This is a genomic window from Paenibacillus sp. FSL R10-2782 (genome assembly GCF_038592985.1).
In the GTDB taxonomy this organism is placed as follows: Bacteria; Bacillota; Bacilli; order Paenibacillales; family Paenibacillaceae; genus Paenibacillus; species Paenibacillus terrae_C.
Map to the genome: position 1 here is coordinate 5,443,384 of NZ_CP151951.1, position 57,671 is coordinate 5,501,054.

At 45.2% G+C, this 57,671-nt stretch carries 50 protein-coding genes and 4 pseudogenes (1 of these 54 running past the window's edge); 21 read left to right on the plus strand and 33 right to left on the minus strand.

The window, feature by feature from the left end; all coding sequences use genetic code 11:
* From NST83_RS24785 to NST83_RS24795, 3 genes are all read left to right on the plus strand, one after another.
* Positions 1–942 carry the 3' portion of a sensor histidine kinase gene (locus NST83_RS24785; RefSeq protein ID WP_342416039.1) on the plus strand. It extends 63 nt beyond the left edge of the window, so the window shows 942 of its 1,005 coding nt (coding positions 64–1,005); the start codon falls outside the window, past its left edge; its stop codon occupies positions 940–942.
* Positions 943–1,044: 102 nt separating this feature from the next.
* On the plus strand, positions 1,045–1,806 hold the full coding sequence (locus NST83_RS24790) for an ABC transporter ATP-binding protein (protein WP_342416040.1): 762 nt from the start codon (positions 1,045–1,047) through the stop codon (positions 1,804–1,806).
* Complete coding sequence (locus NST83_RS24795; RefSeq protein WP_342416041.1) at positions 1,796–3,736, plus strand: ABC transporter permease; 1,941 nt, start codon at positions 1,796–1,798, stop codon at positions 3,734–3,736. Before NST83_RS24790 ends, NST83_RS24795 begins: the two co-directional genes overlap by 11 nt.
* Before the next feature lie 379 nt (positions 3,737–4,115).
* On the opposite strand, the gene NST83_RS24800 is transcribed toward NST83_RS24795, so the two are convergent.
* Positions 4,116–5,090, minus strand: a complete 975-nt coding sequence (locus NST83_RS24800; protein ID WP_342416042.1) for an aldo/keto reductase family protein — start codon at positions 5,088–5,090, stop codon at positions 4,116–4,118.
* A gap of 237 nt (positions 5,091–5,327) precedes the next feature.
* Entirely contained in the window at positions 5,328–6,287 is a 960-nt protein-coding gene (locus NST83_RS24805) for a radical SAM protein (RefSeq protein WP_342416043.1), read from the minus strand.
* Between the two features lie 209 nt (positions 6,288–6,496).
* On the opposite strand from NST83_RS24805, the gene NST83_RS24810 reads away from it, so the two are divergent.
* The 4 genes from NST83_RS24810 to NST83_RS24825 all read left to right on the plus strand — a co-directional run bounded on the left by NST83_RS24810 (position 6,497) and on the right by NST83_RS24825 (position 9,950).
* On the plus strand, positions 6,497–7,135 hold the full coding sequence (locus NST83_RS24810; protein ID WP_342416044.1) for a histidine phosphatase family protein: 639 nt from the start codon (positions 6,497–6,499) through the stop codon (positions 7,133–7,135).
* Positions 7,136–7,232: 97 nt separating this feature from the next.
* On the plus strand, positions 7,233–7,709 hold the full coding sequence (locus NST83_RS24815; RefSeq protein ID WP_013312672.1) for a DsrE/DsrF/DrsH-like family protein: 477 nt from the start codon (positions 7,233–7,235) through the stop codon (positions 7,707–7,709).
* Positions 7,710–7,843: 134 nt separating this feature from the next.
* Positions 7,844–9,352, plus strand: coding sequence for an aminotransferase class V-fold PLP-dependent enzyme (locus tag NST83_RS24820; protein ID WP_342416045.1), 1,509 nt, complete (start codon positions 7,844–7,846; stop codon positions 9,350–9,352).
* A gap of 82 nt (positions 9,353–9,434) precedes the next feature.
* On the plus strand, positions 9,435–9,950 hold the full coding sequence (locus NST83_RS24825) for a DUF1036 domain-containing protein (RefSeq protein WP_137061014.1): 516 nt from the start codon (positions 9,435–9,437) through the stop codon (positions 9,948–9,950).
* A 181-nt stretch (positions 9,951–10,131) separates the two neighbouring features.
* Here NST83_RS24825 and NST83_RS24830 read toward each other — a convergent pair whose 3' ends face one another.
* Entirely contained in the window at positions 10,132–11,184 is a 1,053-nt protein-coding gene (locus NST83_RS24830) for an LLM class flavin-dependent oxidoreductase (protein ID WP_342416046.1), read from the minus strand.
* Positions 11,185–11,434: 250 nt separating this feature from the next.
* Between NST83_RS24830 and NST83_RS24835 the strand changes: the two genes are divergently transcribed.
* The gene (locus NST83_RS24835) at positions 11,435–12,190 is read left to right on the plus strand and encodes an AIM24 family protein (protein ID WP_137060873.1); all 756 of its coding nucleotides are present in this window, start codon (positions 11,435–11,437) and stop codon (positions 12,188–12,190) included.
* A gap of 152 nt (positions 12,191–12,342) precedes the next feature.
* Here the strand turns inward: NST83_RS24835 and NST83_RS24840 are convergent, their stop codons facing one another.
* Positions 12,343–12,684, minus strand: a complete 342-nt coding sequence (locus NST83_RS24840; RefSeq protein WP_137060874.1) for a zinc ribbon domain-containing protein YjdM — start codon at positions 12,682–12,684, stop codon at positions 12,343–12,345.
* A 259-nt stretch (positions 12,685–12,943) separates the two neighbouring features.
* Complete coding sequence (locus NST83_RS24845; protein WP_137060875.1) at positions 12,944–13,810, minus strand: SDR family oxidoreductase; 867 nt, start codon at positions 13,808–13,810, stop codon at positions 12,944–12,946.
* Between the two features lie 153 nt (positions 13,811–13,963).
* On the opposite strand from NST83_RS24845, the pseudogene NST83_RS24850 reads away from it, so the two are divergent.
* Positions 13,964–14,248: pseudogene (locus tag NST83_RS24850) on the plus strand (phosphatidate cytidylyltransferase); the annotation flags it as partial.
* A gap of 5 nt (positions 14,249–14,253) precedes the next feature.
* Here the strand turns inward: NST83_RS24850 and NST83_RS24855 are convergent.
* Entirely contained in the window at positions 14,254–14,640 is a 387-nt protein-coding gene (locus NST83_RS24855) for a hypothetical protein (RefSeq protein WP_342416047.1), read from the minus strand.
* Positions 14,641–14,795: 155 nt separating this feature from the next.
* Positions 14,796–16,175 carry a PLP-dependent aminotransferase family protein gene (locus NST83_RS24860; protein WP_342416048.1) on the minus strand — a complete coding sequence of 460 codons (1,380 nt, stop codon included), beginning with the start codon at positions 16,173–16,175 and terminating at the stop codon, positions 14,796–14,798.
* 107 nt (positions 16,176–16,282) lie between these two features.
* On the opposite strand from NST83_RS24860, the gene NST83_RS24865 reads away from it, so the two are divergent.
* Positions 16,283–17,182, plus strand: coding sequence for a DMT family transporter (locus NST83_RS24865; RefSeq protein ID WP_342416049.1), 900 nt, complete (start codon positions 16,283–16,285; stop codon positions 17,180–17,182).
* 88 nt (positions 17,183–17,270) lie between these two features.
* Here the strand turns inward: NST83_RS24865 and NST83_RS24870 are convergent, their stop codons facing one another.
* Both NST83_RS24870 and NST83_RS24875 read right to left on the minus strand, forming a co-directional pair.
* Entirely contained in the window at positions 17,271–19,277 is a 2,007-nt protein-coding gene (locus NST83_RS24870) for a fructose-specific PTS transporter subunit EIIC (RefSeq protein WP_342418042.1), read from the minus strand.
* A 169-nt stretch (positions 19,278–19,446) separates the two neighbouring features.
* Positions 19,447–21,399: a BglG family transcription antiterminator gene (locus tag NST83_RS24875; RefSeq protein ID WP_342416050.1), complete on the minus strand. Its 1,953-nt coding sequence runs from the start codon at positions 21,397–21,399 to the stop codon at positions 19,447–19,449.
* A gap of 324 nt (positions 21,400–21,723) precedes the next feature.
* Between NST83_RS24875 and NST83_RS24880 the strand changes: the two genes are divergently transcribed.
* Positions 21,724–22,584, plus strand: a complete 861-nt coding sequence (locus NST83_RS24880; protein WP_342416051.1) for a GNAT family N-acetyltransferase — start codon at positions 21,724–21,726, stop codon at positions 22,582–22,584.
* A 102-nt stretch (positions 22,585–22,686) separates the two neighbouring features.
* Here NST83_RS24880 and NST83_RS24885 read toward each other — a convergent pair whose 3' ends face one another.
* The 7 genes and pseudogenes from NST83_RS24885 to NST83_RS24915 form a co-directional block, all read right to left on the minus strand.
* Positions 22,687–22,995 carry a GNAT family protein gene (locus NST83_RS24885; RefSeq protein WP_342416052.1) on the minus strand — a complete coding sequence of 103 codons (309 nt, stop codon included), beginning with the start codon at positions 22,993–22,995 and terminating at the stop codon, positions 22,687–22,689.
* Positions 22,996–23,024: 29 nt separating this feature from the next.
* A complete protein-coding gene (locus tag NST83_RS24890; protein WP_342416053.1) occupies positions 23,025–24,167 on the minus strand; it encodes a glycerate kinase in 1,143 nt (380 codons plus the stop codon).
* A gap of 21 nt (positions 24,168–24,188) precedes the next feature.
* Positions 24,189–24,347, minus strand: a pseudogene (locus NST83_RS24895) (GntP family permease); the annotation flags it as partial.
* Positions 24,348–24,596: 249 nt separating this feature from the next.
* Positions 24,597–24,968, minus strand: a complete 372-nt coding sequence (locus NST83_RS24900) for a multidrug efflux SMR transporter (RefSeq protein WP_342416054.1) — start codon at positions 24,966–24,968, stop codon at positions 24,597–24,599.
* Positions 24,969–25,087: 119 nt separating this feature from the next.
* The gene (locus NST83_RS24905) at positions 25,088–25,642 is read right to left on the minus strand and encodes a TetR/AcrR family transcriptional regulator (RefSeq protein WP_342416055.1); all 555 of its coding nucleotides are present in this window, start codon (positions 25,640–25,642) and stop codon (positions 25,088–25,090) included.
* A 251-nt stretch (positions 25,643–25,893) separates the two neighbouring features.
* Positions 25,894–26,850: an endo-1,4-beta-xylanase gene (locus NST83_RS24910; protein ID WP_342416056.1), complete on the minus strand. Its 957-nt coding sequence runs from the start codon at positions 26,848–26,850 to the stop codon at positions 25,894–25,896.
* Positions 26,851–27,114: 264 nt separating this feature from the next.
* A complete protein-coding gene (locus tag NST83_RS24915) occupies positions 27,115–28,005 on the minus strand; it encodes a LysR family transcriptional regulator (RefSeq protein WP_137060889.1) in 891 nt (296 codons plus the stop codon).
* 181 nt (positions 28,006–28,186) lie between these two features.
* Between NST83_RS24915 and NST83_RS24920 the strand changes: the two genes are divergently transcribed.
* On the plus strand, positions 28,187–29,179 hold the full coding sequence (locus NST83_RS24920; RefSeq protein WP_137060890.1) for an NmrA family NAD(P)-binding protein: 993 nt from the start codon (positions 28,187–28,189) through the stop codon (positions 29,177–29,179).
* A gap of 425 nt (positions 29,180–29,604) precedes the next feature.
* Positions 29,605–31,050 carry a DEAD/DEAH box helicase gene (locus NST83_RS24925; protein WP_342416057.1) on the plus strand — a complete coding sequence of 482 codons (1,446 nt, stop codon included), beginning with the start codon at positions 29,605–29,607 and terminating at the stop codon, positions 31,048–31,050.
* A gap of 79 nt (positions 31,051–31,129) precedes the next feature.
* Here the strand turns inward: NST83_RS24925 and NST83_RS24930 are convergent, their stop codons facing one another.
* The 3 genes and pseudogenes from NST83_RS24930 to NST83_RS24940 form a co-directional block, all read right to left on the minus strand.
* Entirely contained in the window at positions 31,130–32,236 is a 1,107-nt protein-coding gene (locus tag NST83_RS24930) for a PRK06851 family protein (protein ID WP_342416058.1), read from the minus strand.
* 135 nt (positions 32,237–32,371) lie between these two features.
* A pseudogene (locus NST83_RS24935) lies at positions 32,372–32,635 on the minus strand (alpha/beta hydrolase); the annotation flags it as partial.
* A gap of 22 nt (positions 32,636–32,657) precedes the next feature.
* Positions 32,658–33,719 carry an LLM class flavin-dependent oxidoreductase gene (locus NST83_RS24940; RefSeq protein WP_342416059.1) on the minus strand — a complete coding sequence of 354 codons (1,062 nt, stop codon included), beginning with the start codon at positions 33,717–33,719 and terminating at the stop codon, positions 32,658–32,660.
* 333 nt (positions 33,720–34,052) lie between these two features.
* Here NST83_RS24940 and NST83_RS24945 point away from each other — a divergent pair, with 333 nt between their 5' ends.
* Together NST83_RS24945 and NST83_RS24950 are read left to right on the plus strand one after the other, a co-directional pair.
* A complete protein-coding gene (locus NST83_RS24945) occupies positions 34,053–34,634 on the plus strand; it encodes a TetR/AcrR family transcriptional regulator (RefSeq protein WP_137061016.1) in 582 nt (193 codons plus the stop codon).
* 142 nt (positions 34,635–34,776) lie between these two features.
* The gene (locus NST83_RS24950; RefSeq protein ID WP_342416060.1) at positions 34,777–35,223 is read left to right on the plus strand and encodes a GNAT family N-acetyltransferase; all 447 of its coding nucleotides are present in this window, start codon (positions 34,777–34,779) and stop codon (positions 35,221–35,223) included.
* On the opposite strand, the gene NST83_RS24955 is transcribed toward NST83_RS24950, so the two are convergent.
* Genes NST83_RS24955 through NST83_RS24965 form a run of 3 tightly spaced genes read right to left on the minus strand, consistent with a single transcriptional unit; the run spans position 35,218 to position 37,064 of the window.
* On the minus strand, positions 35,218–35,556 hold the full coding sequence (locus tag NST83_RS24955; RefSeq protein ID WP_342416061.1) for a hypothetical protein: 339 nt from the start codon (positions 35,554–35,556) through the stop codon (positions 35,218–35,220). The two genes, NST83_RS24950 and NST83_RS24955, sit on opposite strands and share 6 nt — an antisense overlap.
* A gap of 52 nt (positions 35,557–35,608) precedes the next feature.
* Complete coding sequence (locus NST83_RS24960; protein WP_342416062.1) at positions 35,609–35,863, minus strand: ATP-binding protein; 255 nt, start codon at positions 35,861–35,863, stop codon at positions 35,609–35,611.
* 40 nt (positions 35,864–35,903) lie between these two features.
* Positions 35,904–37,064: a response regulator gene (locus tag NST83_RS24965; RefSeq protein ID WP_342416063.1), complete on the minus strand. Its 1,161-nt coding sequence runs from the start codon at positions 37,062–37,064 to the stop codon at positions 35,904–35,906.
* A 240-nt stretch (positions 37,065–37,304) separates the two neighbouring features.
* Here NST83_RS24965 and NST83_RS24970 point away from each other — a divergent pair, with 240 nt between their 5' ends.
* Positions 37,305–38,024: a DUF4386 domain-containing protein gene (locus NST83_RS24970; protein ID WP_342418043.1), complete on the plus strand. Its 720-nt coding sequence runs from the start codon at positions 37,305–37,307 to the stop codon at positions 38,022–38,024.
* Between the two features lie 7 nt (positions 38,025–38,031).
* Here NST83_RS24970 and NST83_RS24975 read toward each other — a convergent pair whose 3' ends face one another.
* Positions 38,032–38,616: a Crp/Fnr family transcriptional regulator gene (locus NST83_RS24975; protein ID WP_137060900.1), complete on the minus strand. Its 585-nt coding sequence runs from the start codon at positions 38,614–38,616 to the stop codon at positions 38,032–38,034.
* A 371-nt stretch (positions 38,617–38,987) separates the two neighbouring features.
* Here NST83_RS24975 and NST83_RS24980 point away from each other — a divergent pair, with 371 nt between their 5' ends.
* Entirely contained in the window at positions 38,988–40,172 is a 1,185-nt protein-coding gene (locus tag NST83_RS24980) for a methyltransferase domain-containing protein (RefSeq protein WP_342416064.1), read from the plus strand.
* Between the two features lies 1 nt (position 40,173).
* A complete protein-coding gene (gene nudK, locus NST83_RS24985; protein WP_342416065.1) occupies positions 40,174–41,136 on the plus strand; it encodes a GDP-mannose pyrophosphatase NudK in 963 nt (320 codons plus the stop codon).
* Between the two features lie 7 nt (positions 41,137–41,143).
* Here the strand turns inward: nudK and NST83_RS24990 are convergent.
* The 3 genes and pseudogenes from NST83_RS24990 to NST83_RS25000 form a co-directional block, all read right to left on the minus strand.
* Positions 41,144–41,486, minus strand: a pseudogene (locus NST83_RS24990) (2-pyrone-4,6-dicarboxylate hydrolase); the annotation flags it as partial.
* Between the two features lie 148 nt (positions 41,487–41,634).
* The gene (locus NST83_RS24995) at positions 41,635–45,567 is read right to left on the minus strand and encodes a glycosyl hydrolase 53 family protein (RefSeq protein WP_342416066.1); all 3,933 of its coding nucleotides are present in this window, start codon (positions 45,565–45,567) and stop codon (positions 41,635–41,637) included.
* Positions 45,568–45,912: 345 nt separating this feature from the next.
* Complete coding sequence (locus NST83_RS25000) at positions 45,913–47,412, minus strand: malate:quinone oxidoreductase (RefSeq protein WP_342416067.1); 1,500 nt, start codon at positions 47,410–47,412, stop codon at positions 45,913–45,915.
* Positions 47,413–48,055: 643 nt separating this feature from the next.
* On the opposite strand from NST83_RS25000, the gene NST83_RS25005 reads away from it, so the two are divergent.
* From NST83_RS25005 to NST83_RS25015, 3 genes are all read left to right on the plus strand, one after another.
* Positions 48,056–48,334 (plus strand): hypothetical protein, encoded by a 279-nt coding sequence (locus NST83_RS25005; RefSeq protein ID WP_342416068.1) that lies wholly within the window; start codon positions 48,056–48,058, stop codon positions 48,332–48,334.
* Between the two features lie 462 nt (positions 48,335–48,796).
* Entirely contained in the window at positions 48,797–49,684 is an 888-nt protein-coding gene (locus NST83_RS25010; RefSeq protein WP_342416069.1) for a LysR family transcriptional regulator, read from the plus strand.
* Positions 49,685–49,775: 91 nt separating this feature from the next.
* Entirely contained in the window at positions 49,776–50,717 is a 942-nt protein-coding gene (locus tag NST83_RS25015) for an NAD(P)H-binding protein (protein WP_342416070.1), read from the plus strand.
* A 172-nt stretch (positions 50,718–50,889) separates the two neighbouring features.
* Here NST83_RS25015 and NST83_RS25020 read toward each other — a convergent pair whose 3' ends face one another.
* The 7 genes from NST83_RS25020 to NST83_RS25050 form a co-directional block, all read right to left on the minus strand.
* Complete coding sequence (locus NST83_RS25020; RefSeq protein ID WP_342416071.1) at positions 50,890–52,608, minus strand: diguanylate cyclase; 1,719 nt, start codon at positions 52,606–52,608, stop codon at positions 50,890–50,892.
* Positions 52,609–52,881: 273 nt separating this feature from the next.
* Complete coding sequence (locus tag NST83_RS25025) at positions 52,882–53,643, minus strand: AAC(3) family N-acetyltransferase (RefSeq protein ID WP_342416072.1); 762 nt, start codon at positions 53,641–53,643, stop codon at positions 52,882–52,884.
* Positions 53,644–53,872: 229 nt separating this feature from the next.
* The gene (locus tag NST83_RS25030; RefSeq protein ID WP_342416073.1) at positions 53,873–54,583 is read right to left on the minus strand and encodes a methyltransferase domain-containing protein; all 711 of its coding nucleotides are present in this window, start codon (positions 54,581–54,583) and stop codon (positions 53,873–53,875) included.
* 320 nt (positions 54,584–54,903) lie between these two features.
* A complete protein-coding gene (locus tag NST83_RS25035; protein ID WP_342416074.1) occupies positions 54,904–55,212 on the minus strand; it encodes a putative quinol monooxygenase in 309 nt (102 codons plus the stop codon).
* 8 nt (positions 55,213–55,220) lie between these two features.
* Positions 55,221–56,216, minus strand: coding sequence for a WYL domain-containing protein (locus tag NST83_RS25040; RefSeq protein ID WP_342416075.1), 996 nt, complete (start codon positions 56,214–56,216; stop codon positions 55,221–55,223).
* Positions 56,217–56,296: 80 nt separating this feature from the next.
* Positions 56,297–56,794 (minus strand): DinB family protein, encoded by a 498-nt coding sequence (locus NST83_RS25045; protein WP_342416076.1) that lies wholly within the window; start codon positions 56,792–56,794, stop codon positions 56,297–56,299.
* A gap of 209 nt (positions 56,795–57,003) precedes the next feature.
* A complete protein-coding gene (locus NST83_RS25050; protein ID WP_342416077.1) occupies positions 57,004–57,522 on the minus strand; it encodes a hypothetical protein in 519 nt (172 codons plus the stop codon).
* Positions 57,523–57,671 lie beyond the last annotated feature (149 nt).

Genomic DNA, 57,671 nt, shown 5'->3' on the forward strand with positions numbered 1-57,671 from the left:
CTTATCCTGCTCATCGCTTATGTGGATGCAGCAATCCCGTTGATGCCGATCCTATATATAGTCTTCTTATCTATGATGGTTTTCTTGGTCTTTTTAATCATCCGCTACCCCAAAGAAACCAAATTCTATAAAACACTGGAAGAATGGGAAAGCCCTCTCGAATTAACGGGTATAGGCGAACCGGAGAGTCCGTTTGAGCAAATCATTGAACAAAAAATCACCGACCAGACCGAACGATTACAACAAATCATCTCGCAAAATCAATTGACACTTGAACACGAAAAAGACGAACTATTATCCTGGATTCATGAGGTAAAAACACCTTTGACCGCCATGCATTTGATGATTGAGCGATTGGACGATAAATCCCTAAAGGCTCAACTGACGTATGAATGGTTACGAATTCACTTGCTACTTGACCAGCAGCTCCACCAAAAACGCATATCTTTTATTGAAAATGATTTGTATGTAGAACATGTGAATTTAAAATCTCTGGTTTTTAAAGAGATTAAAACATTACAATCGTGGTGCATCCAAAAAGGGATCGGCTTTGACATCCAACTTGAGCAAATGGAGGTTTTGAGTGATGCCAAATGGCTTGCTTTTATCATCAGGCAGCTTTTAACCAATGCCATCAAATATAGCGATGCCAGTGATATTATCATTCACAGCTATGAACAAAAGGAGCGGATACGGCTTGAGGTCCAAGACTTTGGGCGTGGTATTGATCCGAAGGATATACCCCGTATTTTCGAGAAAGGTTTTACATCCACGACCCAACATTCTGATCATACTTCAACGGGCATGGGGTTATATTTAATGAAAAAGGCAGCAACGCCTTTGCTCATACATGTAGATATGCATTCCAAACCGGACGTCGGTACAACCTTTACTTTAATTTTTCCCAAACAAAATGATTTTGTGAGTATGGTGAGCATGTGACAGAGATGTCACATGCTTTTATGTATTGTTCGCTCAATCAAAGGAAAAACAACAGCCTTATTTTTATAATAAAGTTACAAAAACAAAAAGGAGTGCATCGAAGTGAATATTTTAGAAGCCCATAAAATTCATAAAAGCTACGGTAATAAGTTAAATATGCAGGAGGTATTAAAGGGAATTGATATCCTTATTGAAGAAGGCGAATTTGTCAGTATTATGGGGGCCTCTGGATCAGGTAAAACCACACTGCTGAATGTCCTTTCCTCCATTGATCACGTGAGCCACGGGTCCATTAAAATCAATGACATCGAAATGACGAAAATGAAGGAGAAGCAACTGGCTGAATTTCGCAAAAAATATCTGGGCTTTATTTTTCAAGAGTATAATCTGCTGGATACGCTAACCGTGAAGGAGAACATTCTTTTACCCTTATCCATCACCAAAACGTCTAAAAAAGAAGCAAACCTAAAATTTCAGGAAGTAGCTACAGAACTGGGAATTTATGAACTGAAAGATAAGTACCCTAATGAAATTTCGGGCGGACAAAAACAGCGTACATCTGCGGCTAGGGCCTTTATTCATGAGCCCAGTATTATTTTTGCTGATGAACCTACGGGTGCGCTGGATTCCAAATCAGCTTCCGATTTATTGAACAAGCTGGGCCAGCTAAACCAGAAGCGTAAAGCAACCATCATTATGGTCACGCACGATCCCGTCGCTGCCAGCCATTGCAGTAGAGTCATTTTTATTAAGGATGGACAAATGTATACACAGCTTCATAAAGGTGAACAAGAAAGACAAAACTTCTTCCAAGATATCATGAGAACCCAAGGGGTCTTAGGCGGGGTCCAATATGAACATTAATCTGCTCATTCTAAAGAATTTGAAAAAAAACCTGAAAAATTATTACCTTTATGTTTTTGCTCTCGTTTTCAGTGTTGCGCTCTATTTCGCTTTTGTCACATTACAATACGATCCCTCCATGGACGAAGTGAAGGGCTCTGTTAAAGGTGCAGCTTCCATACGGGCAGCATCCGTCCTGCTGGTCGCTATTGTCTGTATTTTCCTTTTGTATGCTAATAATATCTTTATAAAAAGACGCAGCAAAGAAATTGGCCTATTTCAACTGATCGGAATGACTAAAAACAAAATTTTTCGCATCCTAAGTGCTGAAAACTTAATTCTATACTTCAGTTCACTATTCATTGGAATTGGGGTTGGATTCTCTTTTTCCAAATTAGTGATCATGATTTTATTTAAGACGACGGGCGTCGAAGCCATTGCCACTCTATATTTCTCTAACCAAGCACTGACTCAAACACTCATCGTTTTTGGTATCATCTACCTGTTGATCATGGTCATGAATTATTCCTTTATTAAAAGACAAAGTATTTTGTCTTTGTTCAGAGTGACCTCAACCACCGAAGGGAAAATCAAGAAAATATCTATCTTTGAGATGATCATTGGGATCATTGGAATTTCATTCATCGCTTTAGGATACTATGTTTCTTCCAAATTGTTTGGTGGAGACTTTACATCCATGAATGAATTATTTATGGCTATGGTGTTTATTCTAGGCTCTGTCATCATCGGAACACTTCTTTTTTATAAAGGATCTATCCGCTTTATTTCAAATATCATTAGAAAAGGTAAAGGCGGCTATTTAAACATTAATGAGGTGCTGTCTCTCTCATCCATTATGTTCCGCATGAAATCCAATGCTTTGTTGTTGACCATTATTACGACGGTATCGGCACTTGCCATCGGTTTACTCTCCTTAAGCTATATCGCCTATTATTCTGCGGATCAAGCGGCTGAGGACAATGTACCTTCCCATTTTGCAATGACGAATGTAGCGGATGCGGAGAAATTCACAACGTTACTTCAGGAGCATGACATACAGTATCGTGAAAAGAAAATTGAAGTCATTCAAGTCAGTGTGAGCACAACGCAAATTCTGGAGACTCCTCAGGAAGGATTAAATATCGGTGCGAATTCCATGACGCTGCCTGTCATAAGCGATGAATCTGTGGAGGCTACGGATGTATCTCCAGGTCAAACGATTTTAATGGGCTATAATGATATGTTGCAGAAATTTATGTCCTTGAAAAGCTTTGGCCCATTGGACTTGAAGGGAAAAAAAGAAGTCATACATCAACAATATTTGGGTCTAAAAAAGGAATATGTTATTCCCCATTATTTTACAGCCGGCGGACTACCCACTGTCATTGTAGACGAAACCATCTTTGAGCGGTTAAAGAAAGATGTAAATCCTGAGATTCAAAAGAAATCATCCTTATATATTGGAATTGATATGATGAATGAGGACCAGATCAAAGAAGCCGATCGCCTCTTTAAAGCCGCCAATTTTAATGACCAACAAACATCACGCTTTGAAATGAGCAGCAATCAGAAGAGAAAGATGGGGGTGATCATGTTTGTAGTTGGATTTTTAGGACTCACCTTTCTCATTACATCAGGCTGTATCCTTTATTTTAAGCAAATGGATGAGAGCGAAGACGAAAAAAACAATTATACGGTGTTGAGAAAATTAGGGTTCACACAAGGGGACCTGCTTAGAGGCATTAAAATAAAACAACTCTTTAACTTCGGCATTCCATTAGTAATCGGCCTTTCACACAGCTATTTCGCCGTCCAATCCGGCTGGTTCTTGTTTGGAACTGAAATTTGGATGCCTATGATCATCGTTATGGTACTATACACCGCCTTATATTCCATTTTCGGGATACTATCCATCCTGTATTATAAAAAAGTCATTAAAGCAGCATTATAATCGGTCAAAAGCTCCAGACGAAAGCACTGGGGCTTTTTCCAAATGATTGAGCATTTTTATTCCTGCGTGTACAATAAAATGACTATCATCGTTACCCCGAAGGGGGAGAGCTATTTTATTATTATTCATCAATGGCATCAGCATAGTAGCTAATATCATACTCTCTTCCTTTGTAGGAGTGGCTGTTGCCCATCTTTTTCGATCCGATAGATCTTAGTAAGAAACCCTCATTGTAGTGAGCGGGATTGTATTTAGTGTGATTTCGGGTATTTACGCTATGCTTGAAGCAAGTTAAAAAGTCTCTCCCTTCTCTGTTACGGACAGGAAGAGCGAGACTTTTTTATTGATGGTTCCCCTTTACAGAGGCTCGTGTGAATGCTTAACGCAAAGGCTCAAATCCCTCTACTTGCTTCAGAATCCGCTCAATTTCATCACATTGCTCCTGTTGAAGCGTCACCTCCACTGCTTTCACATTCTCTTCGATCTGTGCCGGTTTAGTGGCCCCAATGAGTGCAGCGCTGACACCCGGATCTCTAAGTATCCAGGCCAGAGCAAGCTGTGACAGACTGATGCCCAGATCCTTCGCCAGCTTATCCAGTTCCTGTACACAGTTAAGAACAGCATCGTTCATATAACTGTTAATGACATGATTGACCGAGGCATCGGCCCCGCGACTGCCTGTCGGTACAGGTTGTCCCGGTTTGTATTTACCTGTGAGCACACCTTGGGCCAGCGAAGAAAATACAATTTGGCCGATACCTAGCTGCCCAGATACGGGTAGTACCTCGCGCTCGATATAACGCTCGAACATATTATAGATCGGCTGGTTGGCAATCAGCGGGCGCAGATTCAGCCTTTTCCCAATGCCATAGGCATCTGTGAGCTGTGCAGCACTCCATTCGCTTACCGCAGCATACAGGATCTTGCCTTGAGCCTGAAGGTCATCTAGAGCCCGCAGCGTCTCTTCCAAAGGAGTCTCCTGATCGTAACGGTGACAGAAGTAAATGTCGATGTAATCCGTGCCAAGACGTTGAAGACTAGCCTCGCATTGCTCCATCATGTGCTTGCGGGACAGTCCCCTGTCATTAGGACCGGAATCCATAGGAAAGTAAACCTTCGTAGATAACACGTAGCTTTCTCTTCGATAAGGCTTCAAGGCGGCTCCCATAGCCTTTTCGCCCTCACCCCGATTATACGCATTGGCGGTATCGAAGAAATTAATCCCGAGTTCAAAGGCTTTGGCAATACAGGTATGAGCTGCTTCCTGCTCGGCGGCTGTGCCGTACGTCAACCAACTACCCAAACCAATTTCACTGATTTTAAGACCACTGCTGCCTACATTTCTATATTTCATATCTGTTCCTTCTTTCGTAAGAGGATAGCCTTCTTATATTCTAGCATGTAAACCCTTTCACGAAAACGAATTCCATAGAAATCAGGTAGTTGCCTCATTTCACTTTTCCGCACCGTAAATGCTGATAAACCTATGATCAAATATATAATTAAAAATAGCAAGGATGCTGTAACATCCCTGCTATTTAGCAATAGCCGCTTTTAAGAGCAATCACTCTGTTACTTACATCTTACCCTCTCAGATTCCGTTCGGAAAAAGCGCATCATATGCTGGGCAAGGCAGTTTGTCGAGAAATTCCTGAAGCGGCTTCGGTTTATGTGTGTAAATATCCTTTAAGGACGTTCCGTCATAAATATTGCCGATGACCACAGGATGGCACAGCTCGCAGATCAGAATATCGCCGTTCCCGTGAAGGTGAAGCTGCTTTTTACCATCTACGCAGTTGGAAAAATAAACACCCGGCTGCTCCTTGAAGCCCAGTGCTTCTGCAAAACGATCCATACAGGTGAAATACAGCATGGTATCGTCCTTTTTATGGGCAATCAGGTCATGAACAGAACGGACAAGTGCCTCCTTGGTGGAAATGGCGTTCCAGTTCGTATGATCTATCACGATGCTATTTTGGATTTCATGAATTCGTACACCTAGTTCATATACTTTCTCGCTGATTGCCGGCATGTTGTTTTGCGTCTCGGCAAATAGCAAAGTCTCCAGCACCGTTTCCAGCTTGGCTTCGGTACATAACCGAATATTCTGGGCGATTGTCTCATACATGCGCGGATGAACATGATAATATGCCGCATATTTTTCAGGGTCCGTGAAGTTGAAGGAAATATGAATGTTGGAAAGACCTGCATCCCGCAACCTCTCAATCCGTTCAGGACTGAGCAAGCTGGCATTGGTGTTAAGCTGAGTAGCAATTCCCTTGCTCGAACAGTGAGCCACAATGTCCAGACAGTCCTCATACTTCAAGGTCACTTCTCCCCCGGACAGCCGCACGCGCTTTAAGGTGGGAATTTCATCAATGATGCGTATCACTTCTTTACTGCTGATGCATTGTCCATCATTCCGCTGATATGCGCAGCAATAATCACACTTGAAGTTGCAATTGGAGGTGACCCCGACTTCCAATCCCTCCAGCTCGTAGATGCCCGGCTTTTCCAGTTCAAGTGCTTTATATTTGTTCTCTATACTCACTTTCTTATGATCCTCCCGATCTCAGGCTTGTGTCTTGAATTCACTTGAGATTATACAGAATAGGAGCAGCTTAGAGATATGACATTGCTAACGAGGGTTACAACCGCCTAGCCTATGGAAACAGTAACTTATACTATTCCCCGTTTTTTTTCTTCCCTCAATACATATACTATATCTCAAAATTGTATTCTTAGGGGGAGAGATGTGAAGTGAAAAGGTTAGTTTTTGCATGCATGCTTTCTTTACTCCTTATGACTCCGATACAAATCGTGGGAGCAGCTGGTAATACAGCGGAAGCTAGACCAGTTAAACCAGAGTTACTAAGTTCTCTTCGTCAGGGTGGATACATTCTGTTCGTTAGGCACGGTGAAGCAACGCTAGGAGAAGATCAACCTAATCTCGTCTTAGGCGATTGCTCACTCCAAAGGAATCTTTCCGAGGAAGGTAAAAGACAAGCCTTACTTTTTGGGGAAAGGATAAAGAGCTTACAAATCCCCATTCAAACTCCAGTTATAGCAAGTCCCTTTTGTCGAACAAGGGAAACGGCAGAATTAGCTTTTGGAGCAGAAAATGTTCATGTAGATCCCTTCTGGGTTAGAATTTACAATCTAAGTGGTGATGTAACCGCAGCAGAGAAGGAAAGTACATTAGCCGAACTGACTTCTGTGTTAGAGAAAGTTCCACCTTCTGGGACCAACAAAGTTATCATTGCTCACAGTTTCCCTCAAGGCATTGGTTTGGGCGAGATTCCGAACTTGGGTACTGTAGTTGTGAAGCCAAGAGGACAGGGAAACGGTTTTGATATTGTAGACAGGATATCTTTGGCTGAGTGGTCGAGTGTGCCGTGAGAAAAATTTGCGGCTTCAGACAACACGGTGAACCATGCATAGTTTTCATTTCCAAATCCATACTGAATATATCTGTTGGTAATGGAGGCGGAATGTAGTGGACAAAAAGATGAACCTGCTCATGTTCAGCGGGGATTACGATAAGGCGATGGCTGGACTTATTTTAGCGAATACGGCTCGGGAATTGGACGTGGACGTGACGATGTTTTTTGCGTTCTGGGGACTATTTCTGGTACGTGATCCTGATAAGATGACGCTTGAGGACAAGACGATTTATGAAAAAATCATGGGCTGGATGACTCCAAAAGGACCTGAGGAGCTGCCATTGTCCAAAATGAATTTTAGCGGTCTGGGCAAGCTGATGCTGACGGAAATGATCGAAGATAACGAAGCCCCGAAACTGATTCACTTTTTGAAGGGGGCACGGAAAAAGAACGTCAAATTTTATGCCTGCAAGCTATCCGTGGACATTATGGGTTTTAAACCGGAAGAATTTATACCTGAACTGGAAATTATCGAGGCCAAGACATATCTCAGGGATGCGCTCGAATCCGATATGCAGCTGTTCATATAAGATGTACCCATGCCTTGTCCGGCTTTCGGATGAGGCTTTATTTTGTCAAAATGATGACATTCGCCTATTTTTTTTAACCCATTCGCGTCTTCCTACGTACCCTAAGAAGACAGAACCACATGGGAGGCGCCCGTATGCTCAAAGCTCGGATCGGAAGCAACAATAGTGCATATCAGCCTTCTAGAGAGGCTTTTTTCGCACGATATCGGGAAGGAACGATCGGATATCGTCAAACCTTTGAATCTCCATACGGGCAAAAAAAGCTGGTGTATGCGGATTGGGCAGCCAGCGGTCGTCTGTACAGGCCCATCGAGTCCAGAATAGCTAATGATCTCGGCCCTTTTGTGGCCAATACCCATACAGAGTCTAATCTGACAGGTACCTTGATGACCCAAGCCTACGAAGAGGCAAAGCGAATCATTAAAAACCACGTTCATGCCAACGAGCACGACATCATTCTGTTTGCCGGGTCCGGTATGACAGGGGCCATAAATAAGCTTCAACGCATGTTGGGATTGAAAATACATGAGAAATTAAAGCATCACTACCCTATCGCTGAAAAAGAACGCCCCGTTATTTTTGTCACACATATGGAGCATCACTCGAATCATATTTCCTGGGCGGAAACGATTGGAGACGTTGTGTGCATTCCTCCCGCTCCTGATGGTACCGTTGATCCGGCAAATCTGGAACGCTTGCTGCTTCAGTTCCGTCATCGTCCTACCAAGATCGGCGCTTTCACAGCCTGCTCCAATGTGACGGGATTTGAGCCGCCGATTTACCAGCTATCCCGAAAAATGCATGAGCATGGCGGCGTTTGTTTCATTGATTTTTCCGCAAGCGCTCCTTATGCCGCGATCAACATGCATCCCGCAGAGCCGCTTGAAAGATTGGATGGGATTGTATTTTCTCCCCACAAATTTCTCGGAGGCCCCGGAACAAGCGGCGTCTTAATTATGGATTCCAGACTGTGTCTTAACTGCGCCCCGGATCAACCCGGAGGTGGCACAGTAAGCTGGACCAACCCTTGGGGTGGGTACGAGTATAAAGATAATATCGAGGCACGCGAGGATGGGGGAACTCCTGCATTTCTACAGGCGATGCGAACGGCGCTCTGCATCCAACTGAAGGAACAGATGGGCCACAGTCGCATTTTGGAGCGCGAAAAGGAATTAACGTCATTATTGTTAAACGGGCTGGACGAAATACCGGGCCTGCACATACTAGGGGGAAAAAGTGAACATCGGCTAAGTATTGTTTCGTTCGTGGTCGACCATATCCACTACAATCTGATCGTAAAATTATTGAATGATCGGTTCGGAATTCAGGTCCGGGGCGGCTGCTCTTGTGCAGGAACCTACGGACACTATTTGCTGGGCATTGATCAACAAACCTCTAATCAAATGTCAGACCTCATCCATGTGGGAGATCTATCGAGAAAACCCGGCTGGGTACGCCTGTCCCTCCATCCCATGATGACCCATCAGGAAGTCTCCTATCTGATCTCTTCCATACGAATGGTTGTGGAAAATATCTTAGCGTGGCAAAAGGATTATGCGTACCAGCCTGACTCCAACGAGTGGCGATGCAGGTATGAACATCAAAAAATAGACGTCAGCAAATGGTTCAATTTTAGTAATTAGGAGATACCTGTCCAATCCCTTCTTTTAAATTTGTCATAGATTACACTGTGAATTTACTATGATGAGGAAAGAAGTGACGACAATGGGTCTCAATTTCCGGAACAGTACCAATGCACCTATCTATGTTGCCTACGCCTATCCGAATTTCAGCTGTAGTCCTGTCAACTATGCCAAGATCGGCTGGTATCGTGTAGATCCTGGGCAAACAAGAGAGGTTTGGAAAGGATATGCCGGAGGTAATACGTTCTATTACTATGCCGAAAGCAGCTTCGGACGCACATGGTCAGGCTCCTATTATACCCAAATCCCTAACCAGGCTTTCCATTGGTGTTGGAACGTAGGGTGTACGACCTGTAGAAATCTAGGGATGCGCCGGATTCCGGTCAGCTCAATCTATGCAAATTACACGATTGACCTTGTTACCAGCACCAGCCAAAGAGCAACTCAATCCGATAATGTCCGCACAGCCTTGCCTTCCAAACAAAGCAAAGAAGAATCCTTGGTCGTTAGAACGCCTAAAGCGGCTAAAAAGGTGAAACAGGGAACACCTATAACACTCAATCGTAGAGTATTTCCTGAAAAGCTAAGAAGAAAATAATGCAATATTAGTGAACTCAATATATCTCTAGCTCAAGCTTCAGGATTTTGCAAACTCCTCGCTTATATAAATTATTCTTGAACCAAAAGAAAGGAGCGACCTTTTCGCAATGGCCTGCTCCTTTCTTTTATGTCAGGGTTTTCGCAAACCCCTCATGTCTATGCAATTACTTGAAAAGCGTTTATTTGCTCTCAGCTTCCCAATTGGATATTTCCTCGCGAACACGCGGAGCTACCTCTGTTCCCAATAGCTCAATGGCTCTCATAACATCCTCGTGCGGCATCGTACCTACAGGTACGTGCAACAGAAAGCGTGTAACGCCTACCTGCTTGCGCAGGTGAATGATTTTCTTGGCAACTGTATCAGGATCACCTACATACAGCGCCCCTTCAAAGCTACGGGCGGCATCGAAGCTGGAACGGGTGTAGGGACCCCATCCACGCTCACGCCCAAGGACATTCATGCTTTGCTGGGTGGAAGGAAAAAACTTGTCGGCTGCAAGCTCGGTATTTTCTGCGATAAAACCATGTGAGTGTGATGCAACCGGAAGTAATGATGCGTCGTGCCCTGCGTGTGCAGCCGCTTTTTTATACAGCTCCACAAGCGGCGCAAACTGCACAGGACTACCGCCAATAATCGCCAGAACCAACGGCAATCCGAGCAAGCCCGCGCGAACAACAGATTCCTGATTGCCCCCGCTACCAATCCATACGGGCAACGGGTTCTGAACCGGACGTGGATACACACCCAGATTATTGATCGCAGGCCGATGTCCGCCCTTCCAGGTGACTTTTTCAGAATCCCGTATTTTCAATAACAGTTCGAGTTTTTCTTCAAATAGTTCGTCATAGTTATCCAGATCATAACCAAACAGTGGGAACGATTCGATAAAGGAACCCCGTCCTGCCATAATCTCAGCTCGTCCATTGGAGATGCCATCCAATGTGGCGAAATCCTGAAACACCCGCACCGGATCATCCGATGAAAGCACCGTGACCGCGCTGGTCAGCCGAATCCGCTGGGTCTGCGAAGCAGCCGCAGCCAATATTACCGCAGGTGCAGATGCCGCATAGTCTTTACGATGATGCTCTCCCACTCCATATACATCCAATCCTACCCGATCGGCAAGCACAATCTCCTCGACAACTTCACGTATTCGTTGCGCATGACTGATGACCTCACCCGTTTGTGTATCCGGCGTTGTTTCTACAAATGTGCTGATACCTATCTCCACTTGTCCTACCCCCTGCTTCAATATCTCGTTCCCATCGGCTGCTTTGTGAGCAAACCATTTTAAAAACCGATATCTTTATTTTGAACCTTTTTCGCATCTTTTTCAAGCTCTCCTTTTCTGAGTCTGAAAATCAGCCAAGGGGAGTGTCAAGATTCGCGCAGGAAACGAAATCTTTTTGTCGAATATTTTATGGATTAAAAAGAGATTTCCATCCTCACAACATGAATACAACAAGGAGGCTCATACATCCATGGCTTTTGTCATCAATAACCTAAAGGATAACAACAATGTTGCCATCACAGACCAATTAGGTGGATTTAGCGTATTAGAATACATATCGGATTTAAGCTGCACCTCGGTTGCGGCTGCGGAAGCCAATTACTATATGAGCAAAAGTAACATGCGCCGCAAGCAGCTCATGATCGAAATCAACAATAGTGAAATCATGATGAAGGCGGGGGCCATGCAATATACGGTAGGCAATATGGAGATGACTACCGGCGTAAAAGGCGTAGGGGGCCTAATGCGAAATTTGGTGTCCGGTGCGGTAACGGGAACAAGTGCCATCAAACCTCTCTATAAGGGCACGGGTACGATTATGCTGGAACCCACTTATAGTTACATTTGGCTCATTGATGTCGATAATGATCACATTGCCATCGAAGACGGCTTGTTTTTAGCTTGTGAAACTACGCTGGACATATCCGTCGTTGCTCGTAGCAACCTTTCCTCGGCCGCACTGGGTGGAGAGGGATTATTTAATTTAAGCGCCCGGGGAAAAGGAGTTCTTGCCCTGCAAGCGCCTATCCCATCCGAGGAAGCCGTCGTTGTTGAATTGCAAAACGATGTGCTAAAGGTAGACGGCAATTTTGCTCTCATGTGGTCTAATACCCTACAGTTTACCGTCGAGAAATCTGGAAAGACCAAGCTTGGCTCTGCCGCTTCTGGCGAAGGGCTGGTCAATGTGTACAGGGGAAGCGGAACCGTTTGGCTGGCACCGTTATAAATGATTTATATTCCAAGGAGAAGCGCTTAGCTTCTCCTCTTCTCAATCCTCATTGAACTGAAAAGGGTGAAAATATAAAGAAAAACCCCTCTGATTTCAAAGGAGTTTTCCAGTACAAGCTCCAAACTCGCTGGATTGCGTTCAAACGGTCGCTAGTTCTTTTTCACAAACTCCGATTTTAATTTCATCGCTCCGAAGCCATCAATTTTGCAATCAATATCATGATCGCCTTCCACCAGACGTATATTCTTTACTTTTGTGCCAATTTTCAGTACGGATGAGCTTCCTTTGACTTTAAGGTCTTTAATGACGGTTACAGAATCGCCGTCCTTTAGAACGTTACCATTGGCATCCTTGATGACTTTTACATCTTCATTGTTTGCTGCTTCTGATTCGGAAGACCACTCATGAGCGCATTCCGGGCAAATGAAAAGACTCCGGTCCTCGTAGGTGTACTCTGAATTACATTTCGGACAATTTGGCAAATTAGACATAGTATTATGTACTCCATTCATTTTCAAAATTCTACTACTGTGATTACTCTATGAACAAACCTTGCTCCAAGCCCTCCCTAGAGTTCCTTACAAGTATATTGGAAAATCAGCAACGATTCCACTAATAGAGGAAATTAGTTTGGGATTTCCCTTTCCTTTTATAATAATTTTGATGATTAAAAAAGGATGCACGCCTTGTTAGGGTAGCATCCTTCATCATGAGCAGAATCATATTTTGAAAATGTGCTCTACGGCGATTTTATGCCTTTGTTTGCTCAACCAGCTCACGAATTCCTTGGCTAAGCGGCGTAAGCGGGCGTTTCAGAAGCTTCTCGAAATCGTTGCTTACAACATCCAAAGCTCCTTCACGAATCGCTTGCTGAATACCGACCACAATAGGGATTGCGGCTTCCGGTACGCCCGCACCAAGCATAATATCGGCATACGCAGTATCGTCTACCTGCTGTACAGGCACATCCTTACCCAGCACCTCAGCAAGAATCGCCGCAAACTCTTCTTGGGTAATCGGCTTGCCCGAAAGCTCGTATATTGTATTCTCATGTCCTTCGCTGGACAAAACGACTGCCGCCGCTTGCGCATAATCTGCACGGGCAGCCCAACCTACTTTACCGGAGCCTGCTGAAGTCAGCCAAGGAGCCCCGGCCAGCACGGATTGAATCGTGCCTGCTTCATTTTCAAGATACCAGTTATTGCGCAGGAAGGAGTAAGGAATGCCCGATTCACGAATGAACTCCTCCGTTATACGATGTACAGGTGCAAGGAACAGCGTGCTGTCAGCCGCATTGGCAGCGCTGGTATAAGCAATGAAGCCTACTCCCGCACGTACAGCAGCATCCACAGCAGCCTTATGCTGTCGGATTCTCGTATCATTATCGCCGTCTGCGGATATAATCAGTAGTCGGTCTACACCAGCAAACGCTTGGTCCAGCGTCTCTGGTTTATCAAAATCGCCATGACGAACGTCAACGCCACGGGCACGCAAGTTTTCTGCTTTTTCCGGATTTCTCACGCTAACAATAAGGTCTTCTGCCGATACCGATGCAAGCAACGCCTCTACCACGATGGAACCCAGTTGCCCGGTTGCTCCTGTTAATGCGATTTTCATATGAAATCCTCCATTCAGATTTTATTTACCTTTCTATAGTAACTATAAATATGACGCTTGTCTAATTTGGAATTGATGAATACGCGGCTGTGTCAGCAAATTAAATGTTAGGAGAATTAGAGATATCAAAGCGAATTGTTAAAGAGGGGCGTGGAAGGCTTTGCATTCGCGTTTATCGTGACGATAGGGGCTTCATATCTGATCTATCCCTACCTGACACCGTTTGATCTGAAATTCGGACTCCTTTTCGGACTGCTGATCAGCTTAAGCAGTTTCTTCGGCAGCTTAACGGTTTCCGTGCTGAAGCGAGATTTATTAATCGGCGATGACGACAAGTTCGATACTTTGAAAAAAAGCTACTTAAACCGGGTCGATAGCCTGACCTACACCTCGCCGGTCTTTTTCCACGTGATCCGTTATTTTTTCGATTTTATGTAGTGATTCTAAGGATCTCTCACCCCGTGGTGGGGGGGGTAAGCTTTTTTCAAAAAAACATTTTTACATAGAACAATTAATATTTGGGGGATCAATACAATAAATACATGTGACAGCACAATGAATGGCAAGGATGAAATAAAAATGGCCGGACCTTGGTCTTCTCTCATACGCTCAACGAACAGCCACCACATAGGTACGGATACAAACCACATCAAGACATTGGAGATAGCTAGATAACGAAGATCCTTCCACAAAAAACAAAACAATATCGCAAGGATCGCTGGAATAGTCCATGAGCCGATCAAGCGACCATTGCTGAATATTACGAATGCCGCGATAGGATAGAGAATTGCAATGATGATTTGGACTATTTTATTTTCATAAAACCTCAATTTGATAGCCTCCTTTTTTCATCGGCAATCAGGGTGTAGAACTCAGGCTCCTCACTAAAACCTTCTTCAGACCTAAGCGGTCTTCTTCAGGCAACAACTTAGATCTGGAAATGGCTGAACTTACACCTCTTCCAACGAAATGGTTTCATATTCGTTCATATGTACCGTTGCAGGGCATTCCTAATCCTGCTAACCCCTTCACGAATCTCGCTTTCATTTAGATGCCCATAGCCCATTAGCAGTCGGTTTCCTTCGAGCTGTGCCGCAAATACATTTTCGCTACGGAAACATTCCGCCCAATTCTCTCGGAGCGTGAACTGAAACTCTGCTACCAAATGCAACCCAGCTGGCTGACCACATACCCGGAATTGCCCTGTAAAGTGCTGTTCCAGGCTATCAAGCAGGACCTGACGACGCTTGGCGTACACTTTTTTCATCTTATGTACATGCTTATGAAGGAGTCGCTTCCTGATATACCGACTCAACACAATTTGTTCCAGACTCGCTGTCTGGTAATCCGCCAGTTGCTTTAAACGGATAAAATCAGCGACTCGTGACGAGGGAAGAACAATATAGCCGATCCGCAGCGCGGGGAACAATATTTTGCTAAACGTCCCGACATATAGCACCCGTTCTGGGTCCAGACTCTGCAAGGAGTGGACGGGCGCCCCATCATACCGGAACTCACTGTCATAATCATCTTCGAGCAACAGGCATCCTGTTCGAGCTGCATACTGGATAAGCTCGATCCGCCTTTGGATCGGCAAGATACCTCCCAGCGGGAACTGATGCGAGGGTGTCAGATATGCCAGCTTGGGGTGTCTCTTTTGCGGCAGATCGGCTGTTATAACTCCCGAATCATCAACAGGAATACTCCGCAGTGTGGCTCCTGTAGCCGCCAGAATGCTTTTTAAATCTTCATTTGTCGGTTCCTCTACCAGGGCTTCGTCTCCAGCTGACAGTAACAGACGAGTGACAAGCTGAATTGCCTGTACTGCTCCGCTAGTGATTACAATATGTTCTGGTCTGGCTTTCACTCCTCTGGTGTGAACCAAATAGTCGGCCAACTCCCTGCGTAACTCAGGCTCTCCAGCAGGGTCGCCATAACCCAGTGCCAGATCAGGAGCCTCTTTGCAGACGCTCTGAAGCAAGTCGGCCCATGATTTGCGCGGGAACAATTCCAATGCGGGGAGGCCTGTCCGGAAGGAAATTACCGACATCTCATTTGAATATGAAGTATTCATTGCAGACGCAGACGCCTCGATAGGCAGTGCGGATACATAACCTGGAAGGACGGCCCCTTCGGCTACATAGGTACCTGAACCCGAGCGCGCAATGGCTAAGCCTTCGGCTAGCAGCATTTCATAAGCTTCGAGGATAACATTCCGGGAAACGTTCAACTGTAAGGCCAGCACCCGGGTCGAAGGAAGTTTATACCCTGCATGCAGTTCTCCGGCTAAAATACGGTCCCGCATCGCTTGATATACCTGCCGCAGCATCGGAACTGTCACATTCTTATCGATAGATAACCACATAGCTGCCCCCCAAGCGGTACTGTCAAAAACCTCTTCAACTGGATCTACAAGTGCCCAGTTTCTATTGCTACAGTATATATCAATATCTGTACAAGAGGTGAGATGAAATGAACAAACCAACCTTTTCGACTTACATGGAATTAGTGATCGCAACCTCCATTGTCGGCAGTTCTGTAGTAGTCGGTAAACTGGTCGTGATGCGGCTGCCTGTTTTTTTATCGCAATCTGCCAGTCTGGCCGTTGCCCTTCTGTTTTTGGTACCCATTGTGTTAATCAGGAAATATTCACTAAGGATCAGCAAACGAGATGCCTTAATCCTGTTCATTCAAGCACTGGTCGGCATGTTTCTCTTCCGTGTCCTAATGCTGTACGGGCTGGCCTACGCCTCTGCTTCCGAAAGCGGAATTTTAACTAGCTTAACCCCAGCTATCGTGGCACTTCTTTCGTATGTGCTGCTGAGAGAAAAGATTACGCTCCGCCCCGGACTAGGGATTGCCTGTTCACTGCTCGGTGTTTTGGCACTGCAAATACCTCACATATCGGCGCTCTGGTTCAATGCTCCCAACGCAACCTCGTTCATTGGCCTGCTGCTTGTTCTGTCTGCTGTGTTCGGAGAAGCGGCACTGACAGTGTTACGCAAGATGCTATCCAGCCATGTCTCTTCCCTGCTTGGAACCATGTATATAACACTCTTTTCATTCTTCATGTTCCTGGCTTGTTCCTTTGTGGAGGCCCAACAGTTCGACTTTAACCACGTTGGTGTAGGGGAGATTGGGCTAGTCTTATATTATGGTATCTTTGTCACGGCATTAGGCTATGTATTATGGTTTCGAGGTGTATCAAGAGTACCGGCTAGTACAGCAGCTGTATACACGGGTTGTATTCCCGTCAGCACACTACTGCTGTCCTATATCATCCTCCGTGAATCCTTCTCATTTGCTCATCTGGCCGGTGCAGGCTTTGTATTTCTCGGCATCATACTTATATCACGCGGTGAACGCCGTTGACTTACGCAAAGACCTTCTCAAAAAAAGAGGCTCCCGGCTGAAACTTCGGGAGTCTATCTTCTTTGATTCAAGTTCTTAGCGCATTGAATTAATGCACCTGATCCAGCAATTGATATGCCTCTTCCTTCGTTGTAGCTTCTAGAAGCGCTTCTCGGAAATGACCGTCCATCAGCTTACGCGATAACATTTGCAGCACTTTCAGATGCGCATTTTCTTTGCTATTACGCGGTACCGCAATCATAAAGATCAGTTTTGCTTCACTTCCGTCTGCACTATTCCAGTCCACACCGCCCTGCTTGATACCGAAGACCACGATTGGCTTCAGGACAGCTTCCGATTTGCCATGAGGAATGGCAATATTCATTCCAATGCCTGTGGAGCCTTCTTCCTCTCTGGCTAATATCGCCTGTTTGAAATCACTGGCAGAGCTTACGGCTCCAGTTCTCTCAAGTGCTTCAATCATTTCATCAACCACAGCATCTCGTGTCGTTCCTTCCAGCTCCAAATTAATCAGATCCATCGTTACAATATCCGTCAGTTTCTCAATGTGAACAGCTTGCGGAGACACCGCTGGCCCGTTATTTGTAACGACTGTTGAAGCAGATGACTCCGCAGCAGCCGTTGTAGTAATCGCAGAATGTCCAGCTCCTGCGGTAGAATGTCCAGGCATCGCTTCCCTAGCAACATCCGAAGTTACAGTTGCTACAATATCTTTTTTCAGCAAGCTCACCAGGACAACCGATACGGCTACGCCGACAATAACGGCGATGAAGAACATAAGCACATGGTCCACTGCACCAAGTACAGCTACAATCGGTCCACCATGAGCTACCCTATCACCTACATTCCCCAACATGGCGATGACAGAACCAACCATGGACCCTACCATGATACTGGGAATAACACGCAGTGGATCTTGTGCCGCGAATGGAATCGCACCTTCGGTAATACCGAACAACCCCATCGTGAATGTTGCCTTCCCAGCCTCGCGTTCCGCAGGTGCAAATTTACGTTTGTTGATCATCGCTGCAAGTCCCATTCCAATCGGCGGGATACAAATCGCAACGGCGATGGGCCCCATAATTTCATAATTCCCTTCACCGATCATGGCCGAACCGAATAAGAAAGCGACTTTGTTCACAGGGCCGCCCATATCAAAGGAGATCATCGCACCTAGAATCAATGCCAGCAGAATTGAACTTGTACCTTGCATACCTGCAAGCCAACCTGTTAAAGCTTCAAACAATTGTGCGACCGGAGCACCAATCACAAAGACAAAGATTAATCCAACAATTAAAGATGCCAATACGGGGATAATAATAATAGGCATGATCGGCTGTAATGCTCGGCCAACTTTAATTTTCCGAATACCAAGTGCAACATAACCCGCCAAGAAACCGGCGATAATGCCGCCGATAAATCCAGCCCCCGCCTCACTTCCATAAAAGCTGCCGTTCGCAGCAATGAATCCGCCAATCATACCGGGTGCAAGCCCCGGTCTATCCGCAATGCTCATCGCGATAAATCCGGCGAGGATCGGTATCATAAAGGTAAACGCAGCCGAGCCGATATCCTGAACCGTCTTCCAGAAAGAACCGTCCGGTATAACCAGACCGCCTGGTGTCTTCTCACCGCCAATCGTCAACGCAATGGCAATGAGCAATCCCCCAATGACGATGAAGGGTACCATATAGGATACACCGTTCATCAAGTGGCGGTAGATGGGATTTTGTTTCGGTTTGTTCTCCTGTGAGCTAGCTTCGGCAGAACGTGACTCTGCTTGGTACACAGGTACATTCCCCTTCACCACCCGCTGGATCAATTCTTCCGGACGGCGAATGCCATCCTGTACACCAACGACCAGCAGTTTCTTACCCACGAAGCGGTCTTTAACCACCGTTTTATCCGCTGCAATAATAATGCCATCTGCCTCACGGATCTCCTGCTCGGTCAGTTGATTTTCGACTCCAATGGAGCCTTGTGTCTCGACCTTCATCTCAATGCCCAGCTTTGCTGCTGCCTTTTGCAGATTCTCAGCTGCCATATACGTATGTGCAATTCCGTTAGGACATGAGGTAATCGCCAATATCTTCATAGTCATTCCCCTTCTCTCCGATGTTTCCGCTTACATTGATAGTATAAGCACCTATCTTGCTGTTAACAGACGAACTTTTTACCGGAACTTTCGGAAAAACGGAATTATACCGACAAAAAACAGGACTTATCTATAAGTCCTGCTCCAGAGCACAGCTTTTGATTTTAGTTTATCCCTTCATTTTCCCTAATAGCCTCATTGCATCGGTCTCCTTAGATAAGGCATGAACTAAAGCAGGTTGCTCACTGAGCAGAGACAATTCCTTGAATAACTGGCGTATCTCCTCCCGCCCATCCTGTTTGACCGCAAGCAAGAACACAAGCTCTACTTTCTCGGTTCCCCAAGTAAGCGGCTGCTTCAAGGTAGCGATTACAATGGAGGACTGCCTTATCCACTCAGAACTGCCATGCGGGATAGCTATGCCTCCCCCAATCGTCGTAGCCGACATTTTTTCTCGCGCCAGTACGCTGTCCACATAACCGGGCTCCACATATCCTTTGTCCTCCAGTATTTGCGCCAGCTTGGAGATCAATTGTTCCGGATGCTGCACTTCCTGCTGGGGAAAGACCAAAAAAGGTGTTGTATATTTAAAAAATACTGATTCGTCTGCCGTCCTCTGTCCCGGCTCACCCAGTCGTCGGATCACTTGCTCCAGCCGACGCTCGTCCTTGGCATCCAACAAGGGAGAGACGAGAATGTGCGGAATGTCCATCTCTGGGAGATCTACAGTGGTAATGACGAGATCCACCTCCTTGGCTGTCAGATAGTCCTGGACCTCTGCTTTGGAAAGGGTTGTCTCCACATGTACAGCCGGAAATTTACGTTCCACCTTGGTGCGCAGCAGTTGGGACATACCGATGCCCATGTGACACACGATGATGGCTCTCTGGGGATGACTCTCTTTCTGGTGCAATCGCTCCACAGAAGCCTGAAAATGCAGCGTTAAATACGCCGCTTCCTCCTCGGGGAAGGATAGCCGGATCCATTTCCCCACCTCTTCCAGTGTAATAATAACCCGGTCGAACATGTAGGGGTACATCTTCTTGATCTCGGTCAGCATGGGGTTGGACACGGTCAGCCCATATTGAAGACGGTTCAGGGTCGTATATAAATGGACATTCAACCCTTTCAGCAACATCTTGTCCTTGGAAAAGGCAATCATATTCAGCTCAGACATCCGCCGGACTAACTGCTCAACCAACTCAGGCAAAAGCGGGTGGCTATCTACCAGTGCGCCTTGTTTTCCCCTTCTTTCCTCCTGCTGGTAACGGAACTTCCCGCTAAGCAGATGCAGAGTTAAATACGCCGTCTCTTCCTTGGAAAACGGTACAGCAAACAACTTTTGCAACTGCTGCAAAAAAGACGTAGCCCATGTAAATTCGCGTCTCTCCTGTAAGAAGGCAATGTCCTGCTTGGAGAGGGAAATGGGTTGTCTCATCTTGGTTCGTTTGACCATTAAGAGGATATGCAGCATTAGAGCTTCGAAAGCTTCGTCAGTAAAGCTGAGCTCATGGCGTTTTTGAAATGCTTTTAATTCATGATTTATGGTTGTAATCTCGTGCGATTCAAACTGTTTGCGCATCATCTGTCCTGTTAACTCAGGACTGTCAATCAGCTGGTTCATTCGCGCCAAAGCGATTCGCTTATTTTTCTCAGAGCCTTGAATGACCAAACCTACGCGCTGCTTGGTAATCAAGGCCAGGTCAAAGCTATGCAGCCAGCCATCAATCTTCCCCATATCTCTACGGATCACCGTCTTGTTCACATAATACTGTGAAGCTAGATCCTGAATGGTCACAGGCTTGGCATTCATCAAGAGCCGATAGGCGAGATGCAGCACCCTTTCCTCATCCGACTCATGTCGGGCCGTACTCTCATCCGCATACAATCGATGCAACAATTCATTCTGATCCGCTTCACCCATCTCCAGATAAATGCCGCGTCCCGGTCTTCTCACCAGATTGGCATCAGAATGCTTGACGATATAATCTTCAATTACTTTCAGATCGTTGCGGATCGTCTTTTCAGAGCATTCGGTCAGATCCGCCAGATCCTGCGCTAACCACAACCGGTCCGGTTCAGTTAACAACATGCGTAAAATTTCCATTTGCCTTTTATTCATTCCATTCTCCCATCTTCCAAAATAAAGAATGTCCAGGGCATTTCGGGCTATATTTTTGCTGGTTTTGTGTTGACTTTAAGTATACTCCAAGTAGTACATTTAAAGCATGGTGGCCGCCAAATTCAAGAATAATGAAAAGAGGAATCGCTCATGACCATTGGGAAAACAGTTCTTATTACTGGGGCCAACAAAGGCATCGGGTATGAAACAGCCAGCACCAATCCCCTTCTTTAAGGGGTTATTTTCATTTTCAGTGGGAGATTGATGGAGCCCCCTTAATTGCCTATAATCCAAATATAGCATGAATTCCTAGGGGGAATAACGGTGATCACCTATATGAGATGCAATGACGTCAGCATGGAACATATTTTTCAAGCATTTTCGCTTGGGTTCTCAGATTATTCTATTCGCCTGACCACGGATCAGGATGATTTCGCAGCACGCTTTTTTGGTCCAGAGGGCAATTCACGGGATCACTCTTTCCTTGCCATGGATCAGGATCAACCAATCGGCTTGGTCCTCGGCGGTATCCGGCAGTTTGACGGGTACAAGACCATGCGTTGCGGTACGCTGTGCATCACTCCGGCTTACCGTGGTCAGGGGATTAGCAACAAGTTGCTTGAACTGCATAAACAATCAGCTATATTGGCGGACTGCCAGCAACTATGGCTTGAAGTCATCAAGGATAATCATCGGGCCGTCAAATTATATGAAAAACATGGCTACCAGACGCGTTATACGTTGAAATACTACAACGGCACCCTGCCTTCCGCACCACCCGATGCCCTCTCATCTTCGTATATTCTTAAGGAAGTTACATTTGATGACGTCGCAGCTTTTCGTAAGACCCTCACCGACTGCCACATCCATTGGCAAAGTGACACACCTTATTACGCTACCAGCACACAGGAGGCTTTTCTCGGTATCTACGAAGTGAATCAAACGTGTCTCGGCATGGTGAGCATGAGTGCTCAGGGTAAAATCAACTTTCTTTGGGTCGATCCTGAGCATCGCAACCAAGGACTAGGATGCGCCCTCCTTCATAGAGCAGCAAAGATCCAAAAGGTTGAGAAGGTATACATTTGTCTGTCCGACAATGACTCTCTTGATGGCTTTATCCAAAAAATAGGTCTCTCGAAAGACCCCATTGAGCAATATGAAATGTGTATGCCGCTTCAACGATAATGGTTGTTTCACCACATTTAAATTAAAAAGAAGGTTGATCATGTTGTACAATGACCAACCTTCTTCCTATCCATACTCCCCCGTTTGATCCACCTACATCTATCATTTCTGAGAACGATTGATATACTCTGATTTGACTAAGGCGCACATGTAAAGATCATCATATTTCCCGGACGTAAATTCATATTGGGAGAGGAGCCCTTCTTGCCGAAAGCCTGCTTTTTCAAGCAAACGCAAGGATTGTGCATTCTCTGGCTCTACTAGCGCCTGAATGCGGTTCAATGAAAGGGTATTAAACCCATAGTGGATTACAGTTGCAAGTACCCCCGACATTAACCCTTGGCCCCAATAGGCTCTAGACATTTCATAGCCCATTTCTGCCCAATGAACTGCTGTGTCATGCCGGATCATTCTGCGATTAACGCATATTCCCCTGGCCGCTACTCGCCGAATTGAAGCACCCTTGCAATATTCTCGCACGTACGCTCTACATTTTGCGGCCCTTCGAGCAGCAGTTTATCCAGCTCCGATGCTCCCGGCACAATGCCGAACACCGCATCTATTCCTTCCTGGTACAGCGTGTCGATCCCTTCTCCCATATAGCCAGCGACCGCAATGACCTTTTTGCCGGATTGTTTGGCAGCCTGAGCTACCCCATACGGAGTTTTCCCGAATTTGGTCTGAAAATCGATACCACCTTCCCCCGTAAAAACGATGTCTGCATTCGCCAGCTTCTGCTTTAATCCGGTGTATTCGATTACAATTTCAATGCCTTTTTGCAGCGCTGCTTGAGTAAAAATCAACAGGCCCGCACCCAGTCCACCAGCTGCGCCCGCGCCAGGGAGATCGCGCACATCCTTGCCCAGCTGCCGCTTCACCACATCCGCGTAATGAGCAAGATTGGCATCCAATTGTTGCACCATCTCAGGGGTTGCCCCTTTTTGCGGACCGAATACATGAGATGCTCCATGCGCTCCGCACAACGGATTCGTCACATCGCAGGCTACAATCAATTGCACCTGCTGCAAGCGTTCATCTAGAAATGAGATGTCTATACAGGCCAGCTCGCCGAGACTACCGCCGCCGCGTGGAAGAGTGTTCCCTTTTGCATCAAGAAATCTGACTCCTAACGCTTCCGCCATTCCTGTCCCGCCGTCATTCGTCGCGCTTCCACCAATACCTATAATAATCTTTCGAATCCCCTGATTCAGACACTCACGGATTAACTCACCCGTACCGTAAGTTGTTGTCTTTAGCGGGTTTTTGTTATCCTTGTTGACCAGATGGATGCCGCTGGCGGATGCCATCTCGATTGCCGCAGTGGTGCCGTCTCCCAGCAAGCCGTATGCAGCAGTCACGGGTTCTCCAAGCGGCCCGGTCACCTCGATATAACGAAGCTGCCCGCCTGTCGCATCCACCAGTGACTGCACCGTTCCTTCACCGCCGTCCGCCATAGGGACATGGACATAATTTGCGGCCGGATAGACCTTACGCAGTCCTTTTTCCATTGCGATACACACTTCTTTGGCAGTCATGCTTTCTTTAAAGGAATCCGGTGCCAGCACAAATGTCTTCTCTCTCATCTTCTCACCCCATCATCAATGTTAAAGTAAAAATCCATACATCAGTGTCGCAACTATGGCCATTGTTCCACCCACAATAGCTTCATAAGGGATGAGTCCCATCCGTTGTTTAATACTCATTTTCATGCTGTCTGCCGTTACATGGAAATAGTTTCCTTGGGGTAAGGCATCAATAATCGTCAACCCTTCCATCTGCCTAACCCCCCGAGCAATTTTTGGGTACGCTTTCATTATATCGACTCTGGAGGATGAAAAATATTGAAGAACGGACGAAATTGATTGTGCATTTGCATAACAAAAAGCCCATATTCCTCTTCAGAAATCTGGACTTTGAATACCAGGCAACCTCTAATGAATCTGCTATGGTTGCACTTATCAAAAAAAGACTGATTTGCACAAGTTCTACTTGGACCACTATATATTTTTATCTCATTTTTCAGCAATTGAACTAATCATTTCAGTTGTACCTTTTGCCTCACCATGTCCTGCACCAAACAGGTTCAATACCACCACGCCAATAACAATTAAAGAAATGCCTACGATACTTCCTGTATTGATTTTTTCTTTCCAAATCAATACTGAAATCAGCGTTGTAGCAACAGCTCCTACACCTGACCAAATGGCATAAGTCATATTTAGAGGAAGCGTTTTGAGAACCAAAGAGAGAAAAAAGAAGGAAATAAAAAACGCGACAAATGTAAATAAAGTCGGGTACAGTCTGGTAAAGCCTTCTGAAGCCTTAAGCATTGAAGTGCCAATAAGCTCACCAACAATAGAGATTACCAAAAAAAGATAGGCCACTATTCATTCTCCTTTCAGCATTTTGCATCATTCGATTCCCAACGCTTAAAAGTACAATATATAGACAAACTAGACCATTTTGATCTATATATTGCTGATTTGAAATTGCTCTTTGGGATTTATGCAAAATGCTCCTTTATATATGTCTTTAATTCTTCCATAATTTTCTTCCGTAGTTCTTCATTCGGAGGAGCTAACCCGAACATTTCCGCAAACCACAAACCGTCTATAGCTAATCGAACCATCGTAGAACGAACCGGATCCAATTCATCGTTTTCGATTTTATTTTGGATATTAGCATACTCGTCCTGAAGTAGTTTTAGCATTTGAGGGTTAGTAAAATGAGCGGCAGAGAGGGCTGTATACAGGTCGCTTACGTCCCGATCTCCAGAGAATGATGTATTCATATAAGCGCGAGTCCATCTTCCTTTAGATTGCATATCACTTTCTGCTCTCTCATTAAGTTCGGTTACAAAGCTGCTCGACAGTTGCTCGACCATGCCCAGAATCAATTCATCTTTATTAGGAAAATGATAAAGCAATCCTCCCTTACTTATTCCCGCCTTCTTGGCAACGGCTTCTAACGTTAATCTCTCTACTCCTTCTTCGTGTACAATTATGGAAGCCGCTTTAAGAATTAATTCTTTTTTTAATGCTGTTTTAGTTGTATTCATTTTGATCACCACCCATTAAATTATACCGTCCAGACGGTTTTATTTCAAGTGGGTTAAAGTTATGTATTTAGTAATTGCCAATTGTGCTCTATGTATTCGTACATATAGGTTAAAAAGAAAAAAGCCCTGGGAGCACATCTTTTCACCCAAGGCTTTAGCTTTAAAGTCGCTCTACAAAAGACTTAGCCAAGTAAACATCTCCTCACTCGGCAAAACTCCCACATCTGGGGTTTTTGGCATCGCCATTGGCACTAGCTGCCCAGATATTGTCTCAGCCATTGGAGCGCGGGGCGTTCCGAGCCGTTCGAGTTCAGCAGATGTGTATTCGATATCCAGGTTTGCCCCTGAATGTATCCCCAGAGCGTAACGCCCTTCACCGAAGGATGCTGCCATAATACCGGGAATTTCTCCTTGTATCTGGCAAGCTGGGTATTGTCGTCACCAGTAATATCCAATTCAGACACATAGATTGGCAATCCTGTTGCCGATAGCTTGTTCAGTACAGTGTTCATCGTGTTAACTGAGACGGTGTCCATACTGAACTGGTGGCATTGAATGCCAATTCCGTCAATCAGGCCTCTACTCTTGAGCTGATTAATAATATTGACATATTGATCAGTTAATGAAGGATCGTTGATAATCCCATATTCATTTATAAGGAGCTTAGAATTAGGAAAGGCTTGTCTGGCCTGTTGGAACGACCATATTACCCAATCCCATCCGGTCGATCCGTCACCACCAATGGCATTGCGGAAGGACGGTTTCTGATGCAGTGGCTCATTCACCACATCTACAAACTCCGAATTCGAATAGCGCTGACCGGCAGCTTTAATCCACTGGGTTACTTCAGCCTTCTGATCAGCTGCCGACAGTCCACTAATCCATCCTGGCTCCTGGGCGCCCCATACCAAGGTGTGAAACTTGAACGGAAACCCATTATTACGGGAATAGTTGTAGGCGGTATCTGCCTGCGACCAGTTCATATTGTTACGATTGCCTTCAACCGAGCCCCACTTGGTTGAATTCTCCGGCGTCACCTGATTCCAGTACGTTCCGTAACTAGGAGGGACACTGCCGGCAATGACATTCCCGAGGAATTTGTTTCCTTTCGCCAGACCAGCATCAGCCTGATTCACCAGAACAGATGATAACAATACACCCGTCAACGCCAAACAGCTTACCAACTTGCCTACTTTAACTCTCAACATATAATCTCCTCCTCACACGTTTTAGGTTTGATACTTTTCACAATTGTAAAACGCTTACATTTCCAATTATAATAATCGGTGGTTATTTTTTACTACCTATGAAAATAAAGATTTAATCCAAGAAACTTTACATCATTGCGGGACAGCCAAACATCTGCGATCCTTTGCTATACATCGTTTCAATTAAATCTAGCTTCGCATAATCCTTAAATATCCCAGATGTATCACGGTAATTCTTTGGTATCGTTCTCTATAATCGTCCTTCTATTGTATAAACATTTTATAGATTTGCTTTGCAGCGTTAACGAACCCTTGTATTTCATTCCGTTCATTATTTTTATGCCATGCAATTCCATAAGAAACCAAATCTTTCACATCCAAAGGAATGACGGAAAGCTCGGAATCTTCTGAGCATACAAAATTCGGCATCACCGCTATACCCATCCCCCCCTTGATCATTGCATCACTAATGAGAGCATTATCACTAAAATAAACGATGGAATCAGAACATTGCATCTGGATATCGTTTTGTACCCGTGCCATTTCGGTTGGGCATTTTAAGGGATCTAATAGAATAAGGGCTTGGTTCCGCAGATCAGCTACCGAAACCATAGATTTGCAAGATAATGGATGATCTTTAGGTACAACACACACAAATCTTCCCACAAAAAGTTCTATGTAGCCAACGTCCAATAAGTCTTCAACACTTTCCTTGGAAGCAAAAATCAAATCCAATTTATAATTGGTAAATAGATTTCTATTCTCTTTATAATCAGCCATTTTTAAGTAAAGGTGAACATAAGGCAACTTCTCTTTGTAAATACTTAATATTTTGGGAAGGTATTTCACTTCCAAGTTTCCCTCATACCCAATTGATAAATTAGATTCAAATATACGAGAGTAATTCTTTGCCTTTGCTATTGCAATATTTGTTCTTGTAAGAATATCCTTTATATCTTTATAGAAGGAAACGCCAGCTGGAGAAAGTTCTACACTTCTCTTTGTTCTAATAAATAATTTTAATCCAAGTTCCATTTCCAGCATGTTAATCTGATGTGTAACGGTAGGTTGAGTGATATATAAAAGTTGCGCCGTTCTTGTAAAACTCAGAGTTTCAGCTAGCTGAACGAAACACTCGAGTTGCTTAATATGCATTCTGATGCCCCTCCTACATTTATAGAAATCATCTATTAATGATAACATATTTCGATATCAGCTCCGTCCCAAAAGCTGATATAGTTTGTTCAAGGAAGTATGTGAAAAAAACAACAATAGGCGGTTCCTAGTTGTTGCCGATCATACCAACCCTTTAATCTGAATTTTAGGAGGAAATCATATGCGTTATATTGTTACGGGAGCAGATGGACAACTAGGCGGAAGAGTAGCAGCGAACATGCTGAATGAAGTTCCAGGGGATCAACTGATTTTCACATCTCCTAATGTGAGTCGTATAGCTAAAGAAACGATACTAGCTTGGGAGGAACAAGGCGTTACCATCAGAGAAGCTGACTACAATAACAAAGAGCAAATGATTGAAGCCTTCAAAGGCGGTGATCGAATCTACTTCGTATCTGGTGTGGTCATTGGACCAGAACGCGTTCAGCAACATAAAAATGTAATTGATGCTGCTATTGCTGCTGGTGTGAAACACATTACGTACACTTCATTCTTGGGCGCTAACCGCGAAGGATATTATCAATTTGTGTTACCGGACCACACAGAAACCGAAGCATATCTTCGGGAGACTGGAGTAGATTACAACATCATGAGAAACAATCTCTATATGGAAAACTACTTCACCAATTCCGTTATGCTGGCTTTTTTGAGTGACAACAAATGGTATACGGCTGCAGGCGAAGGAAAAGCAACTTTTATTGCAAAAGACGATAGCGGACGTGTAGCTACTGCTTTGTTATTAGGTAAGGGCGAGCATAACAAAGACTATGATGTAGTCAGCGGAGAATTAATTAGCCAGCATGAAATTTGCGATATGATCTCCGCAGCAGCCGGTATTGACTTTGAATATATCACGCTTGACAATGATGCGTTCTATCAATATCTGGACTCCATTCATATACCTCGTGATTCGCATGGCGATTATTCGAAATCACCTGTACCATGGTGCAGTAACGACATGGTAACTAACGAAGCGAGTATCAGAGATGGTTTGATGGCGATTCAAGCCGATACAGTTGAAAAATTGACTGGTAGAAAACCATTAACTGCGCGTGACCTGGTTGAGCAATACAGCTTTGTATGGAAAAATAGAGTAACTACTTATGCTGGATTAAACCCAAATGTGACTAGCTTCTCGGTTAAACCCAAATAAACCCTCATGTATGTTGCTGGTTCTTCCTACGTGACTCACTGGTAATGCAGTTCCTGGAACTAATTTGACAGAGGCAGCCATTCTGCGGGCATCGTCGCGCCCTATTCGATGATCCGCGATATCTACCGTTTTTTAGGCTCGTAGGAAGGACAAATAAGGTCGATTGATGCTTTGCAACCGTGGCTGTAGCTTTAATTCTCAGGTGAACTCCCTTTCCAAATCTATGCCATTGTCATGCTTTCAAAACCCTCCCGTATATCTTCGCTTGGAATACGATCACTACTGCCTGTAACGGCGAGATTGGGAATATTCGATATGTATTAGAGTGAGTCTGGATATAGAGTATACTATATAGGTATAAGTTAGATACACGATGACATTCTATATGTATAGGTATTCCAAATACAGCGAAGAAGAGGTTGAACATGAGTCAGAAGCATTTTTCAGATTATCCATTAAGTGAAGAAATTGTGAGAGCGCTGGATAGTCTAGGCTATGAGACGCCAACAGAAGTTCAGACGAAAGTCATTCCAGTTGCGCTTGAGAAGAAGGATCTTGTTGCCAAATCACAAACAGGTAGCGGCAAAACAGCATCATATGGTATTCCACTCTGTGAGCTAGTAGATTGGAATGAAAATAAGCCCCAAGCTTTAATCCTGACGCCAACCCGTGAACTCGCGTTACAGGTCACCGAAGACATCACGAATATTGGACGCTTTAAACGGATAAAAGCAACGCCCCTTTATGGGAAACATCCTTTTCATATTCAAAAGGCCGAGTTAAAGCAAAGAACACATATGGCTGTAGGTACGCCAGGGCGTGTACTGGATCATATTGAACGAGGTACGCTATCGTTAGATCGGATGGCCTATCTCGTGATTGATGAGGCTGATGAAATGCTGAATATGGGCTTTATCGAGCAAGTTCAGTCGATCATTCAGGCCCTGCCTAGTGACAGGGTTACGATGTTATTCTCCGCTACTTTTCCTGAGGATGTCGCCAGACTGTCACGTAAATATATGAACAATCCTGTTGAAATTGAAATAAAAGCGACCGGTATAACGACAGCTACCATTGAACACTCTTTGATTCAGGTGGCAGAGGCGGACAAGCTGGTATTACTTCAAAATCTGCTCATTGTTGAGAATCCTGAGAGCTGCATTATTTTCTGCCGTACGCAGGAGAATGTAGATAAACTATTCAGAGCCTTGGCTGATCTGGAGTATCCGTGTGATCGTATTCATGGGGGGATGGAGCAGGAAGAGCGTTTCGAGGTGATGAATGCGTTCAGAAGGGGACAATTTCGTTACTTGATTGCGACTGATGTAGCTGCTAGAGGTATTGATATCACGAATATCACCCATGTCATGAACTATGATATTCCTCTTGAGAAGGAGAGCTATGTTCATCGTACAGGACGTACGGGACGTGCAGGCAAGACGGGGAAAGCCATTACCCTGGTTACGCCCAAGGATGACAGACGATTAGCCGATATTGAAGCATACATTGGATTCGCGATTCCGAAAGTAAAGGCTCCCTCAGAAGAGGCTGTTGATCGCCGTAGAGAAGATTTTGAACAGAAGCTACATGTCAGAACTGTACTTAAAAAAGACAAGCGCGAGCAATTAAACCAACAGATTATGAAGTTGAATTTTAATGGTGGCAAGAAAAAGAAATTTAGAGCCGTAGACTTTGTGGGAACCATTGCTAAGCTTGACGGGGTAACCGCAGACGATATCGGGATCATTACGATTCTTGATCATGTAACCGATGTTGAGATTTTGAATGGCAAGGGTCCACTTGTGCTGGAAATTATGAAGAATACGACCGTAAAAGGTAAACTGTTAAAGGTACGCAAGGGGAATAAGTAGAGGCTACACGGTATAAAAGAGGGGCTAGAAGAAAGGCGCTATAGACGCACCTTTCCTCTAGCCATTTTAATTAACGAGGTCAGTTGTTCCTGCTCATGGATACCAAATATTCCCTAATTTCCTGTTCTATCCGGGATCTTATCTGATCTACAAGGTGGGCATCCATCGTCGCCGCATAGATTTTCTTTAGCTCATCCCGTAAGGACTTAGCTTGTGTCAGATGCTGTATGGATTGCTTCATGGCTTTAGAGTATCGCTCTTTAATGTCAGCAATAGCATCCGAATGTGCTTCATCTGTGCCGGGCTGTATACAACGCGAATACATATCGACAATTTCATCGGTGGCGTGGACGGGCTCATACTCATGCGGTGCCGTGCTGTCGAAAATAGCAAACCCAAGCTCTCGCACGATAATCATATCGAGACTGTTCGGATCGAAGCCACAATGGTAGATTTCGATATCAAAGCCACGTTGTATTCCTTCATTCGCTAATTTCTTTAACAGAGTAGATTTACCGGATCCGGCGCGGCCTTTAACCAGATACCTCTTTAAGCCCGCAGTCAGATTAGGGACGTAATCAACAGCCCCCTGCGGCGTAGTCGCACCTAGAAAACGACGGTCTACCCGACTTACTCTCTCTAGTTTCCGATCACCATAGAGAAGTTCAATATACTCCTGGGTCAGTTTATCAGCTAATTGAAAATTCATGTTGGCTATATATATGGTTTCCCATTCGTCGTGAATACGGAGTGCTTCGGCAAAGCCGGAATAGGCTTGGTTATGTGCTTGCATGATCTGTTCAGTCAAGCTGTCTATTTCTTGCTTCTGCAGATTCAACTGGAGCCTATCGGCTGCCTGCTCTACATCCACGTGTACGATAACTGTCTCAGGCAGTTCGGGCTCAATGACATGTGGTGCCGTTCCATCCACGATTCCTGCTTTTAACTTGGGGATAATTACTCCGTCCAACGCATCGTTATCCGCTGCACAATGAAGAATCCATATCTCATAGCCTTGCTGTGCCATATGCTCTCCAATTTCTCGAATAAGCCTTGATTTCCCCGTACCAGGGCCTCCTTGTAAGACAAACACACGTGTTAATCCTTGAAGTGACGAATTATACAGGTTAGCAAATCCTTCAGCCGTATTGCCGCTGGCATAGAAATTAAGGATCGTTCCGTCCATAATCACACACCTTTCTGGGCGAATGTCATGCTTCATGCTCCATTGTATTAATTTTATACGGAAAAGGTGCCTTTTATTTCCTACCATCTTTGATAACTGAGGAATTTGAAAAATCCTTCAGACCTTTGGAGACAGCCCCATCACATAGCCTCCCCCGTGAATCCACAGCATGGCCGGAAGCTTAGCGTCAGTGCGCTGGGCAGGTTCGTAGACTTTGACCAATATTTCGCCTGCTACGCTTGGAATCATCCGGCTTGTCGTATGTACGTGCTCCGACTTCTCAATGGGAGGACCCGACAAATAGCTTCTGTTCAGTTCTAAATTTTCCTCTAGTTGAAAACCAGGGAATTGTGCTAATACCGGCCTTAATTCTGGCAATACCCGACTTTCAAAATTCATTCGAATCACTCCTATAATTGAATTATGATCTTTTTTCTGTCTCGGCTTCCCACTTAGCTATTTCTTCCCGAACTCGGGGTGCTACCTCTGTACCTAGCAGCTCAATGGCTCTCATCACCTCGGCATGCGGCATCGTGCTTAACGGAACATACAACATAAAGCGTGTAACGCCTACATTTTTGCGAAGATGAATGATCTTCTGGGCAACAGTCTCGGGATCGCCAACATACAGTGCACCTTCAAAACTGCGCGCGGCGTCGTAGCTAGAACGATCATAATGTGCCCAGCCCCGCTCCTTACCCAATCTATTCATACCTGCCATGGTAGAAGGGAAAAATGTATCGGCAGCTCGCTCAGTATTCTCTCCAACAAATCCTATCGAGTGCGACCCAACCTTAAGCTGCGATTCATCATGACCAGCGTGCGCCGCTGCTTTCTTATAAAGCTGCACAAGCGGTGCAAAATCCGTCGGTTTCCCACCGATGATCGCCAGCATCAGTGGCAGTCCTAACAGACCTGCACGGATAGCAGAATCCTGTCTGCCCCCACTGCCAACCCATATCGGTAAAGGATCCTGAACAGGCCGTGGATACACGCCCAAATTGTTAATCGCTGGCCGATGACTGCCCTTCCAGGTTACTTTTTCGGACTCCCGTATTTTAAGGAGCAATGCCAAATGTTCTTCAAACAGCTCATCGTAGTCGTCCAAGTCATAGCCAAACAGTGGAAAAGATTCAATAAAGGAACCCCGGCCCGCCATAATCTCCGCACGTCCATTTGAAATGCCGTCCAGCGTAGCAAAATCCTGAAAAACGCGCACCGGATCAACTGAAGAAAGCACCGTCACTGCACTGGTCAGCCGAATCCGTTTCGTCTGCGATGCAGCCGCAGACAGTACAATTGCTGGTGAAGATGCCGAATAATCCTTCCGGTGATGCTCACCTACGCCAAACACATCAAGTCCCACTTGATCAGCAAGGATAATTTCCTCGACAACTTCACGCAATCGCTGTGCGTGGCTCATCACTTCACCTGTCTGAACATCCGGTTTCGTTTCTACAAACGAAGTAATACCTATTTCCATGATCCATCTCTCCTATACTAATAGCTTTCTCTGTCAGCAGCTTCAAACTATTATTCCGGTTCTTTTCAAGCAGGCTGATGTGTAGCTCAGATTGATGCTGCCCCTCCTATCTCCGTTGGTTTTAAGCATCTTAAAAAATAACATACTGATCGGTACGATAATTTTCTCAGTAAATATAACTCATAGAAACGATTAATGTCAATAAATCAAATTCCCTTGTTAGGATAAACCAACCTGCATTTGACAATATAAACGACTAATTATAAGATAATAACATACTATTTGGTACAAAAAAAAGACTGGTGACAATTACACATGGGAGAGGTGTTGATTATGGGACGAACCCGCGAATTTGACGAAGAAAAAGCATTAGATGCAGCTATGCAACTATTTTGGGAGAAGGGATATGAGGCTACCTCATTAAGTGATTTAACTTCCAGAATGGAAATTCAACGCCCCAGTATATACTCAGCTTTTGGGGGCAAAAAAGAATTGTTCGAAGTCGCGCTACGCAAATACATGATGTCCCGTGCTTCTCTGGTCCGAACCAAACTTCAAAGCAACCCATCTGTAAAAGAAGCATTTCGCACTTTTTTTGAAGGTGTGGTCGATGAGGAATATACAGGAGACCCTAGAAAGGGATGCTTTTGCATTAATACAATGGTCGAACTTGCGCCTCATGATGAGAAATTTGAAATTCTTACAAGGGAACATCAAATGTACCTATCGGTCATATTTCAAGAAACCATAGAACGAGGTATACAATCAGGTGAACTTGAGATCGGGCTAGATGCGAAGGCTGTATCACAGACGCTAATCGTATCGTTAATTGGACTAACTGTAATGATGAAGTCTCGTCCAGAGCGATCATTTATTAATAATACGATAGAGGTGACACTTACACTGCTTAAATAATTCGGAATAATTCAAATTATACGAAGGGTAACCACTATTAGGTCATTCGCACATGTCTGTCATCGCAACTCACTGATCTTTTTTGCATATTTATTCTTAATAACGTATAATAATTCAAAACTAATAAAAGGGAGCACATCTAATGTCATTTGTAGTAAGAAACGCTGAGCCTGATGATTTAAACAGTTTGACCGAGTTAATGTATGAATACATCGTTGGTTTTTATCAAAACCCTAGGCCACCTGTCGAAAAAATTCATAATTTGATCCAAACCCTTTTTGAACAGCAAAATGGTATACAATTTGTGGCAGAACAAGATGGAAAGCTAGTCGGATTTGCTACATTATTCTTTACATTTAGCACGATGAAAGCAGACAAAATTACAGTTATGAACGACCTTTTTGTAATGGAACCATTTAGAGATACAGAAGTGGAATTTCAGCTTTTTTTAGAATGTCAAAAATATTCACAAAATCATGGATATGCTCGTATGAGCTGGATCACTTCTACTGAGAATAAACGCGCTCAAATTTTCTTTAAAAAGATGGGTGCCACCCAAGGGAAAGATTGGGTCCACTTTTCTTCATAACAAGGCAGGATTTTGGTTATACAAGGCCATTGGACTAAAAAAACAACCATTGACGACTTGGAGCGTCGTATTAAAGACTGGAGACAATCCGACGGAATTTCCGTTCCAGCCGTTGAACTGCAATCTGGTTAACATGGAATTGTTCGTTGTATCTATCGTAAGTTCTTTGCTTACCATGCTGGCCTTGCCGTCTTTCTCGGCCGTTCCTTCAACGGTATAAGTGCCATCGGCCAAGTCCGACAGAGGCTCCAGTATTCCAGCTTCTAGACAACGCTGAAACGACAAAAAAGGCTGCTCACAAGAGAACGACTGAATAGTTTCAGTCTTCCTCAAGAGCAGCCTTTCGCATGCAGCGGCAACCTCAATCTGCCGCCAAGAACTCCGTCTACTTCATCGGAATGACAAAGAACACTATCGTTCCCTCGCCGGGTTTGCTGTCGATCGACAGTCCTTGACCATACAGTTGGATCAATCGTCGGTTCGTATTGGAAATGCCAATGCCACCTTTCTCTTTCATAGCGGGATTTAGCAGATGAGCCACCATTTCCGGGGACATGCCAATGCCGTTATCTATGACTTCAATGAGAAGGATGAAAATGATGTTACGACAAGAGGTTCTGGATGGAATTAGTCTATTCATACCGTGGCAGTTCGACAAAAGCCGGATTTATTCCTTTATTTTATACTACGAACGACGAGGCGGTATCCTGGGACTTCCACTGCTCATACCAATAGGTAATGTCGGCGCTAATCGGCAGTTCTAACTCACGTTCTATTCTCTCTTTCAGGATCAAATATTGTTCTTCTACATCGACAGGATTGCCAGCCGCGTGATAGAGCTTCATCAAAGAAAAATAGCATTCTTCCTCGTCTGGACATATTCGTTGGATGCGCAGGTTCACTTGGATGGCTTTGTCCAACGATCCTTGCTGCTGGTAAAACTCGCTTAGTTTATTCATCTGGTACAGCCATAGTAATCGCAGGCGTTCCCGTTCATGTTCCGCCCACAAGTATCCATAATCTCCAAGGTAATCACCCGTGTACATCCCAAGCACGCGCTCATAAGCGTCGACGGTACGCTCATCCATGACGCCCAATTGCTTCATCTCATATTCCCATATATTAACATTCACACGCGCTTCTCCGATTTCAAGCTGGTATCCAGCCTCAAAATCTCCGGCGTGAATGGATACCGTTTCCATACTATGTTTTTTTAAGGTTTGACGAATATAATAAATGGCCGTATAGAGATTCTGCGCTGCCTTTGCCTCCTCAACATCCGGCCATAACAATTCAAGCAACACACTACGGTTAACCATCCGGTCCCGATGATGGAGCAAATAGGCGAACAATTCTTGCGCCTTGCTTGTCCTCCATTTAACGTTTTGAAACTCCATACCGTTCGGTTTGAACTGAATCCGATTAAAACAGCAGATCAAAGGCGAGTCCGTATCTGGCCGTTTCATCAAGACTTTCATGTTTAGCTTCTCTTTTATCCGTATAACAGTATTTCGTAAACGCTCCCTTTGCACTGGCTTCATAATATAGTCCAGGGCATAAAGTTCAAAAGCACGCACTGCATACTGATTGTAACCGGTCACAAAAACAATTTCGATGCCCGGAACGACTGCCTGTATCTGCATACCAAGTTTTAAACCGTCGATCTCGGGCATATGTATGTCCAGGAATACTACATCGGGCCGATGCTCTAATACGCCTGTAATAGCCACTTTTGGATTCGAGAACGCGGCCACAATCTCTATATCACTTATTTCACTTTCAAGTATTTTTTGAAGCCCGATCAACGCTAACGGTTCGTCATCAACTAATAGGACTTTCACGTAGGACCTCCTGAACAAGAGAGATAGTATATAAAATAAACAAGAAAAAAATAGTTACTATATGATATTCCTCAGCTTAACGGTTTATCGGCTAAAAACGACCTATGTTGAATAGGGATTAAGCCATCTAGACCTACAAAACTTCTACTGAGAATATACATGCCCTTGATTTAAGTCAATGAATCGGTATAACCCGCCTATTATAATGAAATCAATTCAGAAAAATAGGGGGGGTATATGATGGCTACCTCAGGAAAAGAACTAACAGACCAGCGAAAAATTGCTTTAACTGCTGGCACCTCGCTTGTCATTATGACACTTGCTGCATTTTTTTCGTATGGCTTTGTCCATGAAAGCCTTGTAGTGCAAGGAGATGCCGGTGCCACATTTCATAACATCATGTCACAACATATGCTTTTCAAAGCAGAAATCTTAGGTTGGGTCATCATCCTGATTTGTGACATCGTGGTCGCCTGGGCTTTCTATATCTTTTTGAAGCCGATTCATTCAAATCTTTCATTACTTAGTGCATGGCTCCGTCTGGTCTATACGACTATATTGGGAATTGCCATACTGAATTTAATATTGGTGTCAGTTCTCTCAAGCAGTACAGACTACTCATTATTATTTGAAACCAATCAACTTCAAGCACAAGTGATGCTGTATTTGGAAGCATTTGATCCGATCTGGTCTATTGGTTTAATTATTTTTGGCGGGCATCTACTGATTGTGGGCTACTTGGCTTTCCAATCAAACAACATACCTAAAGTCATTAGCATCTTAGTATTAATTGCTTCCATTGGCTATATTGTCATTCACCTATCTAATACGATTCTCCCACATTACGATGAGATCCTTACGATGCTTAAACTTATATTTACCGTGCCGATGGTTGCAGGAGAATTGGGCTTTGGATTATGGTTGCTGTTCAGAGGAGGGAAAGCTCCTATACAGGCTTGACGCTTGCCTAGTTATTATCTTGATGAATCCGCTTCTTGATTCTGCTGAGTGACTCTGGAGTAATGCCGAGATAACTCGCAAGTTGGTGTTGAGGTACACGATCGATTAAACCAGGTCGATTCAGTAATAGTGCTTTGAAGCGCTCTTCAGGCGTAGAAGCGATAAATGAAGCGAACTCATCTTGTACCTGACCAAAGTTTTCCTCTATCATTCTGCGTGTCATCGATTCCAATTGAGTGTACTGGTTATACATGTCTTTTTTGGTATCCAGGTTGCCAACGACCAATACGCAGTCTTCAAGACACGTAATAGTGTACTCGGATGACTTCTCTATTTTATGATGATTAAACATCGAAATGGCTTGCTCTTCTGTGTAAAAATTGGACGTGATCTCTTTTCCCGTTTCATCAACCAAATACTGCCTTACACAACCCTTCAACACGAAATAGCATTGAGCTGGAACATCTCCTTGTCTAAGGAGAACTGTTCCTTTTTTATATTCTTCAACAAGTATATTGTCAACAATCGCCTGTTGTTCTTCTTCGTTAAGTGATGTAAATTTAGTCAAATATTTGAACAATATTCTCCTCATTTGGCTTTCCTTTCATCTTGTAGATTCATTCATTAGCGTTAATATCCTCTTAGCATCTCCTGTTTATATTATAAACCCACATTAATAAATTTGTATGAGAAGTTGTCGCTTTCCCACTCGTTGTGATACGGTTCTCGGTATTGCCTGGCAAAGTGCTGAAAAAAAAGCCCTCCTTTGCGAGATGGCCTTCCTCCTTATAGAAGCAACTCAACCAGCCCCCAACGAATTAAATTGAGCCAATTCAGCGATATGAGCACTATTTGTAACCTCAAATTTCTTATCCATAAATTTAGCTTGAAGGTGACGTAACGTCACCTGCTATACTTACTGAGAACGACATGCTGGAGCGATCGATTGGATGTGAGGAAAGGATGAACAAAGAGAACTATCTGACGACAGGGCAGCTTGCCAAGCGTACAGGAATAACGGTCAGGACATTGCGATATTACGATCAGATTGGGCTTCTAATTCCAGAAGATCATCTCACTGGATCCATAAGATCGTACAACATGAAGGACCTGGAAAAATTGCAGAAGATCCAAACGTTGAAGTACTTAGGGTTATCACTGCAAGAAATAAAGGACATCTTAGATGCAGAGTCGCTATCCATAGGGGAGATCAGACATTCGTTGCAAGCACAGCTCGATGTTCTACAGAGGAAAATCGCTCATACGGAGCACGTAGTCCACGCAATACGAGATGCCATGGAAATGTCGGTCAATGAGTCTAATTGGAACCATTTGGTGGATGTTATTCGAACCATGCAGAGTGGGCAAAATTGGGGAGAACAGTATCGGACGGCGAACCGCCTGCAGACGCGGATACATCTTTATGACAAGTTCAGTACGAATCGGCAAGGCTGGCATCGTTGGGTCTTTGAACAGCTGGAGGTGCACCGGGAAGCCCACATTCTGGAGTTGGGCTGCGGCGACGGAACCTTTTGGCTAAGAAACGCCGAACGAATTCCAAGCGGCTGGCGCATCACGCTTACCGATATGTCAAGCGGGATGGTGGAAGAAGCACGCTGCCGCTTAGGAAGCAACAATTCGCAGTTTAAGCTTTTGTCTGTTGACGCGCAGCAGATCCCATTTCATGATGAGCATTTCGATATGGTTATTGCTAACAACATGCTGTACCACGTGCAGGACATCCCTAGAGCGATTCGCGAGATGCATCGTGTCCTCAAGCGAGGAGGTATAGTATGTACCTCTACGATGAGCACTCAACACCTACAAGAGGTCGAGCACTTGGCAGTTTCGTTCGACCCCAACCTTCATGTGTTGGATCAAGCTATTAAACGGTTCCACCTGGGTAACGGAGGGGACTTGCTGTCTTCTTGCTTCTCCGATCTTCGGTTGCTTCGTTACGACGACCGTCTGTTGGTCGACGAGGCGGAACCCCTGATCGAATATATGATTTCGACTCCGATGAACGCAAGAGAGCGACTTGTCGGAGCGGCTATTGACAAGTTTCGAGACCACGTCAAAAGGCTTCTGGAGCAGAACGGAGCCCTCGAAATGACGAAAGAGAACGGGATCTTTTTAGGGAGGAAATGAGATGAAGGCACAACAGCACCACCCAAGAGTACGGATCGTAAAAGAGGAGCTTCTATCGGATAACTGGTACATCTTAAAAAAGGTCACATTTGAATATGAAAAAGAAAATGGACAATGGGAGACACAATCCCGTGAAGTGTACGACCGCGGCAACGGCGCGACGATCCTGCTCTATCATCGGGACAAACAAACCGTTATACTGACCAGACAGTTCCGAATGCCTACTTATCGGAACGGCAATGAGACTGGGATGCTTATCGAAACCTGTGCGGGACTGCTCGATAAAGAAACACCGGAAGAAAGTATTCTGCGGGAGACGGAGGAGGAGACGGGGTACCGTATCGACCGTGTGCAGAAAGTTGGCGAGGCCTATATGTCACCAGGATCGGTTACCGAAATCCTGCACTTCTTTATAGCCGAGTATAGTGAAGATATGACAACAGGTCGGGGTGGAGGCCTGGAGGAGGAACAGGAAAACATTGAAGTGGTGGAACTTCCGTTTGCTCAGGCGCTCGACATGGTCCAAAGCGGCGAGATTCGTGACGCCAAGACGATAATGCTGCTCCAGTACGCTCAGATCCAAGGTCTCTTGAAAGTGAAATCGAAACCGCTGCATATCCTCATCGCTGGCCCATATCGTTCTGGAACGAATGATGATCCTGAATTAATTGAAAAAAATGTAAAATTCATGAATGAAATCGCTCTTCAAGTTTACGAAGCTGGGCACATGCCAGTGCTAGGGGAGTGGTATGCTTTGCCCCTTATCACGACAGCCGGTTCCACAAATCTGGGAGACGAGATGTTCAACCGAATTTTTCATCCGTCTTCCATTCGCCTGCTTGATTACTGCAACGCCGTGCTTCGAGTCGGAGGACCATCTCAGGGTGCCGATGAAATGGTAAGGGTTGCGAAAGAGAAAGGATTGTTGATTTACGAACGGCTGGACGAACTTCCGTTGGTGTGATTTATATTGCTTTGACTCTAACCCCTTTATTGACTAAAGATAGAAGAGTATTAAATCCTTCTTTTGATATACCCAAATGGTCTATCGAAACAGCAGGAAGAGTGGCCACTGTTGATGCAATTTCTGATAAAGAAGTAGAATCAATATATAATTCTGTGTGCCAGCCTACTAAATCATAGACTCTTCTTGCAAAGTAATCTAAACGAGATATATCTTCTGAGCCGCCTCGCTTGACGCTAAAACGTATAGCTCTCACACCACAGCCATGAAGTCGTATCATTTCTTCATCCAGATGTATCATGACGTAATTGAGTTACGCCAACAAAATCTGCACCTAGTTTTTGCAATGAACCAGATACTACTGCACCGCCAAGACTATCTAATTCTGCATGTACGGATTCTCTTGTTGCGACAGGCCAGGTCTTTTGGGGAACCACCCACCAAATATGATCCGTACATGCAGGCAGGAAATACAGATAAAATTAGCGTAACGGTATCCTAGTCGATCCGGGTTGTTGCTGCGGCAATGTCCCCGAAAGCCCAATGTCCGACCGGGACATCTGACCATCTGGACGAGTCAGCGAAGGATATCGGCTCTCTCTTCCATACCCGATTGAACATAGTAACCGCCTCTGCCCGGCTCAGAGTCTGGTCGGGCTGGAAGCTGCCGTCCGGCATGCCACGCATATAGCCAGCTTGCTGCACCCGTGCAATATCACCTTCCGCCCAGTGTCTGGACGTATCCGGGAAGGTAGCCGAAGCTGCTCCGTTCAGATTCTTCCAGCGTGCCAGCACTGTCGCCAGCTCCGCTCTAGTGATCGGACGCTCCGGTGCGAAAGTGCTGCCGCTGTAGCCCTGCATCCATCCTGCCGTTGTCACGGAATCAATCGCTTCAGCAGCCCAGTTCTGCCCTGCAACATCCGTATAGCTGGCGCGCTTCTGTGGTGCTGACGATTCCACCAACGGCTGCTTCGACCGATCAACAGCCAGACGGAACAGAATCTCTGCCAGCTCAGCCCGTGTCATCATACGCGCCGGTTGGAATGTCCCATTCGAGTAGCCTTGCATATACGGCTGCGAACGCTCACTCTCCTGCTCTCCGCCTGTGCTCGCGATCTGCTTGTCCAGATGCAGCACTGTAAAGGTGCTGAACTTATTTACACTAAAGCTAAGCCCTGCCGGCTGATTCCCGTCCCACAGCAGCGTGGGCTGCACCAGCTCCCTGGTGCCATCGCTATGCTCCACATACACGGCCAGGTTGGTCAGGAAGGCCTGGCGTTCTTCAGCAGAGTTCGGCAGCGACTGCTGCGGCAGTGGCAGCACCAGCTCTACCGGCTGCCCCTGCAGATTCGTCTCGATCATCATCGGTCGACCGATAACGCGAACTTCACCCTGTCCCGCCACTGCTTGCACGAGGCCATTCTGTTTTGCCCGTTCCGCTACCGTCTGGATCGCTGCTTCACTCTTTACCGGACTGAGCGTAAACTGACGGTTCCCGTCCATCGAAGCGAGCGTTGATGGAGTCAGGATCAGACGCGTATGGTTAGTGCATACTTCCAGACCGATCCCCCCATCTGCCAGTATCTTCGCCGTATCCTTTGGCAGGACGAATTCAAGCTCGGTGACTTCATCCTTTGGATCAGGCATCACCAGCCGGACGCTAGAGCGTCCTTCGGCCTTCACGCTGCTCAATGCCTCCCGTGCCTGAGCAGCTCCATAGGTGACCCGGTCTTTTTTCGCCCCGTCGGACAGCGTTATCCGCTGAATGACGACATTGGAGAGCAAAGTACTGCTGTTCTTACCACCGTCCACACTGACTGTCACATTCTCGCTCTGTGCGGCAGATATGCTGCCGCCACCAGTAGACGAATTTCCGGAGGAATCTTTGCCCGGTGCTGGCGTCGGTGTCGGTACTGGAGTTGGCGCTGGTACTGGCTCAGGTGTTGGTGTTGGCGTTGTACCCTCACCCGGGTTCGTCGCCTCTGCATCCCGGACGAACGTCAGATAGAAATCATCCAGCGATCCCCACGCCCCGCCGTCTGCCTGGATGGAAGCACCCACCGTCAGCTTGCCATCGGTTACCCGTATATCGTGAATGACCGGCTGACTCCACTGAACCCAGCCATTTACACCGGTAGCTACCTTATCTTCCTTGCCGCTGGTGGCGGCAAACAATTTCATCTGCGCGTTCTTCGCATCGCCGCCCTGAATCGACATCGAGAGGTCATAGTAGCCTGGCTTCAAACCGTAGACCGCCTGTTCTACCCGGAAATGGACCGCATCCGCCGAATAGAAATGCAGCGAATACTGACCCGACTTCGCATCGGAGGCTTTGTTCTGGTAGTCGGTGTGGGGCGCGTTTCCGTCACCGTAAGTAATCTCCCACATGCTTCGGTCGCTCTGTTCAAAGCCGCCGTTCACCAGCAGATTCGGTCTGCGAATCTCCAGCGCCGCCTGCGCCGGATAACCGCCTTTGGCTGTCCCTTTAATCACGTAACTGCCCGCTCCCTGTCTCACCGCTTGCTCTATGGCCGCCTGATCCCACTCCACAGCAAGTGTTCCGGTGCTGCCGTCGTTATACATCACGGTGACCGAATCCGGCAGCGAAATGTTCTCGCCCGCGTTGGCCGTTAACGTGACCGCTTGGACTGCATCGACCTTGAGCGCAGCAACCGCCCCAGTGTTGACATAGTTAAACACATTCAGCGAAGGAAGTGGATAGCCCCTAAAATCAAACAGCGCCTGATTGTCTACCGCGCTACCGCCATACCATTTGCCCGCATCGTCGGGGTCATATTCCGCAGCATAGCTGGCCGCCCAACCGGAACCATATTGTTCCCACAACTGCTTGTTCTGCTCAACATCTGCTTTTGGTCCTACCGGCAACCAGGCTGGTTCCCAATAAAATACACCAATGCCTGCATCGCCTACATTGGACACCGCTTCAATGACATTACGGACCGACGTGGCCTGCCCCTGAGCACTGATCGGATAGTCCAGCGTCTGTCCCGAGCTTCTCGGGGCGGTATTCTCGTGTCCATCCCCGTCTTCAGATGTATACGCATAGGACGTTTCCGCCACCATTACTTTTTTACCATACGTATCTGCTACCTGCTTCAATACTGCTGTGAGATTACTCAGTGAACCGTGCCAGAACGGATAATACGAGCTGGCAAAGACATCATAGTCCACGTGGTTGTCCGACAGCGCCTTCGCATAGGAAGCATAGCGGCCCGGCGTCTCCGGGTTGGTAAAATGCAGTGCCACGAGAATATTCGGATCGACGGCACGCACTGCCTGGCTTCCCTTATTAAATAAAGCACTAATCTTCGTCCAATCTTTCTCTCCGATAAACGACTGGTTCGTCTCATTGCCGACCTGCACCATCCCCACATCTATGCCCTGATCGAGCAGTTGCTGTAGACTGTCCCTGGTATAGTCGTACACCGCCTGCTCCTTGTCAGCAAAACCAAGATTTTGCCAGACCTTAGGCACATGCTGCTTGCCCGGATCGGCCCAGAAATCGGAATAGTGGAAATCCACCAGCAGCTTCAACCCGTTGTCGGTCGCCCGCTTGCCGATTTCGATCGCTTTGGCCAGATCGTTATTCCCGCCACCATAGCCATTACCTTTCACATCATACGGATGATTCCAAACACGCACCCGGATATAGTTCACACCGGATTTCTTCAGCGTCTGGAATATATCCTGCTCTGTGCCCTGCTCGTTATAGAAGCGTACTCCACTCTGCTCCAGGGAGAGAATGCTGGATATATCGACACCTTTGATAAAATCAGACTTCAATCCTTCGACCTTCTTCACGAAAATATCCGCTGCCACCGGCTGGGTCGTATCCATGCTGACCTGCTTTAAGGTAAAGCGGTCCAGATAGCCCCACGCAGACGCAGCGCCGCTGATCCTCGCTCCAATGACCAGATCAGAGGTCTGCTCGGTCAGCACGAATTTCAAGGTCACGTTTCCCCATTGGTTATAGCCTGACGTTGTCACCTTACCGCTCTGATCCGTACCTGCGAATACCTGTACATGTCCTGCTGCGACATCCGCGCCGCCCATTGATTGCACCGACAGCTCATAGCTGCCTGGCTGCAGCATCGAAAGCTTCTGGCTGACCGTGACCTGCTGATCCGCTGGGGTCATGTCGTTAATCCAATACTTGAATGCATACGTGTCTTCGGACGGAGTAATAAAAGGATCACTGGCATAGGCATAATGCTGAATATCTACCTGATTCCAATCCGATGCCTCCACCTGCCACGATTGATCACTCCAGAAGTCCGTCTCGAACCCCCCGTTTACGACTGCCGAGGCACTGGCTGATTCTGCCGCCACCGCTGGTGCCAGCCGCATCGGCAAAGAACCGAACACGAGCGCCACCACCAGCAACCACCATGCCTGTCTCTTTCTTTTCATCTCTCTGTCCCCTTTCTTCCAACCCGAATACTCATAATCGAATTCGCTTTTTATAAAGCGCTTACATAATTACTGTGATCACTATATCAGACACCTATGATCGGAAACATGGGAGGATTGCAACATTTTGTATTCTTATGCAAGCATTTTAGCGGTGGGAAATATTCCCACCGCTAAAAAAACAATATTTTTAAATTCGAGCATTTTGTATAGATCCAAGAGCAATTTCAAATCAGCAATTTAGAGATCAAAACGGTCTGGTTTGTTTATATATTGCACTTCGGAGCGATTGGAATCGAATTTTGCAAAATCCTGATTTTAGATACGCTAGGGTAAAATCCAAAATTAACGATGGAGTGATTCCTTTTCCCCCAGACCAAGCGCCTGCGATGTGAAAGCATGAATTTCTTGGAAAAGCTCTGCGTTTTCCGCTAGTGAGACGCCATGAGAAGGAATCATTTCTTTTATTTTCGGTTCCCATTCTTTCAAATGTTGTGGGAAGCATTTTTCCAATACTTCCAGCATAACGTGAACAGCTGTAGAAGCACCCGGAGAAGCACCAAGCAATGCAGCTACCGAGCCATCAGCGGCACTAACCACTTCCGTACCAAATTGAAGTGTTCCTTTACCGGCCTGCGTATCTTTGATTACCTGCACACGTTGGCCCGCTACCACGATCTCCCAGTCCTCGATGTTGGCGTTCGGAATAAACTCCCTTAATTCTTCCAGACGCTTTTCATTCGATAACATCACTTGCTGGATCAGGTATTTGGTCAGTGCCATCTCTTTTGCACCTGCAGCCAGCATCGTGAAGAGGTTATTGGGTTTGACCGAGCAGATCAGATCCAAGTTTGAACCCGTTTTCAAGAACTTTGGCGAGAAGCCGGCAAACGGCCCAAACAGCAGTGATTTTTGGTTGCCGATATATCTTGTATCCAGATGCGGAACAGACATGGGAGGAGCACCAAGCTTAGCTTTACCGTATACTTTTGCATGATGCTGCGCGACAACTTTAGGATTGTTACATACCATAAATAGTCCACTTACCGGGAATCCTCCAATAAATTTGGACTCAGGAATACCGGTTTTTTGTAGTAAAGGTAGACTTGCGCCCCCACCGCCGATAAAGACGAATTTGGCAGTATGGTATTCGGTTTTACCGTTTTCAAGATTATGCACTTTGACTTCCCACAAGCCATCGCTCGTACGTTTAATATCCTTAATACTGTGCTTGTATTTGATCTCGACGTTTTTACTTTTTAAATAGTCAAACAACATGCGTGTTAAAGCACCAAAGTTGACATCTGTTCCAGAGTCGATTTTGGTTGCTGCGATTGGTTCATTCGATGTACGGCCTTCCATGATCAGCGGAATCCATTCTTTCAGCTTTTCAGGGTCATCGGAAAATTCCATGCCCTGAAACAGAGGAACTTTTGATAGCGCTTTAAATCGCTTTTTTAAAAAAGATACGTCCTTTTCTCCTATCACCAAGCTCATATGAGGTATTGGCTTGATAAAGTCCTGCGGATTATGAATCAAATTGCTGTTTACAAGAAAAGACCAAAACTGTCTTGAGAGCTGAAACTGCTCATTAATATTTACAGCTTTACTAATATCTATAGATCCGTCAGCTTTCTCGGATGTATAGTTCAGCTCGCACAGTGCGGCATGGCCCGTACCGGCATTATTCCATTCGTTAGAGCTTTCTTCCCCTGCGCTTGCGAGTTTCTCAAACACTGTGATTTCCCATTCTGGTGCTAACTCTTTAAGCAATGATCCCAGAGTCGCGCTCATGACTCCGGCACCAATTAAGATAACGTCTGTTTTTTTCTGTATGCTACTCATAAAAACCTTCCTTATCTCTTATATTTGCAAAAAAGAGCAGGTCCTCCTGCTTAGGTGATACAAGAAGCAAGGCTCCACTCAGGAACATACCTTTTCTGTCTCTATTATAACTAAAATATAGTCTATTAAAAATTATATCGACTATTATCTGATAATTATAAACCATTTTCTAATGGAAAAAAAAGTGATAAGTTGTCCACAGGGCCTCGGAGATTCTATTGTACAAGCATAAAAGATTCGAGGACTTAATAAAATCCCTTTTATTTTAATTATAACACGGTTTACCACGTTGCCTGTAACGGCAGGTTACATCGTCGTTCTCGAAGCAAAACTTTTAGCTCTAATTTTAACCCAACACTACGGATACAAAACAATTTTTATTAGCTGTATTCATTCTCAGTGCCCTTGCACTGTATCAGCTCTTCTAATAGTCGTCGTTAGCTAGACTAAGCCTATTTTTAAAAAAATAGGTTTATGATGGGGTATTTTCGCCCGAGGTAAGGGATAATATCTTGCACTCTTTCATTTATCGTTTCATAAAATACTAGCATGGCCATCAGATACTTCATCATATTGGGTGAATACTATGGAGTCAGGTATTAAAGCTAAGTAGCGAAGGTGATCAAGGGAGGAGAGCAGGAAGATGCCCGAGGAAGTTTTCGTTAATAGCATTTGGGTCGGACTTCCAATTGGAACGGTGGTAGGTCCAGGAATGATCATCGGAACCAATGCATTCGGGACGATTACAGAGGGCGTAGCTGCGGTAGCCCCCCAAGGAACCGTACAGGTAGCGGCTGGAACTTATATCGACCACCGTTGGGTTTCCTGCTATTGGACGGAAGCATGGACCCCACGCCTGTTATTCTTGTGCCCCCTTTTAATTGGCAGACGATTCGCTGTTATTCCATCACCACCGGACTGATCCCGGCTGGCCTATATAAAGTAATCGTTTCCTTTACAGTAGTAAACTATGATCAGTACATGTCCTTTCCGAATCCCGCGGGACTATCCTTTGTTGCAGATATTTATAAGGTCAGTATTTAGCTTTCACCTTAAAAACGGATTGAGTTTCACCTTGAGTCATAACCCTACTTATGGGTCAGCAAATACTTGAGTTCACATTTTGCATGTCTGCTTGGTATGTCTAAGAACCTGTAAGCGTGATATACTAATGAGAATTTATCTTTCTTACCCAACGACCAATACCATAATATGTTCCATCTACGATTTGCCCTATGAAATTATTCCTCATGATAGTGATAGTTTTGGCGAATTTCTTATTACAAAAAATAGAATCCAGAGAAAGCATAAGGACCCGAGAATCTGTAGCGGAAATCCTTATGCTTATTCTTTATTTATCAATTTCATACCATTGGAGGTAAACATGAATTTAAAAAGGATAAAATATTTTATAGATCTCGTTAAATGTAGAAATTTTACAGAAACAGCAAAGAAAAATTTTGTATCGCAGACTACGATTAGCCAACAAATTGCCGCGCTTGAGAATGAGTTTAACATTCAGTTGATTGACAGAAAACAAATTCCGATTGAGCCCACAAAAGCGGGATGGCTGTTTTATGCAGAGGCCGTCGTGCTCTGGAAGCAATATAATCATATGATAACAAGCATGGAAAATTTTCAGAAAAATAATACCCAACTATTGAGTATCGAATATGCTGCAATCACAGATATCCAAAGCTTGTTAAAATTCATTCCATCATTTAAAGAACATCATCCAAAGATTAAACTTGAATTAAACAAAGTATTGCTAAAGGATATCGCCGAGTATTTGCAAAAAGGAATATATGACGTGGCCGTTGCCTTTGACTCAGAGTTTACAGGAAAAAAGGAAATCCTAACCCATACATTATATAGCGGGCGATACTACGCGGCTGTAAGTAAACAACATCCCCTCTTCTGTTGTGAATCCATCTCAAAGGATGAATTATATAAGTATCCGCTTGTCATGCTGAATCCAATGATTATTGGGGACTCCTATTATTTAATGATTCAACATGCCATGGAAGATGGTTACCAGCCCAACATCCTTAGAACCGCAGACGATGTCGAAACCGAGCTGTTTTATATCATTACAGAGAATTTAATTGGCTTTTTTCCAGATAACTATGATCTTGCTGACCTGAAAGAAGAGGTCCGATTCATTCCCATACATGATTCACACCATACTTTTAAAATCGAAATAGGCTACTTAAAAAATAATTCAAATCCGGCATTATACTCATTCCTGCATCAAATACAAAATTCGTTTTAGCAATAGTCCATAAGTTTTTTGTGTTATACATTGTTCTTTTTTTCACATAATATATAAATGTAGATCATTTCAGCAAGGAGTGACGACGAGCATGGGTAAATTATTATTAACAGGTGTAGATGGCAATCTAGGCAGACAAGCGGCTGAATATTTATTAAAATTAGTGGAAAAAGACCAAGTAATTTTTTGTGCATATGATCCGGCATCATTACAAGAGTATGCAGAACAAGGTATTGAAACGCATGTGACCAATTTCAATAAAATAGATGGTCTTGCAAAAGCTTTTGCTAATGCAGATAAGCTTGCTTTAATCTCCATGCCTTTTGTGGGGATAAAGCGCCAAAATGCACACAAAAACGTAGTCGATGCGGCGAAAGAAGCAGGAGTAAAACAAATCATCTATACTTCATTGGTTAACGCGGCTGATGAATCCAATCCAAGTGTTGAAAAACTGGACCATGTGTATACCGAGGATTATATCAAAAGTGTCGGGTTAGATTATATTTTCCTGCGTAATTCGCAATATGCGGAGGCTATGGTTACCAATTACTTCACCTATGTGAAGTCTGACGGCGTGTTGAAAAATAACCAGGGTGACGGCAAGATGGCCTATATCTCACGGAAAGATTGTGCAAAAGCTGTCGCTTATGCATTAGCAGCGAGCAATTATCACGAGGCGATATTAAATATAAATGGTCCTGAATTAATAACAATGTCCGACTTTATCGAGATTGGAAATGAAGTAACGGGTCATCATGTAACCTACAAGCAGATCACGGATGAAGAAAATTACAGCGTATTTGATGCAATGGGAGTCCCCAGAACAACGGATGGCAAATTTGCAGAAGATTCCGAAGCCCCCTTCTCTTCTGAAGGTATGGTTACCTTTGGACAAGCGATTCGCTTAGGGAAAATGGATATATTTACGGATGACTTCAAGAAGCTGACGGGTCAAGATCCCGTAACGGTAAAATATATGTTTGAACATGCGGATGAGTACCAAGTGGGTGAACGACACTCCAAAGATAATTAATCCAAGTCATGACAATGCTTGCGGAGAGATTGGAAGCCGATGTATGACCGAAGAGTGGGGCCGCGCGGCTCCCAGCATATCATCAACAAAACGAAACTCTGGGTACCTGCACCAAGGAACCCAGAGTTTTTTGTGTGCCGAATTTTCATAGTTACTTACGTTAATATGAGTTTCAAAAATTACTTGTATGATATGAGTATCCTTCCTTTTTACTCTGGAATTCTGCAAATTCGATCCGATTGCGTCCATTTTGCTTGGCTTGGTAAAGTGCCTTATCTACTGCAGCAAAAAGTTGGATTAAATACTCTTCTGGATTGTCCAGTACATGTTCATGATCAAAATCCTCAATGGATAAAATCCCTATACTTATCGTAATGGAAACCTGTTCGATCTCATGCTCCATTTCAATGTGGTTCGACTCTACCGATAATCTCACTCGTTCCGCTAATTGTTCGGCTAACTGGCGTTCTGTATGCGGAAGGTAGATCATGAATTCCTCCCCGCCATATCGAGTTAGAATATCGGTACTACGAATGGATTGTTTGACTGCTTGAGCAGTACGATAAAGAACTTCATCCCCTTTTACATGTCCATAGCGGTCATTGATAGCTTTAAAGAAATCAATATCGAAGAGTATGAGTGAAAACGGGGTTTTATAATGAATATTGGTAATCACCTCATGAGTCAGGTGTTGGGTCAAATAACGGCGATTGTAGCAGTTTGTTAAACTGTCCGTAAGGACTAATTCTTCAAGTTGTCGATTGGCTTGGGATAACTCATGGCGAATGCGATCAAGTGAATGATTTCGTTCCTGAAGGATCTCATTCTGCCGATTCATTTCTTTAACAAGATAGCGCTCTTGTGAGACATCCTGAAACGTAAGGATATGACCGATTTGCATACGGTAAGAATCAACAATCGAAGAAGCTTGTAGTATAAAATGACGCGCGCTGTCGCGCTCAACGATGATTTCCATTTGAGACAAGGTATTTTCTTTTTGCTTATAATGATCCAGAAACCTCTTGCTACTGCCCTCTACACGAACAGACCCCAGAAACGCCTCCATATCAAAATGATCGCCCACATGTAGATCTATAAAGGATTGTAAAGCTTTGTTGACTTCAACAATGGATTCATTTTCATCTAGCACAAGTATTCCATATGGAATCGTATTGATCACATCCTCATGAGCGATGTAAACAAGATCAAACACATTGTATTTTTTAATGACATATACGAAAAATAAATCTGAAAGAAAAATCCCAAGAGAAGTCAATCCTGGAATGATCGGCAACCACTCGCTTAGGACCACATTAAGAAGGGCGTCGCTACCTGCAAAAGCGAACAGCACGAATATTCCCCACAGCGTTATTTTTACTTGTTTTTTAATCGTTGGTGACGTTTGGGAGGAATGCAATGTCCGAAACAAAACAGAGAGGGAAGCAAAAAAGTAGCTGACCAGAATAACGATCACAATCCAGAACCATGGGCCATATGCTCTATCGATGTAACCGCCCTCCAGCGGAGCTACAAACAGACTAAACGGGTTCATGACCACACCAACTGCTGCAATAACCGCTGGCGTAAACAACAGGAATAATCTTTTTTTTCCTAATTTATCAGCATTTCCGGTAAGAAAAACGGTAAGAAGAAGCCAACCGCTCCCCAACATGGAGAGTGAGACAAAGGACATGGTCACATAAAACAACTGCAACCGCCGATCATGAGCCATATCTGTAGCAAATTGACACAATGGCCAAAGCATCATTAAAAAATGAAATAAGAAGTAAACCTTATGTAAGTTTGTAATCCTAACGGTAGCAAAAACATAAACATATAAAGCAAACAATAGGAGGAATAAAACGAGATCATACCATACTGATGGGCTCACAAATCTTCTCCTTTTTTGATTCGACAACTACGATTCATTGAAATACGGGATTCTGCAAAATCCTCAAATAGTATATTCCTTAACTCTTAAATGAACCTTCAAAAAACATTTCTTTACTATTGCGTTTAGTTAAATTAACTACATCTTATCATACAGCAAAAAGAGTGAGCCAGCTTACATAATCGCAGTCCAATCTCTGACGGTTCACCGGATTGTCTGTAACGGCAAGTTTTTAGGGCCCTCCGTTACCGGACAGCCCTTTCATAATCCATATTAATGATCCAAGGGAAGATTATCCGAGAACAAATCCGGATTGTCCTTGAGCATTTCCGTGATGGCTTCCGCCACCATAGCCGCATCACAAACCCTTACAACCGCATCGCCAAGCTGTCCCTTATACATCGCACCTTTACGTTCAAGAACCTCATCTACTTTCCAAAAATGCTCCGACCACGACAGCCCACAATGTCTGCGGGAAGGTACAGGGATTTCTGTTCCATCAGGTAGAACCGTATAAAGCATCTCATGCTCATCCGTTAACCTGCCCTGGATGTCCACCCATTCTTCAACGCCATGGATAAATGTGTTGCGTTTTAAATCGACCCCAACCAACAAGATGGTCGCCTTTCGATCGAGCAGCTTTCCCCAGGCGGAGCCTCTTGCGCATGGCGTATCATAACGATGATCGTCGTTGGTGAAAGCTATGGAATCCCGACCTAATGCTGCCACCGAATGGGTGGGGTGTAACGAACGTATCACGCCAGGCCTTTTGCGAAAAAGTTCAGGTAGGATACCGACGCAGCAAGCTGACTGATCCACGTAAAATCTGGGATTATCCGCATTGATGTAGGACCACGTATGGGTAGGTAACACCAGCAGCCCATCCTTCATGTACTCTGTAAACGCATCCAAGACTGTGTCCGCACCACCCTCGACCGCCCCCATACTTTTCATCGAAGAATGGACCAACAATGTCCCTTTGCTGTCAATACCCATTTGCTCTAATTGCTTCATTAAGCTCTCTATCGTGTGCATGTTCTTCTCCCTCCCGGGTTATTATACCAAAACTTTCTATTATTTATGATACGACTCACCGCGCTGTCTGAAAAGACAACGAAAAGACTGCTTGTCCAGAATCATAGCTATCTTCCCGATAGGGTACTCCTTTTTCTCATAAAAAAAGGAAGGCGTGGGGTGCACCTTCCCTTAACTCGTATAACTCAAAACTCAGGACCCACAGCTCAATTCTCGGCCACCTATGGATTTAGCCTCCTGAATTCATCCGTTTTCTTAGCACCAAATGATACCTGGAGTGGAAAACTCCTGTTAATATATTTTCATTACGAATCATCACAATCTCTTCAATAGCAAAGTCGCTGCCGATCAGGTCCAGAATTTTTGAGTAATTGTAATACATTTGCACAGTTCCTTGTTCGTGCCCTGTACCGCAAATTTCTTCGCCAGTGAATTCCCTCGAATGGTTCGAATCATCTCCAGAGATTAAATCACAATAAAATAACCCCTCTTTTTCTAACACTCTTGCAGTCTCTCGTATACCCTTTTTAGCAATTTCGAAGTTCATGCTATCGAATACACCGTTACTGCCCGCAAATTGAAAAAAACCATCGTTCCAAGGCATCTCAGTAATACTGCCTGCTACAATTTTACTCTCTATATGATCAATGCCAGCGCTTGAAGCCCATTCACGAGCTTTCATTACCGCTTCATCCGACAAGTCAATCCCGTAGGAATCCAAACCCATCTGCTTGCTGAAAATAATATGTCTGCCTATACCACAACCTACATCTAGGAATCTTGGTTGTGCTTGGTGAGTGTGGATGGTCTTGTAATCTTGGAGTCCCACTCGTTTTGTAATATATTTCGCAAAAAAACGTATCACTTCTTCATGGGGATAAAAAACGTGATTTTCACCGTTTTTATAAGAATTTTGCCATTCTTGTTTCTTGTTATCCACTTTAAATCTCCTCCGCCCCGATATGTAAGGTGTTATTTGGATCACAAAATGCTCGGTGAGCTATGAGTTCCTATTCCAAACAACTATCTAAATAGACTATCGGAAAAAAGAGCGATATTCATAATACTGATAATTACTACTAACTCTTTCCACGTTCTATGGCTCCGTCCAGTTTGTTCTATATGAGTACTGGCTACTACGCCAACAGCAAACTCCATCGAATGAGCTGTATGAGCTCGCATGACTTTTCCGATTGAACCTTAACAAATTTACGGACTGTTAGGACGGCCTTGTTTCTTTAGTGAGCATGAGGCTCCACGTTATACGCCCAATCCCTTGCCGCCCACCGGACGTAGTCGTATCGGCTCCACGCCCGCGATTAGAGGATTTGCACGCCGAATGACTGCCATCACTTGCTCGTTCTTGAGAGAGTCGGCATGAACTTGGGCATCGCGCCACAGCTCTGTGACCCAAACCGTGTCGGGATCGTCCACAGATTCATTGATAATATAGAGCTCACAGCCATCCATATCGTTCAGGCTCCGGGAAGCCTCCAGCAATAATGAAATGAGTTCCTCTCGCTTCCCAGGGTGAGCCGTCAACTTACCATACATAGTGAACTTGTCCATCTCTTTTTTCATCCTTTCCTATTATCTGTTTTAAATGGCATCGCTTCGTAGTGCTTCCACATTTCCAGGCTTACCTCCGCCATTCTTTCGATCAGCATGAGGGGCTCAAGTATTTCAAGAGACTTCCCGTATGGGAGAAGAAAGTAAGGCACGTATGTCTTCAAAGACGGTTCCCCGATCTTAAAGAGAGCTTCGTCGGGTCTCCTGCGCTCGCTTAACGCATGCCCGAATAGCCAATGCCTGCATAGCTCATTAAGCGCGTGTTCATGTCCCTTTAGCCTTACCGTGACCAGAGTCTCGGCGTCGAGCGAATCCGGGAGCAAAGAGCGCAAAAGAAAATCCCTTGCGGAGAAGGAGGATGGACGTTCGAAGCGTGTCCCCGCCGCTTCCAAATGGACTATTCGATCCACGCGAAAGCTCCGGATCTCTTGCCGCAAACCGCAAAATCCGACAACGTACCAAATCCCTTTCCAATGCACGATGCCGTAGGGATTGAGGACTCGGTTGGTGCGGGCCAGCTCCGGTCCTTTGGCATAGACCATGTTCAGCGACTCTCCCCGCGCTGCGGCCTCCTCCAGATGCTTGAGCAGCTCAAGCTCGCGTACGTCCGTGGGAGGGTGGATGACGGCCAGCCCGTCGCTGTGTCTGTTGATCCATTCGAGTTGCTCTTCATTGGTGTATCGCTTCAGCTTATCTATTGCTCGGACGAGCGCATCCGTGAAGGGATAGCCTGCTTCCCGGGCGAAGACCGACGCATGCACTAGCGCCTTCTGCTCTTCGGAATCGAAGAGCAGCGGGGAATCGACGAACTCGCCGAGCAGCCGGTAACCGCCGTTCGGACCGGAATCGGCTATAATCGGGGCACCGCTTGCACACAGTGAATCGATGCATCGGTAAACGGTACGGACATGAATCTCCAAATCATCCGCGAGCTGTTGAGCCGTCACCCGCTTCCCCGAACGAAGCAGCCATAGAATGGATAGCATATTATCCGCTTTGGACATGCCGCACTTCACTCCCTGAGCCATTTTCTCGTTTTAAACTTTTACTCTACCGCCTTCAATACTTTCATTGTAAAGATTTTTTAGGCTAAAGGTGTTATCCCTTTTTCGATCCAGGTCTCGTAAGTAGGGCCGTAGATATTCGGCAATTGAAGGCCAGCCTGACGCATGAGAACGGTCATCTGTCCGCGATGATGCGATTGGTGCATGATCGAATAACGAAGAGAGCTTCCATTCAGCCAAGCTTCCTTGTTTATTACGACCGATTCGAACAAAGTTCCATCCTTCCACTGCGTACGAACCGCATGCAGCAGATCGTTGCTGATCCGCCGATACTCCGATGCTATTAATGCGGCAGAAACCGATGCCTCTTCTCCTCCAGAGAGAGCATCGAATACGAGCCCCAGGCTCGACATATAATGCAATGAATGTACCAAATGCCACGCGATTTGTCCAAGCGTACGCCGACCTTCGATAACCTCCTGTCCCAAAGAAGCATCCGTGAGCAAATCCAGCACCCTAGCGGTTAGTTCTGCCTCGTCAGTCCACTCTAACGCAAAATCTTCAATCCTAGTAAACATTTTTCATTCCTCCCTTTCATTATTGGCTTTAAGCAATACCAGCATACAAAAAAAACACTGACAGTTACGGTCAGTGTTTTCAATTTAGGCTTTCTCAAAAATGGTCGCTGGTCAACTTTAATTTCACGAGAAGCTGGAGACGCCCCCTTGATCCGCGCAGAATATGCGTCCGCACCTATCGTGAATAGCCCCCTTTGACAGATATACGATTATTCGTTATCCGGGGCGGCCGGGGTCATCAAGCCTTGAATGGCGCCGAAGAACGGACGAATGGACTTGATCATGCCGTAGCCCATCTTCACGACCGGAACAAATTTCTGGATCATGCCGAACAGCCGCAGGCCGCCACCGAGCGCACCGCCGAGCGCTCCTACGCCCGCACTGGCGCCGCCCAAGCCGCCGAGCAGCGAACCCATCATCGGTAGGAATGCCGACACCTTAGCGTCTGGCTTGCGGGAGCGCGAACGGACGGACGGTTTGCGCGCTCCGCTTCTCCGATTGCTGAGACGGACGCCCGGGGCATGCGAACCAGCTCTGCGTTTGGGAGATCGGGAGCCTTGCTTCCCGGAAGAAGCGCGTGGGGGGGCTCCAGCACTGGCAAGTACCAACCCCCCGCAATTAACGTCGGTGATGTAGCCGACGTAAGTCTCTCCGCTATGCAGGGTGACGCAGACCGGACGATCCTGAAGCTTCTTAGCCCGTGCGCGCATCTCATTCGATTGTGCCATGGAAGTTCACCTCGCTCACTGATTATAATTCAGTTTACGACAGGGGCGGACTGCCTGCTTGTGCGAATGGGGCATGCGCACGCCCAAAATCGCTTGATGGATGCTGTACTATTCCGTTCTTTTAAACTGACATCAAATTTCACTCTTCA

Bases quoted from the DNA above. Each gene is read 5' to 3' on its own strand.
- NST83_RS24820 (WP_342416045.1), top strand. From the start codon at position 7,844: ATGCTCAAAGCTCGGATCGGAAGCAACAATAGTGCATATCAGCCTTCT.
- NST83_RS25005 (WP_342416068.1), top strand. From the start codon at position 48,056: ATGCCCGAGGAAGTTTTCGTTAATAGCATTTGGGTCGGACTTCCAATT.
- NST83_RS24910 (WP_342416056.1), bottom strand. From the start codon at position 26,850: ATGTTGAGAGTTAAAGTAGGCAAGTTGGTAAGCTGTTTGGCGTTGACG.
- NST83_RS24860 (WP_342416048.1), bottom strand. From the start codon at position 16,175: ATGTGGTTATCTATCGATAAGAATGTGACAGTTCCGATGCTGCGGCAG.
- NST83_RS24845 (WP_137060875.1), bottom strand. From the start codon at position 13,810: ATGAAAATCGCATTAACAGGAGCAACCGGGCAACTGGGTTCCATCGTG.
- NST83_RS24920 (WP_137060890.1), top strand. From the start codon at position 28,187: ATGCGTTATATTGTTACGGGAGCAGATGGACAACTAGGCGGAAGAGTA.
- NST83_RS24975 (WP_137060900.1), bottom strand. From the start codon at position 38,616: ATGAGGAGAATATTGTTCAAATATTTGACTAAATTTACATCACTTAAC.
- NST83_RS24930 (WP_342416058.1), bottom strand. From the start codon at position 32,236: ATGGACGGAACGATCCTTAATTTCTATGCCAGCGGCAATACGGCTGAA.
- NST83_RS24835 (WP_137060873.1), top strand. From the start codon at position 11,435: ATGGCTTTTGTCATCAATAACCTAAAGGATAACAACAATGTTGCCATC.
- NST83_RS25010 (WP_342416069.1), top strand. From the start codon at position 48,797: ATGAATTTAAAAAGGATAAAATATTTTATAGATCTCGTTAAATGTAGA.
- NST83_RS25035 (WP_342416074.1), bottom strand. From the start codon at position 55,212: ATGGACAAGTTCACTATGTATGGTAAGTTGACGGCTCACCCTGGGAAG.
- NST83_RS24940 (WP_342416059.1), bottom strand. From the start codon at position 33,719: ATGGAAATAGGTATTACTTCGTTTGTAGAAACGAAACCGGATGTTCAG.
- NST83_RS25050 (WP_342416077.1), bottom strand. From the start codon at position 57,522: ATGGCACAATCGAATGAGATGCGCGCACGGGCTAAGAAGCTTCAGGAT.
- NST83_RS24890 (WP_342416053.1), bottom strand. From the start codon at position 24,167: ATGAGAGAGAAGACATTTGTGCTGGCACCGGATTCCTTTAAAGAAAGC.
- NST83_RS24980 (WP_342416064.1), top strand. From the start codon at position 38,988: ATGAACAAAGAGAACTATCTGACGACAGGGCAGCTTGCCAAGCGTACA.
- NST83_RS24795 (WP_342416041.1), top strand. From the start codon at position 1,796: ATGAACATTAATCTGCTCATTCTAAAGAATTTGAAAAAAAACCTGAAA.
- NST83_RS24960 (WP_342416062.1), bottom strand. From the start codon at position 35,863: ATGAATAGACTAATTCCATCCAGAACCTCTTGTCGTAACATCATTTTC.
- NST83_RS24950 (WP_342416060.1), top strand. From the start codon at position 34,777: ATGTCATTTGTAGTAAGAAACGCTGAGCCTGATGATTTAAACAGTTTG.
- NST83_RS24925 (WP_342416057.1), top strand. From the start codon at position 29,605: ATGAGTCAGAAGCATTTTTCAGATTATCCATTAAGTGAAGAAATTGTG.
- NST83_RS24800 (WP_342416042.1), bottom strand. From the start codon at position 5,090: ATGAAATATAGAAATGTAGGCAGCAGTGGTCTTAAAATCAGTGAAATT.
- NST83_RS24875 (WP_342416050.1), bottom strand. From the start codon at position 21,399: ATGAATAAAAGGCAAATGGAAATTTTACGCATGTTGTTAACTGAACCG.
- NST83_RS25000 (WP_342416067.1), bottom strand. From the start codon at position 47,412: ATGAGTAGCATACAGAAAAAAACAGACGTTATCTTAATTGGTGCCGGA.
- NST83_RS25025 (WP_342416072.1), bottom strand. From the start codon at position 53,643: ATGCACACGATAGAGAGCTTAATGAAGCAATTAGAGCAAATGGGTATT.
- NST83_RS25045 (WP_342416076.1), bottom strand. From the start codon at position 56,794: ATGTTTACTAGGATTGAAGATTTTGCGTTAGAGTGGACTGACGAGGCA.
- NST83_RS24995 (WP_342416066.1), bottom strand. From the start codon at position 45,567: ATGAAAAGAAAGAGACAGGCATGGTGGTTGCTGGTGGTGGCGCTCGTG.
- NST83_RS24970 (WP_342418043.1), top strand. From the start codon at position 37,305: ATGGCTACCTCAGGAAAAGAACTAACAGACCAGCGAAAAATTGCTTTA.
- NST83_RS24825 (WP_137061014.1), top strand. From the start codon at position 9,435: ATGGGTCTCAATTTCCGGAACAGTACCAATGCACCTATCTATGTTGCC.
- NST83_RS24885 (WP_342416052.1), bottom strand. From the start codon at position 22,995: ATGATCCGGCATGACACAGCAGTTCATTGGGCAGAAATGGGCTATGAA.
- NST83_RS24945 (WP_137061016.1), top strand. From the start codon at position 34,053: ATGGGACGAACCCGCGAATTTGACGAAGAAAAAGCATTAGATGCAGCT.
- NST83_RS24865 (WP_342416049.1), top strand. From the start codon at position 16,283: ATGAACAAACCAACCTTTTCGACTTACATGGAATTAGTGATCGCAACC.
- NST83_RS24915 (WP_137060889.1), bottom strand. From the start codon at position 28,005: ATGCATATTAAGCAACTCGAGTGTTTCGTTCAGCTAGCTGAAACTCTG.
- NST83_RS25015 (WP_342416070.1), top strand. From the start codon at position 49,776: ATGGGTAAATTATTATTAACAGGTGTAGATGGCAATCTAGGCAGACAA.
- nudK (WP_342416065.1), top strand. From the start codon at position 40,174: ATGAAGGCACAACAGCACCACCCAAGAGTACGGATCGTAAAAGAGGAG.
- NST83_RS25040 (WP_342416075.1), bottom strand. From the start codon at position 56,216: ATGTCCAAAGCGGATAATATGCTATCCATTCTATGGCTGCTTCGTTCG.
- NST83_RS24870 (WP_342418042.1), bottom strand. From the start codon at position 19,277: ATGAAGATATTGGCGATTACCTCATGTCCTAACGGAATTGCACATACG.
- NST83_RS24905 (WP_342416055.1), bottom strand. From the start codon at position 25,642: ATGAATACAACTAAAACAGCATTAAAAAAAGAATTAATTCTTAAAGCG.
- NST83_RS24840 (WP_137060874.1), bottom strand. From the start codon at position 12,684: ATGTCTAATTTGCCAAATTGTCCGAAATGTAATTCAGAGTACACCTAC.